We start from the raw sequence: 55,991 nt of genomic DNA on the forward strand, positions 1-55,991 counted from the left end.
CACTGCCAATCCTGCCGGCGGCGAAGGCTCTAGGGCTCCCGGACGGCCAGACTGCCATGGAAGCACAAGTCTATCAAAACGCGGCTTGCCCTTGGCGATGCTGGTACTGTTTCGTTCCTTATCCACTACTGAGCGCCAACCCAAAAAAGTCGAAGTGGTTCACGATATCGGAGCTAGTAGACCTCTTCGAGAATGAGGCAGATGGGTGTCCGAGAGTCATCGATCTATCAGGTGGGTCGCCGGATTTGGTCCCAGAATGGCCAGTTTGGATGATGGAAGAGCTGGAGGCCAGAGGACTCGATCATCAGACGTTTCTATGGTCGGACGACAATCTCAGCACTGACTGGCTTATGACTAAGCTGTCGAAGTCGCAGCTGGAGCGAATGCAGTCTTACAAGAATTACGGTCGGGTTTGCTGCTTCAAAGGTATCGATGAAAGGTCATTTGCGTTTAACACAAATGCAGAGCCAAGCGGCTTTGAGTTCCAGTTACAAGTAATGGATAGGCTGCTGGACCTCGATCTCGACGTCTATGGCTACATCACGCTTACCGACCCAACGTCTGACAACATCGATTCTCGGATGAGCGCCTTCTTCGACCGTTTGCAGACCATTCATGAATTCCTCCCCCTTCGCATAATCCCACTGCAGATTGGCGTCTACGGTCCAGTGGAGCCGAGAATGAATGACGAGTTTGATGCCAGCCTTGCTATACAAGAAGTGGCAATCCAGCACTGGAACGTGGAAATCGAAAAAAGGTTCTCACTCGAAGATCGTCAACGGCCAATCACGGACGTGAGCTTGCGGAGGTCTCAGGTATGAAACACGCGCCGATCGATCTCTGGTCGTTCGAAAGCAGGGTAGAGTTCTGGCTTCTAAAGTCGCTATCGGCGGGCGTCACTAGCTTCTCAAGTCTGCTTGCAGAACTCCCCGGAGTGTACCCCACTGCCGCAATGGCGGGAATTCGTCGTCTAGTCAAAAGTGGGCGCATTTCAGTCGAGATGGGCCGAAAGCTAGCTCTCCAAGCACGTGTCGCATCAAGCCCCACTTCAACTTATGCCGAACTTCCACCGCCGCATCCGTTGGATTTCGAATGGAGATTCAACCAGGAGACTTCTGAAGCACTCGCTTCTCGAGCTGTGATTCCCAGTGCACGACGTTTTGGAAGGACGCTTTGCCTTGGCGTCCCGACAGTCGCCTTGGCCGCAATCAAGCTAGGTTTGGGTCAACACGCCGACTTCTTGGGAGAAGCCAACGAGATTTCAACGGCTGTAAGCGAACATGCACGAAGAAGGGCTAGCTCGCTCTCAACACATTTCGGTTCGAGCCGGGCTTCTTCGGCGTCCTATGCGAGTGTAGTTCTAGATCCTCCTTGGTATGATGATTGTCTTCACGAGATGATTCCGCTGGCGGCTTCTGCTTGCCAGCACAACGGTACCGTGTTCGTGGTCGCTGCCCCATTCGGTTCGAGAAGATCGGCGATCGATCATCGCGCCAATCTGATTTCCATTGCTGAACAGTGCGGTCTGGTTCTGGCAAATCAAGTTCCAGCATTCGCGAGGTATCAGACCCCTTTCTTTGAAGCCAATGCTCTTAAGGCCGCTGGCTTAGCGGTACCCGGAGATTGGAGGACGGCCGACTTGCTCGAGTTCCGAAAAGCCGGTGTTGGGAGCAGCCTGCCTTTGAAGGCTCGAACAAGGCCTCGCCCGTGGCACGAACTCTCCGTCGGTCGGATGCGTCTATTTATCGACGTGTCTCAACCAGATGAGCATGGAGGCGATGTCACACTAAATAGCATCGTTGCAGGTGACGTATTGCCTACAGTGAGCAGGCGCGACGGACGGAGGACGCGGGCAAACGTTTGGACGTCTGGCAACCGCATCTTTCGGTGCAACAGGCCAAATGAGTTAGTTGCTGCACTCGAAGGAGACTTGTTGGCGCTTCCAGAATTTTACCATCGCGATCCATGTCGACCCTATTACCACAGAAATTTCCAACGATACGCTACGTTGAAGTTCCACCTTCAGAAGCTCTCCGCTAAAGAGCTGCAGGAAGAGAAGGAGCACTTTGGTGGGAACAGTGGCGCGGCGCGAAGAATTGCTTCACGAACTCAGCGCGAGGTTGCGTTCGCACAACTTTTGGGGTCCGCTCCTCGCAGAGATCCTTTGCAGCCGTTTGGACAGTAAGTTGCACGTGGCGATCTTTTCAGAACCATTTTTGTCGTTCCTCAAAGCTGGACAGAAAACAGTAGATACGCGCTTGTCCTCGGTGAGGTGCGCTCCCTACGGCCATGTATCCTCGGGTGACCTCGTTCTTGTGAAAGAAAACTCTGGGCCGATCACTGCAGTAACAAGAGTCTCCGATGCTGAGTATTTTGCTACTGCGCATCACTCGTTGGATGCAATTAGGGCCGACTATGGCACTAGGATCTTGGCTGGAGATGATTTCTGGCGATCAAAGCAGTACGCTAGGTTTGCTTCCGTTATTCACGTTGAGCAAACCACAGAGTTTGCACCGATCGAATTTGCGAAAACTGACAGACGAGGATGGGTCGCGCTGGATGACGACCAGTTGGAGTTTGCTTTTTGACTGGCAAGGTAGTCCTCGCTTTTTCCGGGCAGATAGGCAGTGGCAAAAGTTCACTGGCAAAAGCAATCAGTGACGAGTTTGGTTTTCCCCGAATAAGCTTTGGCGGCTACGTCAGGCATTTGGTTCGACAGTCTGGCGGAGACGAGAGTGACAGAAAATCACTTCAAGACGAGGGCGAAAGACAGGTCGATAACGACCCAAGTGCGTTCCTATTGGCGACACTCAATTATCACGATGTTGACAAAGCAAACTCCTTTGTTGTTGAAGGCTTGAGACATACTTCGATCCTGAACGAGATGCGCAAGTTCTTCGGAACAGATCTTATCCACATTCATTTGGAGGCTGCCGATCAAATTGCCTTCGTGCGTGCGGTAGCACGCGGAGACGACCCAAAGGTCGTGGAGCGCGCTTTGCGACACACAGTCGAGGCCGACGTGGCGATAACGTTGCGCGAAGCCGCCGACTTAGTGCTTGCCGCTTCTGAAACGTTGTCGGAACTGACAACGCAAGTTGTTCCGTTGGTTGAATCGAGAACCTGACGGACAAGAAAAGCACGGAACACGGACATCCGCTGTTGCGAGGTTGACCTGGAGGAAACCTCCCTTCCGTAAGCCTCGTAGAGCGTGATAGTTGTAGCAGATTGCTGCTGTCAGAAGTTCTCGATCCTCAGTATCGCTTTGATTTCTTTCGCACGTTCCGCCAACGGGGAATTGGTGTGATAAACACTATCAATGAACCCTTGAGCCCATTCTAGTAGTTCATTCAGGCGCTCAGGTGGATCTGGCCGAAAGGCTTGGTTGGCGTGGACGATATTGTTCCTGATCGTTCTAAGCTGTCTGTAGCAATTCTCGAATACCGACTTCTCTTGGTCGAACTCGATGTCCACGTAGCGGTAGTCTTCGATGTTGCCGTCGTAGCGGCCAGGAACCCCGATCGACTTTAACTCGTCAAAGAGATCTCGTGGAAGGTCGGGTGAGGTCTCGTGAAAGTGCTTGATTGCCCCTTCGAACGCCATCTCGTTCAATACCAAGCTAATGAGCTTGCGTTCTTGCTGGTTCATGCTGCCAGACTCCCAACCTTAGCATATTCTAACGTGCGTGCGCTCAGCGAAGCAACGTATTGGCGAGGTAGTTGACTTTCTTGATCAGACCGAAACGTACCATCAGTTCGCTGCCGACATGATTTCGCTTTTACGCCGAATGGCAGCAATGCGGACTGCGAATGCAGCATCTTGACCCGTTGGTGAACGGCAGGAATGGGCCGTCACCGCCTGCCGAGGCGACCCAACCTTGAAAGCTGCGCCAGCATTCGGGCTCCTGTGCCGGTTGCGTCACCGGAAGGAGCTGCGGTTGGCCCACCCGCAGTATTGGGTCGGCTTGGCAACGCTTGCACACCAAAGAATTGGCGCGCACGCAGAGCTGCGTACTCCGCGCCAGTCGCACCTCCGATGGCGTATCGGTTGTAGACTTGCTGGCTTCCTGCGAGCCCTCGGGCAAAGGCATAGCTGCCGCCGAAGCCGGCTGAGAGCGCTGGCATCATGATGTTTCCAGAAATCGCCCGCACCAGGAATGGCGTTGCTATGATAAATCCCTTTGCCATCAGCACCATCATGAAGAAGGGGATGAGCGCGCCGATGTTGGAGGCGCCTTCCGGGTCGCCCAACTCAGCAAGAAGCGCACGCGAGACCCCCGTGATCGTCGCGAACACGCCAGCCACGACGATAGGGTACATCGCGAAGGAAATCAGCGCCGAAAGCCAGCGTGCGAAATAATCCTTGGTCACTTCAAAGAGGGTCAGGAAGATCATGATCGGTGCAATCCCGATCAGCAGAGCGATCATGAGCCTGGACGCAACGACGATGAACGCAGCCAAGCCACCGAGGATTGAGAGCAGCAAAACCCCAAGGGTGTCCAACAGGGCACCGGCCATCCAGTTCAGTTCAGACCCCGCGGCATTCAAATAGTCCCCGAGCGCCGCGATCAGGTCATCGAACTCCTCTGCGAAGGTGCCAGACGGTCCGGGTGATCCGCCGCCGACCGAGGCCACAAGCGACCCGGCAGTGCTGTCGATCCCGTTCAGGATCGCCGCAGCAAGGATGTTGAACTGTACCCAGTTGGTTGCAAATGCGCCTATCAGCCCGATCTTCACGGCGAGCCAAAAGGCGGTGCGACCGTCCATGGCGCGATACTGGTAGATCGTGTTGATGAAAACCAGAATGACGACGAGTGTGGTGCCGAGGACGAGCATCGTTCCGACTGTTGCGGCGACTGCGCCGAATTGCGTCTCGGCAGCGGTATTGAGATAGCCTTCAGCCGTTTCCACGAAGTAGGTGACGACGCTCATGGAATCCTACCAGTTTCCGGCGGCTTTGCAGATTGGCATGGCTTCACGCCGAAGCTCATTTGCCTGGCGTCGAAATTCTGACGTCGCTTCCACGATGTCCCAGTATTCAGATGCGGCGAATTGCTCGCCGAAGACGCCTTCAGCGGCCTCCCAAGACGGATACCGCGTGGGACATTCGCAGCTCTGGGCTTCAACGATGCGTTGCATGCTCTGTGCCCGATAAATCTGTTGGATCAGGAGCCGTTTATGGGACTCGCGCACATCTATGTTTTGCATCCACTCTGGCTCTGGAGGTTGATTAGGGCAGACATCCGGTTGGTTTTCGAGCGTTGGGATCAGGTTCCGTTCAGAGACGCCAGCGGTTGCGCAGAGAACGACGAGCAGGCCTGCCGTCGCAACGACCCGCATCATTCTGAAGCCGCCTTCGTCGCCAAAGATTCTCGCTTCACGAACGTGGTGTAGCCGTAATCACCTGCTTCAGCTGTAATGACTTCCCACCCCTCTGCGCCGCGCTCATTCAAGGCGCTTCGCATCGCGTCGTAGTCCTTTTGCTTCTTCACCTGGAAGAACAGGATGTCATATTCAAAGGTCTTCATTGGGAAGCTCCAGTCTCGGTTGCGCCGGGGAGGTAGAATTCTGTGATGCCGCGCCTGCCGTCATGGCGACCGGCCTGGATGATCACGTCGATGGAATTCTCGATATATTGGATCATGTCGGCATAGGTCATTGGGATCTCGGTCTTGAGTGCCGCGATCGCGAGCCTCTGCACGGCGAGTTGCGGGGTTTCGGCGTGCAGCGTGGTCATGGATCCGCCATGACCGGTGTTGATCGCCTCGAGGAAGGTCATGGCTTCCTTTCCGCGCACCTCGCCCAGAATGATCCGGTCGGGGCGCATGCGTAGCGTGGCAGTTAGCAGAACATCGGCTGTCTGGAATTCCACATCGCGATTGGCGATGAGGGTCACGGCATTGGGCTGGGTCGGCAGAAGTTCGGCGGCTTCCTCGATGGTGACGATGCGTTCCTCAGTAGGCACATGAGAGAGGATCTTCCGCGCGGCAACGGTCTTGCCGGTGGAGGTGCCACCAGAGACGATCATGTTGAGCTTGTTGTCGACGCAGAACGCGAGTGCATCGTCGATGACGCCAGACGCGACGACCCCGCGCAGTTCCCGGGTTTTCTCTAGGCGGAGTTCTTCAAGCTTTCGTTCCTTTCCATAGAGGAAATCAAGCGCGATCCCGTCGAGTGGCAGGCTCGAGAAGAACCGAAGGCTGATCGACATCGCCGACAGCACGGCAGGCGGGGTGATGACCTGTGCCCGGATCGGCCGGCCCTTGTAGGTGATCGAGACCGAGACGATGGGCCTGTCCTTGCTCATCGTGGTATTGGCGGAGGAGGCGATCTGGTTGCCGAGATCCTTCACTTCTGTCGCGGTCAACGCCTGGTCCAACTGCCGCATGAAATGATCCCCCTGGAACTCTCCCCAGCAGCTGCCGTCGGGATTGATGCAGATCTCGATGACATCATCACGTGCGGCGGCGTCGATCCGGTCGAGCGAGGTCTGGAGATAGCTCAGCGACATGGGCTCAGAATAACTCCAGATCGCGGTCGACCATCACCGTCACGCGGGCCCCCTGGTCGACATAGATGACGGGTCCGATCGAAAGGTAGTCGCCAATGACGCTGTCGGTGGCATCGGCGAGATCATCGCCCAAGTCTTCGAGAACGTCGGCGGCAGTCTCGCCTTCGACATTGGAGGCGGCGGCGTTCGGCGCGGCGGATATCAGAGAGATCAGCGCGGCAGAGCCAAAACGCTCGTCAAATCTGGTATCGACAAAGCCGGTCACACCGGAGCGGCCAAGTTCGTCTCCTCCGAAGGAACTGATCTGGACGGTCTGGTTGTCGGGCAGGACGATCCGATCCCAGGCGATCGTGACCCGACGTTGTGCGATATCAACGCCGGATCGATAGCGCCCGATAAGACGGGAGCCGCGTGGGATCAGGAGCCGGGAACCGTCGAAGCTGAAGACGTCTTCGGAGACCACGGCGCGGGTCTGGCCGGGCAGAGAGCTGTCGAGAGCGGTTTCCATGACGGCCTGGATCATCGTGCCCTGGACAATGGTGTTCGACGGATTGGCGATAACCTCGGCCTGCGTGACCGACGTGGGCAGCGCGCCGTTCAGCACGAAATCCGTCACCTCTCCGAAAGTGCGTTCGGACAGAGCCGTCTCATTAGCGCCCGAAGTACCGCCAAAGGCGATGGTGGGCGAGGTGATGCGGCTTTGCTGAAATGCGCGTTCCTCGGCTGCGCGGCGCTCGAGGTCCGCAAGCCGTCTTGCTTCCTCCTCGAGGAGCATGCGTTCTTCTTCCCGCGCCCGCAACTCGTCCTCGGTGGGACCGACGGGTGCCGGAAGGGGGCGGTTGGCTTCGAGCTGGGCCAGCTCGAGATCCATGCGGAGTTGCTCCAGCTCGCGATCGCGCGCTGTGAGCTCGTCGCGAAACTGCTGTTGCGCGGCTTCCGAGGCGGACTGCAGGGCGGCAATCTGGGCGGTCAGCGCATCGATGGCTTCGGCGGCAGTCGTGTCTTCTTCGACCACTGGTTCTGGCGCGTTGCGCAATTCCTCGATCTGGGCCTGAAGGGCGGCAAGCTGCGCCAGAAGCTCGGCGTTGGGTTCCACCGGATCCGGTGCGACCAGCACCACCTCAGGATCAGGCGGAGGGAGGGTTTCAATCGTCCCGAACCCGTCGCCCTCGTTTTGGAACACGTCCGGCGTGGCCGTGGGCAGGGCTTCCTCTTCCTCTGGTTGGGACATCAGATAGAGCAATGCCCCGCCCGCTCCGATCACGAGGACGACGAGCAGTGCGAGCAGCGGAGAGCGCCGCGGGGCAGCGAGTCGACCTGTTCCTTTGCCTCGTTCAAGGGCGGCGAGGCGCTTTTCGAGATCCGTGTTTCCAGCGTCGCTCATGAGCCTGCCCCCGCTAGCGGTGTGGCCTCGATACAGACCACCTCTTCCCCGACCCGCAGAACCCATTGCCTGTTCACGCCGGACACCCGGATCACGCCGTCCTCGGTGGCCTGCGTGTTCACCGTGCGCTCGCGGCCCTTTGCGTAGCGGAAGATCGCGGGCACCGGCGCGTTCCGCGGGAACTCAAAATACGTGAAGGTCCCGTCATCCCAGACGCGGGTCGGCGTGAACTCGGTGCGCGCGCTGGCACCGTAGTTGTAGTTCGGCGCTTGTGCCGCGACGGCGCGGCCCTTGCGCGTGTGGTCGTCTGGATAGCGGAACTGCACCACGTAGAAGGTCGGGCTGCGGGTTTCCTGGACGTTGAAATAATAGCTACGCCTGTTCGTGTAGACGGTCACGTTGGTATGGACACCGCGCGCGATGGGCTTGATCGCGAAGGCCTGGCCGCCGGGGACGCCGTCAATCTCGAAGCCCTCCGTGTCGCCTGCGATGATCGAGCGGATGCTCTCGCCTTCGCCGAACTCGACCGTGGTGACATGGGTGAGTGAAACGCTCAGACGGTAAACCTGGGCTTCCTGGTAGGTGGCCAAGCGCACCCGGTTGTCATTGGGCCCGCCGCGCGGGATGGCTTCGGCGAAGGCGAGGTCCGGCAGGAGGGCCATCCAGAAAGCGAACAGGCTGAAGCGAAACACGGTCAATTCTCCAATTTGTCGGAGCGGATAGAATATTCGAGCACGGTGAAGCCGAAGGGATTGGTCCAGACCTCATCGATGGAGCGGCGAGTCTCGGGGCGGAACTCGAAAAGAAGGGTGGCTGTGAAAAGACCGGTCTGGACGCCATTGATGGATGTGAGGCGTTTGCGCAGGCGGACCGTGGCGCGGCTCAAACCGATGCGATTGATACTAAGGATTTCCACATCGAGCCGGGCATTGGGGCCATAGACCGTCGGTGGGTAGTTCTCATTGGCGCTGTTCCAGATCTGGCGTAACCCGCTCTCGGCAGCGCCATCTGAGCGGCGCAAAACGCTTCGGATGCGCAGATCGTTGTCGAGCTGGTTGTAGACCTCACGGTCGGTCACGTAGCGGAACACCTCCGCCTCGATGATCGCCTGGTTGGCGGTGACAGACGTCGCTTCCACCGAGGCTTCGGGCAGGGCAAAGCCCGTCTCAGGATCATAGGGCACAACGACCGGGGGAGGATCGACATCGAGGATCGCGACGGCCGCCGCGCTCAGGCATCCGAGGATGCCGAAGATGAGGCCGATGAGCCCAAGGCGCTGCCAGAGCCGTTCACGGCGTAGCGCGCCATAGACCAGCTCTTCTTCGATGATTTCCTGTTCACTCGCCACGTGTCACACCTCGGCTCGGCGTTTCGAAATAGATTGAATCGGTTCTTCGCTGCCTCTCGCTTCGTTCGAACGCGAAAACCGATATTTGATATTCTGGGTCAATTTCGAAACGCCCTAATCAGCCCGCAGGTCGGGTAGGGTAAAATCCATGAAGCGCTGCTCCTCGGCGATGGTGGCCGCATCGATCACGCCGCCGGTGCCGTCGCCCACGGTTTGCACGGCTTCGAGCTGCCACATGGCGACCAGTGCGATGGCAAGTTCCGCCGTCACGCGCGTGTTGAGATCGACGCTTTCCTTGAGTTCGTCCATGTCATCGATCAGCGCGACCAGCCGGTCGACCCGTTCCAATGATTGGCCTGCGTCTTCGTAGCTGTTCTGGGCGGCGGCCGCGACGAGCGCGCCGGTCGTGGCTTGCGTCGCCACGCGATTGGCACCGGGATTGCCGCTGGTCGCCATTTCCGAGAGGGTGTCGTCGTCAAAGCCGAGATCGGCCAGTACCCGGTCCATCTGGGTTTCGATTTCTCCCGCGCCGGAGCCGGACAGGCCCGAGAAATCCCCCGTCTTGATGGCCTCAATCGTCGCAAGGATGTCGCCGAACTCTTGGTCGAGCAGACCGTTCAGCTCGTCTTCCATCTCGGTGCGGATGATTTCCGGCAGTTCGGCGAGGCGCGTCAGGGCCTCGTAGGTTCGTTGCAATTCGCCAAGTTGGTCCGTGAGCGTTGCAAGGTGTTCACGGAGCTGAGTCAGCTGCTCGTTTTGCAGGATCTCGTCCTCGATCATCTGCCGCAGCTGCTGGATGTTTTGCGCGATGTTCTGGGTGTCGACGACGGGCACGCCTTGCGCGAGGGCAGGGGACGGTGTGCCGAGATGCAGGCCAATCCCAAGCGTCGTGGCCAAGGCCGTTCTCAGAAAAATCCGTCCCATCAGTCAATCTCCCTGATCGTGAATTCCATGAAGGCGCCTTCGGCCATGTGGGCGCTGGCCTGCGCCAGCTCTTCGGCGGAAAGGACTCGGGTCCGTGCTGCCTGAAGTCTGATGCGGGCGGCAACGAGACGTACGAGTTCGGCGCGGGCATAGGTATTGAGCGCGATGCTTTCCTGAACGTCTTCGGTTTCGGAAATCCGCTCGACGATTTCTTGGATGCGTAGGGCGGCTTGGCGGATCGCGGCGGGCGAGTTGCTGCCATAAAAGGCGGCCCCATGCCCGGTGATCGAGAGGTTCGCATTGGCGAGAAGTGCGGGGTCGATCGTGCCAAGCGCTTCGATCCCACCGATGCGGCTCAGATAGAGATTGTAGCGTTCGGGGATGACCTGGACGTAGTGCTGGGTCTCAGTGAAAGGCGGCACCCCACCATATTCGAACACCCGGCCGGGTCCGGCGTTGTAGGCCGCGAGCGCGTTGATGATGTTTCCGTCGAAGGTGTTCAGTTGCGTTGCGAGGTACCGCGCGCCGCCATGCACCTGCAGGTAGGGGCTGTCATAGTATTCCGGGTTGATGCCGAGATCGCTCGCGGTGCCGGGCATGATCTGGGTGAGGCCGAAGGCGCCGACCGGCGAGCGGGCACCGATGGTGAAGCGGCTTTCCTGCCAGATCAACGCCTGCAGCAGGGCGCGCCATTGGACCGGCGATAGACCCGCGCGCCCCACGCCTGCAAATCCGCCGGTCTCCTGGGCCACGCGGATGATGAGCTGCTCGATATTCTCGGCGGCATCCCCGAACATCTGCGCGCCGCCGGGATTGGGATCGATCTCGGCATTTCCATAGACGGCTTCGACAGAACGTGCGGGATCACCGCTGCCGTTCTCCAGCCCCGAGACCATAGCCGGCAGGCCCTGACCACCAAAGCTGGTCTGGGCATCGAGGATGCGCTGCAGGGTATCCAGCTGCTCGCGTTCGATCTCGGCGATGAGTTCGCGCACGGACAGCTTGTCGGACTGGATGGCGAGGTCGGCCCCGCGATCGCCGGTCTCAATGATATCGCGCGCGGTCAGCCCGCTGTCATTGGTCGGCACGCCTTGGGCAAGGGCAAGACCGGGCAGCAGGCAAAGCGCCAGGATATGAGGCAGGCTAGACGTCAAAGTCGCCCTCCGGCGCGCCAAGCGGCGTGAAGGTGCAATCAGGCGCGACGGGGGCCGTCGAGGCCAGGAAGGTGAAGCAATTGGCCTGCGGTTCTTGGTATTGGGCGCAGGAGGCGAGAGCGCCAAGCGCAGCGAGCAGCAACAAAATGCGTGTCATGAAAGCCTCCAGAAGTCAGGACGGTCGCGGTAATCGGCGCCGACGAGCGCCTCGCCTTTTTCCATGCCGCCGAGGATGGTGAGATTGGGCCCGAGGGCGCTCAGATCGGCATCGACGACAATGGAGCCCTGATCATCGCGGATGAGCGCGAGGCGGCTGTCGCTGCCGGTGTTGAGAAGCACGTCGAGTTCCTTCTCATAGAGGTTCAGCATCGCGTAATCGGCGGCGTGCGCCCTGATGTTTGGGAGCAAGATTTGCGTCGGCACGGCCTCGACGATGGTCTTGCCGGTGCGCGTGCGCTCGAGCTGACTGGCGTATTGGGTCATCATCACCGCGACGGTGTTCTGCTTGCGCGCGGTGACCAGCCAGTTCGACAGCCGTTCGGCGAAATACGCGTTATCGAGGGCCTTCCAGGCCTCGTCGATCACGATGATAGTGGGGCGACGGTCCTCGATCTCGCGCTCCACCCGGCGGAAGAGATAGGAGAGGACGGCCATGCGCTCCTTCTCGGCCTCGCTGTCGAGAATGCCGGTGAGATCGAAGCCCACCACATCGCCTTCCAGCGAAAACGTGTCCTCCAGCGTCTGTCCGAAGATCCAGCCGTAGCGGCCCTCTTCGGTCCATTCGAGCAATCGCTGGTACAGATCGCCGCCATCGTCGGTGGAGACGAACAGCGATGCGAAATCCCGCCAGTTCCTAAGGGCCGGGTTCGTGGCCTGCGCGTTCTGGCGCACGACTTCCTGGATGCGGTTGGTCTGCGCAGGCGTGAGCGGCTTGTCGGCGCGATGGAGCAAGGTGGCGAGCCAGTCCGAGAGCCATGCCGTGCCACGCGCATCGGTCTCGGTCCAGAGCGGATTGAGACCGGTGGGTTGGCCGGCTTTCAAAGACGCATAGCGCCCGCCATTGGCGCGGACCGCCATCTCCATACCAAGACGATAATCGAAGACGAAGATCCGCGCCCCTGCTCGACGGGCCTGTGTCATGAGGAATGCCGAAAGCACCGATTTGCCCGAACCGGGTCGCCCCATGATCAGTGTATGCCCGCTGGTCGGCTCTTTCTCGGGGCTGCCTTGCTCGTGATAGGAAAATCGATAGGCGCTCTGCTCAGGAGTGGGCAGATAGGTGATGACCTTGCCCCAGGGGGTCTTCTCCGCTGGTTTGCCGAGCTGCGTCCGGTGAAACGCCGCGAAATCCGCGAAGTTGCGGTTGGTGATGGCACTGGCACGCACGCGCTTGGTCTGGTTGCCGGGATGCTGGCTCAGGTAATGCGCCTTGGCGGCGACGCGCTCCCCGATCATCTTCACGCCCTCGGCGGCGGCCGCGTTGACGATCTCGGCGCTGAGGGTTTGTAGCTTGTCGAGCGTATCGCAGAAGATTGTCACGACCATGTGGTGCTCGCCGAAGCTCTGCCGCTTGGCCTCCAGATCATCGGCGGCGATATCAAGCGCTTCCATCAGCGAGAGGGCGGCGTCCTGGCTGGCCAGCATCTGCCTTTTTTGCCGCTTGATGCGACCCGCCATGAGGTTCGAATTGATCGGTGTGAAGGAATGGGTGACGATCATGTCTACCGGCAGGTTCAGCATGTCAAACATGGTGCAGGAGGTGGTCTCGGAATATTCCCCGATGGTGAAACTCTTGCCGTAACGATGCCCCACGACGCCTTCGGAAAGCTCGAAATGATCTCCTTGAAACGTCACGCGGGTATTGGCGACGTTGAAGGACAGGAAGCCGAAGGTGTTCGCCGGATAAAGCGGCAGTTCCTGGCCGGTGTTGAGGGCTCCCAGAAAGCCGATGAGTTCGCCGCTTTTGGCGGTTAGCACGCGCGGATTCAGCTCCGTCAGGCCTGCCAGGAAGACACTCACGGCCTCGCCCAGACGGCGCAGGCGCTTCTCGGTTGCTTCCTTGAGGCGATCCGGCGCGCTGCGGTTCAGGAATGGCAGGACGCTTTTCGGAGGCGGGCGATGGATCACCGTGAGGGTCAGGGTCTTGTCGCGCAGGCCGCTGGTTTCGAGTTTCGCGTGCCAGAGGCGGTCAACTTCTCCAGCAAAACTGTCCTCGCGCACTGGCTCGAGGTCCGGCGTGATCGCCTTGGAGACCTTGTGGACATAGTAGCTGAACTCCGGCCCCAGCTGCGCGATGATCCGGGCAAAGAGCGCGGTCACCTTGTCGAGATAGGCATCATCCGTCGTATAGCTGTTGACCCCATCGAGCCGGATGCACTGGAAGAGCTCGTTGACCCGCGTCCGCACCGTTCGGTCATCGACCAGACTGACGTAAGGAAGCATATGCGCGAGGCGGGTTTCGCGGGCATACCAGTCCGGCGTCATGGTCCGGGTATCGAGGGCTTCGTCGAGAACTTCACTATGGCGCATAGCTGTCCCCGCCATGGATGGAGCGGTTCCGCGTCGGCGGCGTCTCCTGCAGTGCCGTCATCATCACGTCGATAAAACGCGGATCCCAATCGGCGGCCTTCCAGAGCACCGGGTAGAGCAGAGCGGCCACGCCCAGTATCGCGATATGCTGGACCCAGACGAACAGGAGCACCGAGCCGAAGAGCCAGACCATCGCATACATGATGGGCAGGCCCAGAAGCTTCGGCGGCCGCACGAGGCCGAGAAAAAGGGGTGACCGTTCAGCCACCGCCAAAGACCGCGGCAACGATGGTGGGAGCGGCGGCAACACCGGCGATCCCGACAAGCACCCAGAGCGCCTGGCGCAGATCGATGATGTTGAAGAACCAGCTTAGGAAGACGCCTAGAACGGCGAGCGTGGCGATAACAACGCCGAGCGGCCCGGTCAGCGCATCGACGATACCTTGTAAGAGGCTCTGGATCGGGGAGAGATCGATGCTCTGCGCGAGGGCCGGTTCTGCAATGAGCAGGAAGAGCGCAAGCGAGGCAATAAACCCGTTAGATGTATGTCTCATGAATTTGATCCTTCCAATCGGACCACGACGGCCATGACACGGGCCACGTGGTTCTGGGTTTCTCGGTAGGGGGGAATGCCGCCGTGCTGGCGAACCGCGTCTGGGCCCGCGTTGTAGGCTGCGAGCGCGAGCCGAGGATCGCCGAACGTTTCCAGCATCATCGCGAGGTAGCGGGCAGACCCGTCGAGATTCTGAAGCGGGTCATGCGGGTCAACGTTCAGAACGCGCGCCGTTGCGGGCATCAATTGACCAAGGCCGATGGCACCCGCATGTGAGATCACATTCTGCCGGTAGGCGCTCTCGACCTCGATATTGGCGCGGTAGAGGGTCAGCCAAGCTCGGATCGAGAGCTCCGCGCGGCGCAGCCCGGGATGCCCTGCGTAGCGAAGGGCGGTGACCTCAATGGCCGTGAGAACATCGGCGCGGGGCAGGAGAGCAGGCCGCGAGAAGGCTGCTAGCTGAACGTCATCTGGCTCAGCGTCCCGTTCGCCAAAGATTGCCAGATCGTCGGATGCTGACCCCTGACCGATGCCGTCATTGTAATTGCGGGCAAAGCTGTCTTGGGAACGCGACGGGGACAGAGACCCATCGCTCTCCATGACCAGCACCATCTGGGCAGAGGCGGGACCCGCGAGATACCAGAAAAGGAGAAGGCTGCTAGCTGCCGCCCTTGTCGGTCGCAGCCAGTTTTTGCGTGGTCCGCTGACCTTTTTCGAGTGGCACATCGGCGTGGGAGAAGCCGATGCCGATAAGGAAGGAGACCACACCGGTGATCGTCTTGAACTCGCGGATCTTGATGTCGTTATAGGTCGTCCGGGTGCGAGCTGTAACCAAGAGCTTCTCAACGCCCTCGTCAGACACAACGCGCATGATCCAGACCCCATAGTAGCTGGGGCCCTTCTTGTGTGCCGACTCCTGGCAGAGGAGTTCAGCGCTGTAACCACTTTCCACGAGTTCGCGGAAACGTGCCTCCGTAACCACATTTGGTGCTTCTATGTCCCAGTCCATGGCCCGGCTCACGCTCTCTACAAAGGCGCAACCCCCGGCATTCCTACTTGAAGCCTAGAGTTACGATAGTATATTATTGACTGCAAGATATATTGCAGTAGATACGGCTGTATCTCGCCTACACAGACACTAGGCCTGCCGCCATACGTGTATCAAGGAAACTAGAGCTTTGAGAACCCGACTGTTGAACGTCAAACTTTCGACGAAAGCGCTTATCTTCGTAGCTTTTTGTCCTGGAGCAGGTACTGCGGCCACCTGCAGTGCTCCGGTTCGCCCTTATCTTCCAAATGATTCGCAAGCAGCGCGCGACTACGCCGACATAATTCAACGGGACTTCGAAACCTATATCGCAGACATTCAGGGGTATTTTCGCTGCCTCGAATTGGAGCGAGCTCGTGCATTTGAGGAGGCACGGGAAGTAAGTCAGGAGTACGGAAAGTTCTTGAGAGATCTAGGCGAAGATTGAGCTCAATCGTTGTTCGATCTCTTGGTGGTAAGTGGGTGTCGCTCAATGTCCGTGCCGGCCCTGTAAAACCACAAAGTTGACGTGTCGCCCGTATCCCACAAGTATTCGATTCCGACCGTGCGTCCTGTCAGCCTGCAGACCAATCGGCAGACAGCTTCAGCTTCAAGTGACGTATTGTCAAACGAGCGCATCATTTTCTCCCGGCTATTCAAGATCTGCATGCCTTGCTGGACCCTCAAAATCCCGCTAAGAGGGAGTCTAGCGATAGGTTTCTCCCTAAGCGCGAAATAAACGATCAAGGCGAATCCGAGCTCGATAAGCTACTGAAATAGAGAGCTAAAATTTTCCCCCAGTAGCCTGTTTTACTGAAAGCTGTTTCGCGAAAACCTAAACGAAGGTCCGGAGATGGTTCACATCGACGAGAATTTCGTGACGAGGCCGGTCGGCAGTGCCCTTGATTTCAAGGAGCTTTTTCAGGCGGCAATATCTGCCCGCGCAGGTCTTTCTCCAGCGAAACCAGGTGAAACAAGTCTTGAATGGACACCAAGTATGTTGGCGGATGCGATCTTGGAGGCAGATCCAGAAGGTCGCGGAGTGGATGTGCGGACGGTGCAGAATTGGTTTCAAGACAATGATAGGGGGATCAGCTCCGAGAACATTGCTTGTCTGGCCCGCGTTTTTGGCAAGGGCGATCCGGACGCGGTTGCAGCATGGAGAACAGAGCTCAGAACGGCCAACAAGCGACTGGCTTCGAAGCGCAGAGCGCGCCGCAGTAGCCACGACATCTCGGTGACAAGCGAGGATCCTAACGGCATCAATTCCACGTTAGGGGAGATCGATCAGTCGCAGGGCCGACGAGGAAGCTTCGCAGAATTTTCAGAAAGAATGTTTACAAACACAGAAGGCTTTGGCGTCGCGATTGTCGTCTGGGCCGGTTTCTTCCTTTTGTGCTTAATGTCGTTTGTCTTCGACAACCATGATGTAACCTACGCCGCGCGACCTGACCTAATCAAACAAGTCGGTTTTTTCTGGTCTCTCAGTTGGCCGGTGGAATGTCTTTTGCTATATCCCTCATCGTTCTTGCTCATTGCGAACCTTGTGGCTTTCTGGAAACGGGAGTGCCGAGCCAACAAACATGATGAAGAACAGATTTCCAACTGGAACGAACTAATCATCAGCTTGCGATTGCCTTTTTGGATCGTGGCCTTCGTGTCGTTCGGCTTGGTGTTTTTGGTTCAGTGGAGCGGCGTTTACCTGCGCGGCCTTACACAAAGCGACATGCCAGGCCTTATCGATTGGGTGCTCGTCGCCCAGGTTCGCCCTGACGTCGTTTCGTTTTGGGAAGCGCTGGTCGCCTCCTTTTTTGCATTCTCATACTCTGGTCTGATCTATTGGTTCTATTTTACAGGACTTCTTTTATTGTTTGCTGTCTGCCACGATTTCCACAAGAGAACCACGGCATCTGATCCGGCACTTAGCTACGGTTCTTCGGAATTCATTGGTGAGAAACTCCAGAGGGGCATCTTCCGCTGCACTGTCATTGGCATTTTGGCCGCCACAGCCATCCAACTCAACGCGATCTATTTGAAGTCTGACGGCTCAACCAGCGTGGGCTGGCTGATCAACGACTTTACTGGAGCACTGGATTGGCATTCTGCAGACTGGGCACTACTAGATCAGTCTTCGGTATCCTCGCTAACCAGTTCGATACTGCTGCTTTTTCATGTGGCTTTGTACGGTATTTGCACAACGAAAGTTCGGTCAGCTGTGCGTGCATCGCACATGCGAAACCTTGGAGCAGAACGCTTGGTCGGCAACGAGAGTGGCGAGCGTAGGCGAGCACATCATAACACGTCGCTCGCACAGCTTTGCGTCTTGGGAGTTTTGTGTTTCAACTTTGCCTTGCTCGGCCGGTTTGTAGGTTTCACGCTCTTTTTATGCGCATCACTACTCATCGCCATCGTGGCCATCTGCTGGCCCGATAAACACCCTGAGTTTCAACCTAGTGTGGAGAATTAGGTGTTCATTCGGTGGATTTCATGAGCAATAGGCAGGGCATTGCGTTCGTTATCCTGTCTATGGCTGCGTTCACGCTTGAGGACATGTTCATTAAGTTGTTGTCGAGCAATATACCCGTTGGTCAATTGCTCTGCATGTTTGGGCTTGGAACAGCGTCACTATTTGCCGGCATTATGTGGTTCAGAGGAATTCGGATTGATGAACCGGGCGCCTGGGAAAAAGTACCTCTTGCGCGAACGCTCTGCGAGGCTGGAGCGGCTTCAACATTTTACTTGGCCCTTTCAAAGGTTGACCTGACCCTTGTGGCAGCCGTTTATCAAGCTGTCCCACTTGTGATCGTACTCGGGGCATTTCTGTTTCTCCAGGAGCAGGTCGGCTGGCGAAGATGGTTCGCAGTGCTAATCGGATTGGCTGGAGTAATGCTCATAACGCGTCCTGGCCTCGCGGAGTTCGATCCGAATTCACTTTGGGCCGTTGTATCTATGCTGTTTGTAGCGGGCAGGGATTTGGTTACTCGGAAAGTGCAGAAACGCCTTTCTTCAATCCTGATATCGTTTCAAGGCTTCCTTGTACTTATTCCTACAGGAATACTTTGGCACTATGGGACGGGGGAGGCTTTGGTCCCAGTTTCCCGATATCATCTAGTCTTAACACTTGGGGGCGTAGTGTTTGGCGCCATCGGTTACTACTGCATCGTTCATGGTATGCGCTTAGGAGAAGCGTCAGTGGTTGCACCCTTCCGATACAGCCGCATCCTGTTCGCAATCTTGGTTGGCGCCATTGTCTTTGGTGAGCGCGTTGATGCGCCTACGCTATTAGGTATCGGGCTCATCGTTTCGGCGGGGCTGTACGCGTTCGAGAGAGAGGCCAGGAAAGGAACTCGGGCGCGGATTTGATCGACTGGTGTACTTGCACCGGGCCCCAGTCTGAGCGTCCAACTAGTAGTTAATCTGCTCGAAGCCGTAGTTGCCATCATAGTCTTGCCAATCGACAAATACCGACCGATTATAAAGGCTTGGGCAATTCGAACCCCAACCTTCAAGTCCAACATGTGCATCGGGTAGGGCAGTTGGTTTAGAAATTGCCCAAGCAAACTCACCCTGCGTACCGTAGGTACCCAAATAGACCAGAGCATCGCGCCTGCATTGCTCGTTTTCTCCGACTTTTCTCTGGGATGCGTATCGCACGTCGAACACTCGAATGGAGCGCACAAAATTAAACTCAGGTCCGCTGATATCGATGTCCGCGCGATCGGCTGTGAGACGCAGGATCAGAACCTTCTGCAAAAGGTCCGTCTGTGCTTTGCATGAGTGCCGAATAGCGTCTGATGATTTTGTGTCGAAGCTGCGCTCTAGCTCCGGCAAAGACTGGCTTTGCCGAAAGTCGCCCTCAGGGAACAAGACGTCGATGACGCGCTCCGCTCCGCTGGACTGACGGTCGGTCTCATGGGATGCACCCATTGGACAGCGCCAGATTTGCAGCGGCGGCTCGACCGGCCAAGGTGTAATCCGTCGGATAAATTCGGCGCGTGCCAGAGAACAAGGCGCCGACGCCGGCCAGCCACCGGAAAGACAAAGGAGGATCGCGCAGTCAATTGGATACGTTTGCGCGCGCGTTTTGGTGGGCAGCCAAAGACTGGTCAATGCTAAGGCGATTGCGAAAGGGGGCAGGATCTTCCGGAAAGGTTTGTGCATGCTGGGAACCTCGACAAGTCCCAATCAGCATATATACGAAAATATACTTATGCAACGCAAAGTATAAAGTCGCATAATGTATCTTATGTTAATTTCAGAGATGCAAGTTAGATTATTTTTACCTGCGTGCCGACTTTGGCTAAATCAAACAATTCCACGATATGTTCGTTATAAAGACCAATGCATCCGCTGGAGGACCTCCTGCCAATTTTTCGTGTGTCTTGGGTGCCATGGATTCTATAATATTGCCAACTAAGACGCAGCGCCCTGATACCTAGCGGATTCTCTGGCCCTGGCGCCACATATTTTGGTAAGGTTGGGTCGCGCTCAAGCATTGAAGGTGTTGGTCGCCAATCGGGCGCAGGATCCTTGTAGACTACGCGAGTATACCCGCGGCGTGTGAGCTCTTCGCTCATGGGTACGCTCGTTGGATAAAGTTTGTAAATGCTTTCGTCTTCAGACCAGAACTGCAGCGCTCTGGAAACCGTATCGCACAATATCGCTCCGTTCTGAAGATTGTCGAAGTGATCTTGCCACTCGTCTATCGAAAATGAAGAGATATTCCGTTTAACTGTATCCGGCTCTGCATTGTTCTGAGACAAGCCGGGGCCGGCCGAAATTGATAATCCAGCTCCCATGATCGAACGCAAAGCCATTCTTCTATTGAGGAATCGTACCATTTCTTAAGCGTTCCTTTGCCGCTTCCATAAGACAGTTTTGCATGCTCTAGTTGCTTTAGGTTCAACTCAAGAAAACGTGAGTTTGAGCACGAAAAAAGCCGGATAGGCCGCCTCCAAACCCATATTTTTGGGAGTATACTTGCTCGCACGGTACGCTTTAGCCATGCCAGATGCCGCCACCGAGATCGCCAGGCTGTACGCCGCGCTTGCCGCTTCGGAGCCCCGCGCCGAGGCTGCCGGGAGCGAGCTGGCGTAGATCTGGGCCGTGGTCTCGACCTCGAAAGCGATGATCAAGCATCTGAAGCTGGACTCGCCAAACTCAGGAGAGAGCAATTTGGCCACAGCTCGGAACGCCGAGCCCGGCTGATCGACCAGTTGGAGCTGCAGCTCGAAGAGCTCGAGGCGGCCACCACCGAAGACGAGATTGAAGCCCTGAATGTGGCGAAGACCTCGACCGTCGACGGCCTCGAACGCCGACGCCCGACGCGCAAGCATTCACTGAACCATCTACCGCGCGAGCGCATGGTCATCGAAGCGCCTACCACCTGCTCCTTCTGCGGGTCGGACCGCATCGTGAAATTGGGCGAAGGCATCACCGAGACGCTTGAGGTCATCCCCCGGCAATGGAAGGTGGCCCGGACCGTCCGCGAGAAGATCAATCAGCTACCCGCCCCATTCCATCCGACGCCATGGGTATGGGCTGAGCCGAACCTGCCGGCGATGGTTCTGTTCGAGAAGTTCCGACCGCACCAACCGCTCATCCGCTAGGCCGAGCGCTACGCCTGGCAGGGTGTAGATCTCAGTCTATCGACCCTGGATGATAAGGTCGGGGCCTGTGCTGCCGCGCTCGAGCCGATCCACGCCCTGATCCGGACCCATTCTCTGGCGCCCGAGCGCCTGCACGGCGACGCCACCACGATCTCCCTCAGTCCCTTCACCTGCCTGCCCCCGGCGCTTTCTGTTCGGAGCATCAGGCCTGTGTCCCGGGTCAGCGCCAATTCCGAATATATGAGGTTCGGAATTGGCCCTGACCCTTACGTCCGGGGAAAATTCAAACGGCGGTTTTGGGCAAATTACGTCCGGCGGTTACAGAGATGCGCCGGTTGAAGGCACTTGAGCACGAAAACACCCGCCTGAAGAAGATCGTGACGGACCTGACACTGGATCGAAAAAGCTTCAGGATGTCATTGGCCGAAAGCTTTGCAGCCTCGCTGTTTACGCGAGGTTGTTACCGGGATGTACGTAGTTTGAAGTGTGTCGATCCGGAAGTCTGAAGGGGCCATCTGCTTTGACACGTGCCCGGCGAACGGATTTGGATGCCGTCGAGAGGCGGATCAAGGGTCTCACAGAGACGCGGGAGAGTCGGGTCTGAGGTCACAAGAACCGGCACAATTCGTTTTTGACCCGCGTGCCAACTTCGGCGGAAACTAAGAAATCCGTCCCAGTTACGTGCGTTTCGGTGACTCTTAATCTACTCTGCTTCTGCGACGTTGCCGTGGCCATAAAGGGCGGCGTTTTTATGTGCGCGATCCACATGCTCGAACTCCAGGCTAGAATGACGAATGCCAAAATCACCTCTCAGAAGGCTTTTGAGTGTGGCCTTGACATTTTCTGTCTTGCTCCATCCATCTGCCGTCAAAACGATGTGACAATCGAGTGCCACTTCGTGCTCTTGCATCTGCCATAAATGAACATGGTGCACGTCCTCGACACCTTCCGCACTCCGCAAAGCCTCGAGGACAGCGTTGTTGTCGATGCTGGGTGGGCTACCGAGCATCAATGTCCGGATAGGTTCGCCTATCTCGATAATAGCCAGATAGAGGATATAAAAAGCGATGCCGATGGTGATCGCCGGATCGACCCATCGCATGTCGTAAATAATGATTAAAGAGCCGCCAATGACTACCGCTACAGAAGCCAAGGCGTCGGACAGGTTGTGCAAAAAGAGCGCACGAATGTTCACGCTGCCCTTTTGCATCGAATAGGTGAGCAGCGCTGTCAAAGTGTCGACCACCAGTGCCACACCACCCAGAACTACCACTGTCCAGCCTTGGACTTCTGTGGGATCAATCAAACGTATGCCACCTTCATAGATGAGATACAATCCAATCAAGATAAGGGTTGTATAGTTGATTAAAGCCGCGACGATCTCGACTCTTCCGTAGCCGAATGTCATGCGATCGTCTGCGGGCCGACGAGCAATCTTTCGCGCGGCGAAGGCAATAACCAACGATGCCATGTCTGAGAAATTGTGCAGCGCATCCGCAATCAACGCGAGGCTTCCGGATAGTATCCCGCCGATAATCTGCGCGAATGTCAGAAGGCCATTAGCCCAGATGGCAATAAATACGCGTCGGTCGCCTGTTGCTGGGTCAGTTTGCGCGTGGCCGTGATCATGCGGCACGGTCTGCCTCCTCGTGACTGTGATTTCGTCGACTGGACTGGGAGTCTCTTGGTAGTTTTCCGCTCCGAATCGCACGTACTCGCGCGTTCATCCAGTGCCGTATGAAGCGGCGAAAGAGCCAGTTGCGCAAAAAACCGAAGTCTTGACGATACTCTGAGAAAAACTCGTCTGGCTCATCGAACGTGCCTAGATCACGGACAATACCATTGTCCTGGATGTAAGTGTCGGTACCGTTCCAACCGATAGGCGGTGCACTCAGGCATTCCGTCGCAACACCGAAACCGCATAGCGCCTCCTCATCGCCGAATTTCCGTTGAAGCGTTTGCAAAAAAGAAGTGTCTAGAATGAAACCCTCAAGATTTACCCAACCCTCAACTGTTTCGACCTCGACCCAAGAATGTAAAATTTCAGAAGGTGCGAGCGGGTAGACAAGTTCTGGCACGATGCCCCTCTGAAGTGCCTTGTGAATGGTAAACCCATGAAGCCTGCAACGTATGCCGACACTGCGAAGCAAAGCCATGAGGAGTGTACCCTTGGTGTTGCACTGACCGTAGCCATCCTCCAGCACCTCGGAGGCTTGAATGTCGTCAGAACGGTTATAACCAAAGGCAATTTCGTCCCTGACGAAGTTGTAGGCAGCGCCAATGCGATCATGTTCTGCAAGAGCTTTCCAGTGGCGGCCGTTGGTCAACTGCCGAATTGAAGTTGCGTCATAATTCAGCAATCGCGTTTTTTTTAGATAAGGCTCGACCTTCGTCATAGAATCTCTCCAAGACTAACATGTCGGGAATAATAGTTGCTACAGTGGCTATAGCTTCAACCCCAAACCTATGCGCACCTCGTGGATCGCATCCGCACGCGGCATCCCTTTTCCGACAAGAACGTCAACCTGCCGCAACAGCTGAACTATTTCGTCGGGCTTGTGTCACTTGTTTGCCATTCTCTGTCCTCCGTTTCCTAAACATAACGGTGGACCAATTTAGAGGGGGAGGTTCAGGACCGTTCGACTTTTTCAACTATTGATGCTGGCCTGTGCAGCTGCAAAGTCTTCCACTTCTCGGCCCCACACAAGGGCTGGACAGTATACCCCCCTGCAGGCCTTTTTCGCGTCAGCCGCATGCTAAATAACGGTCAACAGGTCGCGGAGCAGTTCTTCCAGATGCCGTGGGTGTCAGCGGTTCCTGCACCAGCAGATCGAGCGTCAAATAGCTCCTCGCCGAACACCATCTTTGCTAGCTGCCATCCAACTAGCGTGTTGCACGCGCTCAGTAAAATTTTCAAGTGTCGAACCCCCAAGTAGCACTCAAGCGCACGTCGTAAAACAACCTAAAATTCAGGCCAAAATCGTTAGCGGATGGGCTTTTGCGGCGGGAATATCAAGCGCCAATTTCTTGGTGATCGGTTAAGCACTCGGAATGGTCTCGAAGCACCTCCAGCACGCGACAATCCGACATTTGCCCGCCGCTGCATTCGCGCACCATTCTTTTTAATTCAGTACGAAGAGCCTCTAGACGGGCTAATCTTTGCTCGACTTGCTTTAGCTGCCGGCGGGCGATTGCATCGGCTTCCGCGCAGGACTTTTCCGGATGATCGCTGAGATCGAGGAGTTCACGGATCGCGTCCAGAGAAAATCCTAGTTGCCGTGCGTGCCGGACGAAAGATAGACGGTCGAGTTCGTCGAGGCCATAGCGCCGTTGGCCGCCTTGGGACCTGCCGGGTTCAGGCATAAGGCCGATCTGCTCGTAGTATCTGATGGTCTGCACTTTCGTTCCAGTCTTCTTCGCGAGCGTCCCTATTGTCAGCATTGCAGGTTCCCCATGTTACCTACAGTCAGTGTAGATTTACGCGGCGCGTATCGCAAGCTCCAACTGGGTCTCGCAGACCGGTGAGTGACCAATCGAGAAGTGCCAATGATGCTTGCACCTACAGCGGCTAGAGGATGTACGCATGTTAGATATCAAGAATCGGAACTCAAGGAGTAGCGCTAGATTTTCAAGTCTTCAGAGTTTATTTTGGGGTCTTGGCGCGTGGTGAGGATCCGGAACAGGATCAATTTTTGCAAGGCACTAGCCAATAACTGCGGCATCATGGGACGCGGGCCAAATCTGTATTCGAAAGAACTGCTGTTTTGCACGAAGCCCGAACAGGCATCGCTGTTGACCAGTCGGTTGGACAATTGGCTATGCTCCCTGCTTGACAGGTTGAAGGCATCGCAAGGCGTCAGGACATTGCACAGTGCGTCATCTTGCCCAGACAGAACGCTTAGATAAAGAGGTCAGAGAATGCGTATAGCCTTGGCTTGGTATCGCGGGTTGCTTGTGAGTTTTGCAATCTTTCTGGTTTTAGTGGCAAGTCCTGTTCGCGCCTTGGAGTCCAATGCGTATCGGTCCGAAGCACTGACGGCGCGCTTGATCGTCGCGGAAGCGGGAATCGCCCCGGGATCGCTGTTTCTTTCGGCGGGTTTGAAGATTGAATTGGAGGAAGGATGGAAAGCGTACTGGCGGTCACCCGGCGAGGTTGGCCTGCCGCCGGAGATCGACTGGGAAGGGTCCACAAACCTTGAATCCGTCGACATGCTTTGGCCCGCACCCACGCGTTTTCGCGCCTTCGGAATTGAAAACTTTGGCTACGGCAAGAAAGTTACATTTCCGTTACAATTGCAGCTTATGGATTCTGATAGGTCAGCCGAGCTGAAGGCAATCGTCAATCTGCTGATCTGCTCCAATGTGTGCGTCCCGGAAAGGTTTGAACTGACTCTCCCTGTTCCATTGGGATCCGGCGTCGACGCTAGAGCCGCGACCGAAATCGCGACATGGGCCGCTCGCGTACCTGTCGTAGGAACAGAAAGCGCAATAGCGATCTCGGGCGCAGCGCTGAAGCAGGGTCAATCTTTGGTTATTCACATGACGCGGCCTTCTGGCTGGAACAATCCCGATATTTTTCCGGAGTCTGATGCAGGCTCTGCATTCGGTGCGCCCGATATCCGCCTTACAAATGATCGTACCGGTCTTTGGGCAAGTATTCCGATTCTCGCGTTAAGCGAGGAACAATCCTCCCTTCGAATTACTGTCGTGGACGACGATGTCGCGGTTACATTCGATGATGTGAACACCACCGACATTGTACCTGCTCCACCTTACGCATCCGAAACCGGCCAAGATAGGGGTCAGTTTTTCCCGATTCTCTTGCTGTCCTTCCTGGGAGGGTTGATAGTGAACGTAATGCCATGCGTCTTGCCAGTTCTATCGATCAAATTCGGATCGGCGCTTCGAATGAAGAATCGCTCCGTTTCACAATTGCGCGCGGGGTTTGTCGCTACGGCTGGGGGAACTGTTGCTTTCATGTGGGTACTGGCCTTTGCGGTCATAGCGCTGCAGATGCTCGGATATGCCGTTGGATGGGGTATGCAATTTCAGAATGCATATTTCTTGACAGCACTCATTCTCGTTGTCGGACTCTTCGCGACTAATTTGTTTGGAGTTTTTGAAATTTCTTTGCCCAGCAGTTGGATGGCGAGGCTATCTGGCCGCTTTGGGCGGGGGTATGCCGAAGACTTCTCCACCGGCGCTCTGGCTGCGATACTTGCAACGCCTTGTTCCGCCCCGTTGCTGGGGACAGCCATTGCCTTCGCGCTTTCCGGCACGACAGGCGATATACTTGCGGTTTTCACAGCGATGGGGATTGGGCTTGCACTGCCATATATTCTGGTTGCCGCTTGGCCTGGTTTTCTGTCCCGACTGCCCAAACCGGGACCTTGGATGATAAGCTTGAAAATTGTTCTCGGATTGCTGCTTGCCGGAACCGTTGCATGGCTATGCTGGGTCTTGATTGGTGTGACGTCGCCAACCCTCACAGGCTTGGTGCTGCTGGGTCTTGGGTTCATCGTACTGGCTACGAGAGCCTATCAGGCCCAGCCCAATAACGGTTTGCTGTGGGGAATGACTGCGGTTTTGGGCATGACGTTGGCGGCCCCTGCACTGCTGCCAAAAGGCTCCGATGATGTAACAGACTCGATCAATTCTTACTGGGTCGAGTTCGACCGGTCCCGGATCGCGCGTGAAGTGTCGCAAGGCAAAACCGTATTCGTGGACGTTACTGCGGATTGGTGCATCACTTGTAAAGCAAACAAAACCCTGGTCCTAGATCGTGAACCAGTTTTGGGAGCACTTGGCGAGGAAGCGGTGATTGCGATGCGCGCGGATTGGACGCGACCGGACGCGAGAATCCAATCCTATCTCGAGACACACGGCAGATACGCAATTCCGTTCAACATCGTCTACGGTCCAGATGCGCCTGAAGGTATCATTCTATCTGAATTGCTATCCGTGGATGCGGTTCTCGAAGCGCTGTCGGCTGCCGATCTCAGCGCTGTCCGAAAACGATGAAATAGTGCCGTTGCATCGCTCAAGAGAGGCAGAACCTGCAATGGTTCAGTTTCAGGTGAAGGGAAGCTGTTATGTATCTGAGAATTCGCAGCCTCAATTTATTTTTTGATCCGATCCAATCGGGCCGTGGCGGCGGCACGCGTCGGGTCGGTTTCCGGAAGGCTTTCGGCCAAGCTGCGCGCTTTGCCGGCGGCGTTCTGGGCAGCATCAAAGTCACCCAACACACTGTACGCCTCCGCTAGCCGAAGCCATCCTTCAAGATTGGCTGGGTCATTCAACAATCGCGCCGCCAAGCGGTCAACCATGGAGCGGACAAAAGTGCTGCGCTCCTCGACTGACATATCTTGGGCGGCCTCGATATCGACCGCACGGGGGCCCCGTGCGTCCTGTGGATCCGGAATTAAATCAGCTAGAGTGACAGGGGTCTCTCCGACCTGTTCCCCCAATCGGTTGGCGACAGACAGAAAAAGTTCCATCCACGGATAGGCGCGATCCGCTCTCTTGAGACGCTCGATCAAAAGCGCCCTCGCTTCCTCTGGAACCCCGTCCTGTTCGAGGATCCGGGCCCTATAGAAAATTGGGCCTGGATCATCAGGGTCCATCTCTGATGCACGTTCGATCACGCTTTCCGCTTGCGGCGTCACGATCCCGTTCTCGGCTGCGATCAAGGCCTCGGCAAATAGCAGTAGGGTTGAGATATCTACATTGTCGCGAACTGTGACGCGTTCGAATGCATCGGCGGCATCATCGTAACGAGCTGTACGCATATAGGTCTGACCGAGCAGAACCCAACCATCACTTGGTCCACCCGACGGGTCAGCTTCAAGCCGGGTTTTTAATCTCTGGGTTAACTCTGAGAGGTTTGCGGCTTTCTGGATTTCAGATGCGCGAGACGCCAGAGGCTGGCTTTCGATCTTTGGCGAGCCGATTTGAGAATACAAAGCAAAGGCTACCAATGGCGTAGCAATGGCGGACGCGAAGATGATGCTTCGCCCACTTGCGCGCGACGACTCACGTGTCGCAAGCCGACCGGCAGCCAGAATGCGGCGTTTGATTTCAACCCTGGCCGCGTCCCCCTCGGTAACGGATATCAGATTCCGCTCTTGATCAATATCAATTTCGGAAAGCTGATCCTTGAGGATAACCAACGCTCCATCCTTTCTATTCAGGACTTCACCCGTTCGATAGAGACAGGACAAGAACAGGAGGGCGGTGATGGATGCCATCGCGCCTAACACCAACCAAATCATGGGCCTCTCCGTCCTTCATTCTCCTTAAAAATGGCCTCGAACTCACGCTCTTCATCGGGGCTCAGTGGATCAGCAGTGCCATCAAGAACCGCCCTGCTTCGGCGCCTGATTGTGACAAAGACAACGCTAATCCCAACGGCAAGAAGAACCGCAGGTCCGAACCACAACAAATATGTGGCGGGTTTCAGTCGCGGCTTGAAAAGGACGAAGTCACCGTAGCGATCTACGAAAAACGCAATGATCTCGTCATCTGTTTCACCTGCAATCAGACGTTCGCGCAGCAAGGTGCGCATCGTTCGGGCAACACCAGCATTCGAGCTATCGATATCCTGATTTTGGCAGACAACGCAGCGTAACTGCTTTGAAAGCTCCCGGGCGCGCGACTCAAGCACCGGATCATCCAGCAACTCATCTGGCTCCACAGCCCAGGCCGCGGTTGTCGCGGCAAGCACCAGTACGAGTAAATAGAGCCAACCCTTCATGATTGACCACCTGCTGCGGCCAACGCAGCACGAATTTCATCCTGTGCCTCTGGCGTCACAATGGGACCAACATAGCGATAGACTACGATCCCCGTTCCATCGATCACGAAAGTCTCCGGTACGCCGGAGATACCCCACTCAATCCCGACGCGGCCTTCGCTGTCTGATCCGATCCTCTCATAGGGGTTGCCAAGCTCCTCCAGCCAATTGGCCGCATCTGCTGATTTGTCCATGTAGTTGATCCCCATCAGCCGAACACCGTCCTGTTCGACAAGCCTTGTGAGCACCACATGCTCAGCACGACAGGGCACGCACCATGAAGCGAATACATTGACCAAAACCGGCTCGCCAACGCTACGAAGGGCTGCGGACGACAGTCCGGGTGTCTGAGTACCCTCTACCGGTGGGAGTTCAAAATCCGGAACTGGTTCGGAGACCAAAGCGGAAGGGATTGCGTTAGGATCACGGTCTGGGTTGAGCCCCCAGAACAAAAATCCACCCAAGACTACTGCGATCAGCGCTGGCAGCGCGAGAATGATTTTCTTCATCGTATCATTCCGCCGGTTGAAGCGCTGACGACCGGCTCTTTGGCGACGGCGCACCCACCCGCAATCTCCGGTCCGATAGCGAGAGGGACCCGCCAAGCACCAGCATCGTCGCTCCGATCCATATCCAATTAACCAGTGGTTCGTAGAGGATGCGCAAATTCCACTGGCCCGACGCCGTTTCGGCCGCAGGTTCACTGATGGTGACGTAGAGATCACCGCTTAGCGTTGATCGGATTGCAGATTCGGTTGTGGACGTCCCCGCAACTGGATAGCTTCTGCGCTCCGGACGAAGAAGCGTAATCTCCCGTCCATCTTTCAAGACGCGAAGCTGGCCTTGTTGTGCGATGTAGTTTGGACCACGGAACCGTTCGACGCCGTCGAATATTACCTCAAAACCTGCGATGTCCACGGTCGACCCCGGTTCTGCGAAAAGAACACGTTCTTCCTTCCAGGCTGTTGAACCTACGAATCCAAGCACAAGCATTGCAACGCCGAGATGCGCGAGCGTCATACCGTGCGCGGAGCGCGGCAGGTTCCGCGCGCGACGCAGCGACTGAGAAAGCGGTAGATCAAAGAGCTTGATACGCAGCGCCCATTCGCGCAAAGTCGCAAAAAAAACCCAGGCTGCAATCCCTATTGAGACCACAGCGAGCAGGGGCCCGTTTGTCTGAAGGTACCAAACGATCCCCGCGACACCAATCGCGATACCAAAAATCAAACGCAGCCGTTGCCAGATACCGGGAAGATCGGCCCGTTTCCAAGACAGGAATGGGCCAACTCCCATTATTATGACGAGCGGCAGCATGAAAGGGATAAAAGTCGCGTTGAAATACGGTGGTCCTACAGAGATCTTTTCTTCAGTCACCGCTTCCACAAACAATGGATAGAGTGTTCCAAAAAGGACGGTCGCCGTTGCGGTCGCGAGCAGAAGATTATTGAGCAAAAGCCCAGCCTCGCGGCTGATTGGCCGAAAGACGCCAACCGATCCAAGCTGAGGCGCGCGCCATGCGTAAAGTGTCAGTGAGCCGACAATTGTCACACCAAGAAGGCCGAGAATGTACACGCCGCGCGCTGGGTCGACCGCGAACGCGTGAACGGATGTCAAAATGCCGGATCTGACGATAAATGTCCCAAGAAGTGACAGAGAAAAGGTCAGGATGGCTAAAAGAATGGTCCAGCTTTTGAACGTATCCCGCTTTTCCGTGACAATAGCCGAGTGCAGGAGTGCCGTGCCGAGAAGCCAAGGCATGAAGGATGCGTTTTCAACCGGGTCCCAAAACCACCAGCCGCCCCAGCCAAGTTCGTAATACGCCCACCAAGAGCCGAGTGCGATCCCCGCAGTGAGGCTGATCCAGGCCGTCAGAGTCCATGGCCGCACCCAACGCGCCCATGCGGGATCCACCCGGCCCTCTATCAGAGCCGCGACCGCGAAGGAGAAGACGATCGAGAAGCCGACATACCCAAAATACAAGAGCGGGGGGTGCATCGCCAACCCGATGTCCTGCAGAAGCGGGTTAAGATCCGTGCCATCCAGAGGCGGCGGGAAAACCCGCTCGAACGGATTGGATGTAAAGAGCATGAAGCTCAGGAAACCGACACTAATCCAGGCTTGAACCGATAACGTTCGCGCTTTGAGACCAACCGGAATGTTTCTGCCCAGCAGCGCGACCCCAGCCCCGAAAAGTACGAGAATAAGGGTCCAGAGAAGCAGGGACCCTTCGTGGCTGCCCCAAGTGCCCGCAACCTTGAAGATCATCGGCTTTAGCGAGTGGGAATTTTCCACTACGTTTTGAACAGTGAAATCACTGACAACAAATGAGCGCATGAGTGCGCCAAACGCAATTGCAACCAATGTCACCTGAATCGCGGCTGTCGTCTTCGCACTTTCCATCCAAAGCACGCGCCCCGTGTTCGCCCCTACAATTGGCAGGACACTTTGAACAATTGCGACTGCAAGCGCCAAGACTAGCGCAAACTGTCCAATCTCAGGCGTCATGTTGCATGTTCCCGACGAGCGCTCTCGGATCACGGAGAACGACTTCTCCACTATGGCATTGGTCAACGAGATTTCTTATCATTTCGATCTACTTCGGCCAGTCGAGAACGGTTTCGCGAATTATTGACATCGACCCAACCGGAAACTTTCTGTGTCCAAGTCGCGATTGGAGCCACTGTGTTGATTCGACTTCATCGTAGTTCCTGAAGCAGCTGTAGGTTCAAACGTTTTAATTTTTGCTTTGGCTCTCAGATCCGCTGATTGCTATCTTTTAATATTTAAAACGCTTTGCACGGACCTTGGCACCGTGGATGCTTGCAGATCGTCACCAGCGTGACGTCGATCGCGAACCTAACCAATACGACAAATGACAATCTGGGCAGTCATTCAAAACGGATGGCAACTTCCCATTCACAGTCGCGTGACGTCCCGTCTCAGAAGGATAAAAGAGCTTGAACCTACAGCTGCTGCAGGATGTACGAGAAAGAAAAAATCGGAGCAGAAATTGTGCAAAGCTGCGTGGTGCTTTCAGGTCTTCAGAAGATATTGTGGATGCTGGCGGGTGCGGCATCGTTCGCCTTTATCGGGTTTTTGTTATCGGCTGACTACCGTGCCGCCAGCTGGCGAGATGTAAGTGAACCGCCGTTTTTTGCGGAGTTCGAACTAACAGGGCACAATGGAATGGTTTTTACAGAAGAGGACTTCGAAGGCCAGTGGATGCTGGTTTTCTTCGGCTTCACAAATTGTCCTGACATCTGTCCAACGACGCTCTCAGAGGTCGCAGCGGTGATGGAGGGTTTGGGAGATGACGCGTCAAAAGTCCAACCAATCTTCATCACGATAGATCCCCAACGAGACAACCCGACCGCACTGGCGCAGTATGTGCCAAAGTTCGACGCGGGCATCATCGGGCTCACAGGCACACCGGAACAGATCGATGAGACATCCGAAACCTTTCCAATCTTCTACGAGCGGATCGAGGAAGCTGCAGCACCAGACGGCTATACAATGGGGCATACATCACATCTTTTCCTTTTCGACACGCAAGCAGGCTTCGCAAAATCTTGGCCCTATGGCACCCCCGCTCAAGATATCCTCGCCGACCTAAGAGAGAGGCTCTGATTTTATGACCCGACTTTCCGGAGAGACTGCTCTCGGCCTGGCTTGGTTCATCGCGCTAAACGCATCTCTCGCCGTACTCTTCATCGGGGAGGTGCTGGGGCAGACTCCTTGCTTACTCTGCTGGGTTCAACGCACTTTCATGTTCCCCTTGGCCATAATTCTCGGGCTTGGGCTGTGGTGGCAGGACCGGCGCGTCGGTCGCTACGCGATCGCGCTGGCTATCGGTGGCGCCGCCATAGCACTTTGGCACCTCGGCCTCTATTTCGGGCTGATTCCCGAACGCATCCAGCCCTGCACTGCGAGCGGCCCATCCTGTACCGACGACAATCAATTGTTCTTCGGCATTCCTATCCCACTGATGGCGCTCGTCGCCTTCGCGATGATCGGTCTGCTGTCGGCTGTCTCACTGAAGGAAACACAAAAATGAAACGACGCGGCCTCATCCTGTCCGTTCTCGCTCTCGGTGCCGCCGGTTTCGGCGGTGCCGCATGGTACGCAACCCGCCCCGAGGCGATTGCCGAGGCCGCCCCCGTCGACCCGCAATTGGCCGATGGGCTGATCCGGCCCTATTCCCCGATCCTCGGCCCCGAGACGGCGCCTGTCACGATTGTCGAGTTTTTCGATCCAGCTTGCGAGGCGTGCCGCGCATTCTATCCCGTGGTCAAGGATATCATGGCTGGGCACGGTAATGCGGTACGTGTCGTAATTAGATACACTGCCTTTCACGGGGACGCTTCGGTGGAAGCGATCCGTGTTCTTGAAGCTGCGCGGATGCAGGACGTGTTCGAACCGGTGCTCGAAGCGGTCTTGCAAGAGCAGCCCCGATGGGCGTCCCATGGTGCGCCGGAGCCGGGTTTGCTCCTTGAGATTGCCGCAAGCGGAGGTCTGGATGTCGAAGCTGCCCAGACGCAGATGCTGGCCCCCGATGTTGTAGCGGTGCTGAACCAAGACCGTGCCGATGTCAAAACGTTTCGCGTGCGACAAACGCCCACGTTTTACGTAAATGCCAAACCGCTAGACCCGTTCGGTGAGGCGGAACTACGGCGGCTGGTGGCGACGGAAGTTGCGGCCAGCCAAAGTTGATACGCGGTCAGATGCAGGAGAAATTGTCGTGAAAAAACTTCCACACATCAAGGGATTGGCCTTTCTCTTGCTGCTCACGGGCCTGTCGGCCCCGGGATTTGCCGGCTCGGAGGATGTCGTCGTCGAGAGCGCGTGGTCCCGCGCCTCGATCGGCACGAGCCGTCCGGGGGCTGCCTACATGACCGTGCGCAACAGGGGTGACGACGTCGTTACCCTGACCAAAATTGCGACACCGCTGGCAATGATGCCCCAGATCCATGAGACGAAAACCGACTCCGCTGGCCTCAGTTCCATGGCGCCTGCAGGCGAGATCACGATTGAGCCCGGCCAAAGCGTGGCATTGGAGCCGGGCGGGCTGCACGCCATGCTCATGAAGCTGCAAGAGCCGATGGCCGAAGGCGAGACTTTCCCGCTGACACTGACCTTCTCGGATGGCGGCAAGGTGACGGTCGAGGTCCCAATCCTCGGGATCGCCGCGCGTGGACCAGAGGGCTGATGCAACGTCGGCAGCTCCTTCTATACGGCGCAGCCGGTGCCGGCGTCCTTGGCATGACGCTCTTCGTGGGCTGGTGGCGGGTGGACGGGCTTGGTGCGCCTGAACCAAAAGGGCAGCGGCCCCTGCCCCTATCGGCGATGGAGTTTCGGCTGACCGACCACGAGGGAAATGAGGTAGGGCCTGGCACCCTGATCGGTCGTCCGACAATGGTATTCTTCGGGTTCACCTACTGCCCGGACATCTGCCCGACGACCCTATCGGATATTTCCGGCTGGCTTGAGGAACTGGGCGACGAAGCATCAGAGATGAACGTTGTCTTCATCACGGTCGATCCGGAGCGGGACACGGTTGAGGCCATGGCCGAATATGTCGGCTATTTTCATCCGGTCATTCGTGGCTGGACGGGGCCGGAAGACCAGATTGCCCGCGTCACAGAAGGGTTTCGTGCCTCATTTGAGCGCGTCCCGACTGAGGGCGGCGGCTATACGATGAACCATACGGCAAGCGTATTCCTGTTCGATGCCGAGGGTGAGCTCGTCACGATGATCGACTATCACGAACCAAGAGAATTCGCGGTGCCAAAGATCCGGCGCGCACTGGCAGAAAACGTAGAGGGGGCAAAATGAAGATAGGAACTGTCTTGGCGGCCGTGGCGGTCGCAGGCGCGATTTCGGTTGCCGGCATCGCCATCTCTGGCGTTCTGTCCAAAGAACCGGTGCCCCCTTCGATTGCTGAAGCGACCCTCTGGACTCCCGATCCGCTCACGCCGCCCCGGATTGCCGAAATCAATTCGGTCCGCCCTACACTCGCCCAGGCGGATATCGCATTCGAGTTCAGACCCGTGCCCCTCCTGACCGTTTCCCCCACAGATACCTCCTTGCCATCTATCGAGCCCTCGCTGGTCACCTGGTCGCGCGAGATTGCGTCGGGCGAGACGCTTGATGCGGTCCTCTCCGATGCGGGGCTGGATGCTTCGGATCGCGCCGAAATCGCCTTGGCGATTGGCGCGGAATACGATTTGCGCCGTCTGCGTCCGGGTCACATCGTTACCGTGGTTTCCACAACGGACGACAACCCGCGTCGTGTAGAACTCGCCGTCGAAGACGGTGTCCGGATAGAGGCGGTCTTCGGCGAACTGCTTGCCGCTCGCGTGTTGGAGCCGGACCCCGAATTGGTGACTTTCGCCGGCAAGGCGGTGATCGAGAGCTCGATTTTCGCTGCCCTGGACACGGCAGACATCCCCGCCCGTTTTGCGGTGGACCTGGCGCAGATGCTGGGCGGCACCGTGGATTTCCGTCGTGATCTCGCGGGTGGCGAGACGATGCGCCTCCTTTGGCGCGAGGCCCGAGACGGGAACAAGAGGATTGGTCAGCCTGAGCTTGCCTTCGCTGAGCTGGATCTTGGTGGATCGGTCTACGAGATCGTCTGGCCGGACGACGGCAGCGGTCAAGCGACGATCTATGTCGACGGAGAAGTGCTGCGCGTGTTTGCGCAACCGGTGGAAGGAGCGCGGCTGAGTTCCGTCTTTGGCCGTCGCACACACCCAGTCTATGGGAATGTGCGCATGCACACCGGCGTCGACTTTGCCGCGGCAAGCGGTACGCCGGTAAAAGCAACGGCGCCCGGACGCGTGAGCTTTATCGGACGTCGTGGTGGATATGGCCGGGTGGTGGAGATAGCGCATGGATCCGACACCTTGACACGATACGCACATCTCAGCGAGGTGCCGGACACACTCGAACAAGGGCAGCGAGTGATGGCCGGAGATTTGATCGGCCGCGTCGGTGCAACTGGCACCGCAACCGGCCCAAATCTGCATTATGAGGTTCTGGTCGACGGTCGCCCGACCGATCCTCTCTCTGACGACCGACTAGCAGAGGCGGCCGAGCGTGAAGCGGACGACACGGCCGCGCTTGAGCGACTGAGTGAGGCGCGTTCACTTCTGGCTGAGAGGCTCGCCAGCGAATTTGCCGAAACGACAACCGAAAGGCTTTGATCCATGAAACGATTGGCTCCCGCCCTTGCAGTCACGCTGGCCTTGTTTCCCGCGGGGCAAGCTGTCGCCGTTGCGATCCAGATTGACGTCCGAAAGACAAACGGCTGCGGCTGTTGTCACTCCTGGATGAAGCATCTGGAGGAAAGCGGATTCGCGCCGACAGGCGAGGACATGTTCGGCGGATCTCTTGTGCGCTTCAAACTCGACAATGGCGTGCCTCAGCGCATGGTGTCCTGCCATACGGCTTTGGTCGACGCCTACGTGATCGAAGGTCATGTGCCGGCATCAGACATTCAGCGTTTTCTGGATGAGCGTCCTGATGCAGTGGGGCTGGCGTTGCCGGGAATGCCCTATGGCTCGCCGGGCATGGGACCGGAAGACGATCGTGAGGCTTATGACGTCTTCCTGATCCGCGGCGATGGATCGACCGAGATCTTTAGCAGCTATTCGGCCGCTGACTGACGTATCGCCGAGACTTCAGCGCTTGGAACCCTTCTCTCCAATTACCCTTGGCTTTCTTGGAAGCCTGGCCGCCGGATCGCTGACTGCGGTCGGGGCGGTCCCAGTTCTTTTTGGGCGCATCCCGTCCCGGGCTACGCGCGATCTGCTGCTTGGCTTCGCAGCGGGTGTCATGCTCGCTGCTTCGTTTTTTTCGCTGATCATTCCAGCTCTCGACGCAGCCGAAGGACAGTTCGACAACGGTGCTCTCCCGGCGGCCATCGTTTGCGTTGCGATTCTGCTTGGCATGGGCGCCGTTGCTCTGATGAACGAACGGCTACCGCATGAGCATTTCAAGTCGGGGCGGGAAGGCCCAGACGCCGCATCGCTGCGCCGCGTCTGGCTTTTCATCATCGCGATCACGATCCACAATTTTCCCGAAGGGCTTGCCGTCGGCGTCGGGTTCGGGGCTGACGGTTTGTCGGGCGGGTTGCCACTTGCTATCGGTATTGGATTACAGAATGCCCCCGAAGGTCTGGCGGTGGCGGTTTCGTTGCTCGGCGAGGGCTATTCCAGGTTTCGCGCCTGGGGCATCGCCGCTCTGACCGGTCTCGTCGAGCCTTTCGGTGGGCTTCTCGGCGCGGGCATTATCAGTCTTTCGCAACCGCTGCTGCCTTGGGGTCTCGCCTTCGCAGCAGGTGCGATGCTCTACGTCATCAGCCACGAGATCATTCCGGAAACCCACCGGTCCGGCCATCAGAACAGGGCGACGCTCGGCCTCGCGGTTGGTCTTGTGATCATGTTGTTCCTCGACGTCTGGCTGGGATAAGCGTATGAGAACTTGCCTCTTCGTCGGTCTGCTTGCTGCTCTAATCGCCTTTCTTGTCGATCAGGCAACGAAGGCAATCGTTGTTTCCAATGCGACTGTACTTAGTTCCGGTGTATCGGTCTTTCCCGGCTTCAATCTCATCTACCTGCGCAATGACGGGGTGACCTTCGGGCTTCTCGGCGGTGCGCCATGGTGGAGCCTTGTCGTATTGGCGCTTGGCATCTGCGTCTGGTTGGCGGCCATGCTGATCCGTTCCAGCAGCCGGGTCGAGGCCATTGCCTATGGTGCGATCATCGGCGGTGCTCTTGGCAATATTCTGGACCGCCTGCGCTTTCGTGCAGTGACGGATTTCTTCGATTTCTACATCGGGACGGCGCATTGGCCTGCCTTCAACATGGCCGATATTTTTGTGGTTGGCGGCGTGGTGCTGCTCAGTGCGCCGTGGGTTGGCGCTCGACTTCAGACCGATTCATGAAGCCAGGTTTGCCGCAGTTCGTTAGTGAGGACCCAAACCTCTTCCCGCGCATAGGTCTTGCCCTTGTTGCCGGCGGATTGACGGTTTTGACCCTTCCGCCGTTTTCTTGGCTCATCGCGGTCCCTGTCTCCTTCTCCGTGCTCTTTATTGTTCTCCGGAACATCTCAACCTCGCGCGCTTTCCTTGTCGGTTGGGCTTTCGGACTGGGCCAATTCGGGATTGGAATTTCCTGGATCGCCGAGAGCTTTTACGTCGATGCCGAACGTTTCGGCGCACTGGCGATCCCAGCAGTAGTGGGACTGTCCGCCGGGCTAGCGATTTTCCCGGCCAGCGCAGCTATGCTTTTTGCCGCCATAATGCAGCATCGAGTTCTCCATGGTATTAAGGCGGGCCTTTTGCTTGCGACCTGCTGGATGGCCACGGAATGGCTGCGGGGTCATGTTCTGACAGGATTTCCGTGGAACCTTGCTGCATATGCTTTGGTCGATCACGCCGCGCTGCGACAGCCAGCGGCCTGGGTTGGAAGCTACGGCATGAGCTTTCTCACGGTCTTCATCGGCACCTTGCCAAGTGTTTTGATTGCGGTAGCGCCAAAGAGACGTCTGTCCGTTTTCGCGCTCTTTTCCGTTGCGATGACGGGTCTCTGGGGTGGCGGTACACTTTGGTCAAGTCAAGACGTTCCGCCGACAGACATTACATTGCGCATTGTTCAAGGCAATGTGCCGCAAGTCGAGAAGTGGGCACCGGGCAGCCGCAAGCGAACCTTGGAAAAATACCTGAGATTGTCTGTGCGACCCGGCCGTTTCGATCTGCTGCTTTGGCCGGAAACGGCTTTCCCCGGTTTTCTGGACGAGGACGCCATTGCGCGCACGCAAATATCTGCGGCTTTGCCAGACGGCAGGGTCCTTTTGACAGGTGCGCCGGACCGCGTAGAGGGAGATGGGGCAACCAGATATTTCAACACTGTACAAGCCTATGACGGCAACGGTGAGATTCTGGCGGGATATGCAAAACATCATCTCGTTCCGTTCGGGGAATATGTGCCCCTGAAAGGCTTGCTGCCCTTTGAGCGGCTGACAGAAGGGTTAGGCGATTTTACGCCAGGACCAGGGCCACACACACTGGCGATCCCTGGGGCACCTCTGGTCGGGGTGGCGATCTGTTACGAGATCATTTTTCCGGGCCAGGTGGTCGATGAGCTTCTCCGTCCTGACTGGATATTCAACGGTACAAATGATGCATGGTTCGGAACCAGCATTGGACCTGAGCAACACCTCGCTTCCGCGCGCATGCGCGCGGTCGAGGAAGGGCTTCCCGTGGTCCGCGCGGCCAACACTGGGATATCCGCGATTATCGATGCCAGCGGAGAGATCGTCGCCCGTCTCGACATCGGGCAAACTGGTGTCATAGATGCCAGGCTTCCGGCAGCGCATGCGCCCACGCCTTACGCACGTTTCGGTGATTGGACGTCGCTAGCGCTCATCTGTGCGGCCTGGGGCATAGCCTTTGCCGTCGGATTCATATGTCAACGTTTCAATCGCGAAAATACAAGATCGGAGGAATTGTGATGCTGGTGCTCGCGGGATTTGTCGGAGGTACGATTTGGGGTGGCTATCTGGCGCGGCGACGGAAAGGGGACCGCCTGGATATGCTTCAATATGCGACAAGCTCCGGCATTGTCTTCGGCTTGCTCGCCTATTTCGCCTCGTTGATCTTCTTGCGCATCATATCCTGAAACTAGTTTTGTACGGGCGACGAATTGAGACGGCTGATCCTCATTTCACTATATTTGTTCCTGTCGATTTTTGCATCAGGCTTGTTCGTTTGGGGTGCTGGCTACTTTCTGCTCAATGCCTCCGTTCCTGACTATGAAGAGAACTTTAGCGTTGCGGGTATAGAAGGCCCGGTTAACGTCCTGAGAGATGCTTCAGCTATACCACACATTTCCGCCGGCTCCGCTGCAGACAGCTATTTCGCGCTCGGTTTCGTTCACGCGCAAGACCGGCTGGGGCAATTATTGAGGGCAAGGCGGACAGCGCAAGGTTTATTGCCACTTGAGCAGATAGCTGAACTTGAACCGTCGACATCGGATGCACTCGAAGCATATGCCGCAGGTGTCAACGCCTGGCTTGGGCTGGTGTCCGAAGGCGGGCGCGGCAGAGGCGCACCTGAACTGTTGATCGCGGATGAGAGAACGATCGCGGCGTGGAGGCCCGTTGATAGCATCAATGTCGCAAACGCATTTCTGAACGATCTTCGCCCCGATAAACTTCAGAACGAACTGTCTGGATTCCCAGATAACCAGATTCCGTCAGATCGACCCGCGACACCCGAGTTGTTTGCCGCTTCTCCAAGGGTCAAACTGACTGCGTGGGCGTTGCCCGAAGATCGGACTACTACCGGAGCACCGATGCTTGCGGCGGATATCAGTGGTCCTTTGTCACTGCCGTCCGAATGGTACTTGGCAGACCTTCAAACGCCGGAAGGGGTCGCGATTGGCGCTACGATGCCAGGCGTGCCTTTCATTGTCGTTGGTCACAACGAGCGCGTCGCCTGGGCGTTCAGATCTTTTTCGCCAAATGAAATAGAAGAACCAGAAGTTTCCAAAGCTGCGCAGACAAGTGATTTCTTGATGATGCTCGACCGTCTGGCCAAGTCCGCCGGTGTGAACTATGCTCTGAACGCAACCATGAACAAGGTGCCAGATGGATTGGAGGTCCTAGCGGTCGACCGGACAACTCTGGCGGTTTGGCCTGAAAGCGAGGTCAAGCGTCCTGGATCATTTCAAGACGCCAGACTTGCAGTTCTCGATGATCGCCGGCCCGTATTCACTGTCGAGAGCGCGATTGCGGTTCAACGCGACACGGTCAGCGCTGTCGCGCGTACCCTTCTTCCGCTGATGGCAAAAGAGCTCTGGTTCGTGAGTTCCGCAAGCGACATCAAGGAGAACAAAGTCGGAAAGCTTCGCGAAGAAGTTTTGGACGAGCTTTCTCAATGGAATGGCGAGATGGGTCGCTACTCACTGGAACCGCTCGTGTTCTGGACATGGGTACGTGCTTTGCAAAGACGCATACTTCAAGATGAGTTTCCATCTGCAACTGCGGTCTGGACCAGACCGAATCCTGATTTCCTATCCGCGGTCCTTTCAGATCGAAGAGGGAGCGCAATCTGGTGCGACATCCGCCCGTCCGCCCGCATTGAGACCTGCCAGGATCAGGCTCGTGCAGCTCTGGATGATGCCATTGCCAAGCTTGTTGACCGGTACGGAAGCGATCCTTCAGTCTGGTTCTGGGGCGCGGAACACACACTGAATATGCAGTGGTCGCCAATCCAGTCGAACGGGATTATCAGCGATTTGTTGTCTCTCGAAGCGCCATACTCGGGTGACCCTTATACACTGATCGCTTCTGACAATGACCGCCCGGTCGCCTCCAGCGTCGGCACTAATTTTCAGGCAGTCATGTCGTTTTCGGATGAAAGCCTCTCCTATTTCATCACGCCTGCCGGTCAGTCCGGCCATCCGCTGTCACGTTTCTACGACAACCTGTTTCCTAGGTGGATGCAGAGCAAATACCTCGTGATGTCAACCGATCTATCTTTGGCCCGGGGTGGCGCAGTAGGAACTTCGCGACTTTCACCCTTATCCGCCTACAGCCGGGCAGTAAAACAAGGGAGGAGCCGATAATCACATATTTCCTCCTTTTCGACCCGTTTGGATATGCGATTTCGCCAGTGTCCCTTGTTTCCGTCAGCTTGGCCGCATGGTACTACATGCGCGGCCTCGCGCGATCCGCTCGTATTCGCGGGACGGTTTCTCTTTGGCGGCAGGCTATGTTCTTCGCTGGCTTGACCTGCATTTTCGTGGCCACGAATGCGTCTCTGGCTTCATTGGGGCACAGCCTCTTTTCGGTGCACCAGGTGGAACATCTTCTCCTTCGCCTTGCAGGACCACTGCTCATCGCTGTTTCGCAGCCGTGGCGCATCCTGCAAGCCGGTTTGGAAAGTCGGTGGCGTCGATACCTCGGCGCGCTGGCGAACGCCTGGTTCGTGCGGTTCATGGCGCATCCGGCAACCGCCACTGCCTTGCTCATCGCTTCGCTCTTCGTCTGGCAGATACCGGTCCTTTACGGACTTGCGCAGCGCATCGCGGCGGTCGAGCTGCTCGCACATCTGGCGATGGTGCTGGCAGGGATCTGGTATTTCGGCATGCTTTTCGACTGGAGGGATCCCCCTGCCGGTGCGCGACGCGGAGCGAGGCTGATCTCCGGTTTTGTGGTGATTGTTTCAAACATTTTTCTGGGTTCCCTCACGACACTTAAGGAGGTGGCCCTTTATGCCTCCTACCAAACGACAGGCACCGGCTTATCTGCAACTTTATCCGATGAAACGATTGGTGGCTACGTGATCTGGGTCCCATCCTCGATGGTGATGATCGCCGCGATCATTCTGGTCATGAACGGCTGGAACGCTGCGGAAGTGCGTCGCTGGGATGCGCGATACGAACTGACGCGCGCCTCGAACTCCGCCGCGCTCGAATTTCCGGAAACGGCCGAAGAGTTGCGTCTGAAGGTTGCAAAGCCAAATCGTGACATGGGCCGGACGCTCGCCCTAGGCGCGTTGGTCATGTTCTTGATCGTCATGATAACGGTGGTGACGATTGTGTATGCACTGTGATCGTTGCCATCCCGCCAGCACGCAATGCGCAGGCATGACGAGAACTGTTCACGAGGCACCTTGTCGCATCCCGCTTGCGGCTTGGCACGTTGTGATACGCGCCGAAATGATATAGCAAACCGGTATGGATGAGGGGACCGAAGCAACCGAGACGTCGGACCCTACGGCGAGCGATGTCAAGCGAACGACCAGATCGAGCAATCGAATGGTGCTCTGGATTTTGCTGTGCGTTGCCGGTCTCTTTTTCGCAACGGCCTTTGGCGTGGCGATATTGGTAAAATATGGCCCGTACTGACGCGACGATGACCCGCCGAGCGCTGCTCCGGCGCATGGGGTCCGCAGGACTGGTCGTGCCGCTGGCCGCCTGTAACGAGGCTGGATGGTATGGCGAGGATGTAAGCGGGCTTTTACCCGACCTGTCTTTCACCATGACCCGGGCTCAGGACGGGACGCGCGTGACACAGGCCGATTACGAAGGACAGGTCGTCGCGCTGTTCTTTGGCTTTAGCTTCTGCCCCGATATCTGCCCGATGACACTCTCCAACCTGTCCGCTGTGGTCGATCAGCTGGGCGAGGACGCCGCGAAACTGTCGATACTCTTCGTTACAGTGGACCCCGAGCGCGATACGCCCGAGGTGATGACGGAATACGCCGCCGCCTTCACGCCGTGCGTTGACGGGCTGATCGGCACGCCCAACCAACTGGCCCGTCTTGCCCGGCGCCTCAAAGTCACCTACAAGATCGAACCACATCAGCCGGACGACTTGACCTATGATGTATCGCACGGCAAGTCTGTCTATGTTTTCGATGCGCAAGGCGACGCGCGCGTCATATGGCCCGGTTTCGATACGCTACAGGCCGACATCGCTGGGGCCACCGGCGACATCCGCCGCGTGATGAGCGCCTGAAGGCTAAAGGTCTGCGTTGGCGGCGCGCATATTTCGCACCACCACCAAGAGGCCCAGAACGCTCATCATCGCGGGAGGAATCCAGATGACGATGCCGCCGATCTGCTGATCCGTTACCGCAGAGATCGAAGGGAAATACCGCCCGCAGAATGCGTAATAGGGAAACAAGTCCACCGTGGCGAAGGAGATGAGCGCGCCTAGAATGATCTGCGGAAACATGACGCCCACGGCCAGCGCAGCGCGCCAGCCGAAACGCAACCACGCGGGCGGCGCGGGCCGAGTGTCCAGTACCAGCGCCCAGAACAAGATGCCGTCCACCGCCATCGACCAGTTCATCACCTGGTAGAGCACCGGGTCAAGCATGGCGGCGAAATGCACCGGCGGGATCAGCCAGAACCAGAACAGTCCGACGAAGAGTATCACCGCTATGACGGGCTGCTGGATCGTGCGATAGATAACAATCACCAAGCGGCTGGCACAGAGCGCGCGCAACCATTCCGGCGCTCCCGCCAGCAGCACCGGGCCACCCGCGCTGAGCGCCAGCAGGACCGGGCCTACATGATGCATGGCGACGTGCTGCAACCGATTAGTGAAGAACATGCGCTGTGCGAGATATTCGAACCCGGTCTGCGTAACGCCCCACAACAACACCAACCCCGTCCAGAAAGCCGCCTGCCGCAATCGGCTCACGCGGTCTCCCGGCGCGGTCCGCCGGAGCCCGCGCGCGAACCAGAGCCCCGACAGCGTCACCGCGAGATAGATCAGCCACGAGAATTGATAGGGCAGGATCGCCGGCATCTGCGCCGGAAAGTAGGTGGTTAGCGCCCAGAGAGCCGCGCCAAGCAGAACGATACTGCCATAGGCCAAAGTGTCGCTTGGCAAGGCATTGGCTTCGAGTTTCTGAATGGTCATGGTCGCGATGGTCTTTTGATCGATTGGAAGACGCAACGCAAGACACAAGTATGTGGCAATTTGTGTGCCCGCCCTGTCAGAGCCTGAGGTGATGATCGGCCAATGATCAGCCGCCGGCCAAGCCTCCGCATAGCTCTGTCGCTATCGCACCGTCCCAGTTGCAGATCACTGTAATATGAGTTGTTGGTCGTAAGTTTTCGCTTGCAGCGATCGTAACTCGATCTTTGGTGTAATATTTTTGAGGTTGTTGTTTCATTTTCGCGCAGAACCTATTGAGGCGTTAAGTATCACTCTGGGAAGGCACGAGCGCTTGTTCGAATGCTTTCAGCGTTGTCTCGCTGACGTGGTGTTCAATACCCTCCGCATCGCGTTCCGCGGTCTCCTCGTCGATCCCGAGGCTCAGGAGAAACGCGACTACGATCCTGTGGCGTCGACGGCAGGCTTCGGCCAACTCCTGCCCGGCATCGGTGAGGAATATCGCGCGATAAGGTTCCCGCCGCACCAGGCCAGCAGCCTTGAGCCGCGATATGTTCTTGGTCACGGTCGGCGGCTTTACTCCAAACCGTTCGGCAATTTCCACCGGCCTTGCCTCACCGCGCGACTCGATCAGTTCCGCAATCAGTTCAACGTAATCTTCTGCCATTTCACTCTCATGCGCCTGACGCACGGTCGCGAAACCCTCAGCCTGTGATTCGGGAGCCCTTTCTACAATTTCGAACGTTTCACGTTCTTGTGATTGCAACTTTGTCATACTTGGGACTGTGCGGCGAAACAGCGGGATTGACAACTTGTTTGCTTCGGGTAGAAAACTTAGCCATGTCTAACTTTTGCCTTGGAGACCGTGGTGATGCTAAATATTATGAGAGTGCTGCTCGCCACACTCGCAAGTGCGCTCCTCCTGTCCGGACCTGTCGCGGCGACGCCGGCCAAGGAGGCGCCCTGGCTTCCCGACGCAGCGGCCTATCGGCTGACGCTCTTTCTTGGAAACCTCGCGCCTCTGCCCTGGGACGACATCAGGACCGCCTGGACGGAACCCTACCGGGGTTCGGAATTCTCTGTCGGAGCGCTGGCGTGGCTGGACCGCGAAAGCAAAATCGAGCCTGACGCTCTCATGGACGCCATGATGCGCGAAGACCGGCAGGCGGTTTTTGCCGAGGCGACGCGGCTCATCGCGCTCAGGATCGAAGAGGAACTGGACCGGTCTCTCGCGGCCGAAGAATCGGCGACAGCACAGCAGGCCGTACGAACGGCACGCGAACTCTACCGCGCGTTCGAGGACGGCGTCGCGGCCGCCGATTCGGAGGCTGCGAGACGGATCGGCCTGGCTTGGCTGGAGCTCAATAGCAGCACCGGGTTCTCTGGCGTACTTGGCGCAGGCTCAACATCTGCGGATCGCGAGACCATGGAAGCGGCGCGCACAGTGATCTCCAGCTATCTTGCGGAAAACTATCTTTTGGACAGCTTCGCTCCGCGTCGGGCGTTAAGCGCCCTGCCGGAAACCGCCGTGCTCAGCGGTCGCGCCATCGAGGTGCCGCCAAGCCTGCCACCGGGCTCCGACATCTTCGATCAGGACCCGTTGCCACTGCTCGTCCTCAATTTTGAGGAGCAGGACATCGACGAGACCGACCTGCCGCTCGTCGCTTTCGGCGACATGCTGTTCGACAGCGCGCAGATCTTCGGAAGCCCCGCGCGCGATCTCGGGATCACCTGCTCGACGTGTCACAACCGCTCGGACATCAACCAGCGGCTTTTCGTTCCGGGCGCAAGCCACCAGCCAGGCGCGATCGACGTCGACGGCGCCTTTTTCAACCCGATCTTCAACGACCGGCGCGACGACCCGCTCGACATTCCGAGCCTGCGCGGCTTGCGTTTTACAGGTCCCTACGGCCGCGATGGCCGTTTCGCCTCCCTGCGCGATTTCACCCGCAACGTGATCGTCAACGAGTTCGGCGGGGATGAACCGACGCCCTTCATGCTGGACGCTCTCGTCGCCTACATGCTCGAGTTCGACTTCCTGCCGAATTCCATGCTGACGACCGATGGCCGCCTGACCGACGCGGCCCCGGAAGTCGCCCGGCGTGGCGAGGAGATCTTCAACCAGCCCTTTGCCGGGCTCGGCGATCGCTCCTGCGCCAGCTGCCATGTGCCAGATGCGAACTTCCTCGACCGGCAGGCCCACGACATAGGCTCCGTTGCGCCAGCCTATGAAGGTGCCCGTGCCGGTGCGCTGGACACGCCCACGCTGCTCGGCACGGCCTATACCGCGCCCTACTTCCATGACGGATCTCTGCCGACGCTGGCCGCTGTCGTGGACTGGTTCGACGAAACGAAAGCGCTCGGGCTGACCGAGGAAGACCGCGCGTCCCTGACCGCCTATCTCGAGACCGTGGGTGCGGCGGACGAACCCTACGAGGCGTTCGACACCGAGAATACCGCTTTCCGGCTGGCATTCGCCGAATTGACGACCTTCGCCTCGACACTCGACACGCTACTGCCGCGGCGGGACGCAGAGCACATCCTGCTGCTGACTGACACCGTGGCCGCGGACCTCTCGGCGGACGCCAGCACCATGTCGAACCTTGCTGCGCGGCCCGAGGTCTACGCGTTGGCTGAGCGGCTGGCCGCGGTCGGCGCCGCCGTCCGTGCCGATGACTGGGCGACCGCCGAAGCAAGCTGGACCGCGTTCAAGTCCGAAGCCGCCGCAATCGAAGAGAGGGCATTCTGATGCCAGTTCAACTGACCCGTAGAACGATACTGACCTTGGTCGGCGCGGGCGCGGTGTCGTTGGCGACACCTCTCGCCGCGCAGGACACTGCGTTGCGGCTGGCTTTCATCCCGCAGGAGAACCCGGAGAAGCTGCTTGGCGATATTGAGGCCATCACCGGCTGGCTGGCCAGTGAGATCGGCGTCCCGGTCGAGGGGTTCGTTACCATCGACCACGCAGCGGCGGTTGAGGCGCTGCGAAACGGCGACGCGGATATCTCCTTCATGGGCGCCCTGCCCTTCGTTCTGGCCGAGGCCGAGATCGGTGCCGTGCCGCTCCTGTCCGAGGTCTACCGCGACGCGCCGAATTATACGGGCCGCATTTTCGTGCGGCGCGACAGCGGTATCGGCGCGCTCGCAGACCTGCGCGGACGCGACATCGCCTTTGCCGATCCGATCTCGGAATCGGGCTATCTCTATCCGCTCGCCGAATTCGTAGAGGCCGGGCTGGTTAAAGGTCCCGGCGCAGCGGAGGAATTTTTCGGCCGCGTCTTTTTCGCGGGGGGCTACCAACAAGCCATGCAGGCAATGGCCGAAGGCCTGGTCGATGCCGCGGGCGCCAGCCAGTATGCCGACCTGCTTCTGACACCGCAGCAACAGGCGGAGGTAACCTGGATCGCGGAAAGCGCACCGATCCCGAGCCATTTGGTGATCGCTCGCCCTGGGCTCGATGCCGCTCTGCGGGACCGTTTTGTCGACGCAATGCTGCGGCTCAACGAGCCGGAGCACCGCAACAAGCTGCGCTATCTTTATGGACCGGACGGCTATATCAGGGCCGACGGCGCCGCCTATGACGGCGTGCGCGATATGGCGCGGCGATACGGGCTGTTGGAATGAGCACTGCTATCCAAATCGACGACCTGAGTTTTGCCCATACGGGCGCAGACGTCCCGGCGCTGGAGCGGGTTTCGCTTAAGATTCCGACGGGCGAAAGCGTGGCTCTGCTCGGCCCGTCCGGGGCGGGCAAGACGACCCTGCTGGCACTGCTTGATGGCAGGCTGTTTGGCTGGCGCGGGCAGGTTTCGATCTTGGGCGCACCGCTCGATCCCGATCATCCGCCAATGCGCGCGCGCCGCCCGGATACCGGTTTCGTTTTTCAAGAGTTCGCGTTGGTCGAACGCTCCACTGTTCTGCGTAACGTCCTGAACGGCCGCCTGGGGCGCATGTCGCCGCTGCGGGCCCTGATGGGATCACCGACCAAGCACGATCTGGAGATTGCGCGCACGGCACTTGCCGATTGCGGCATTTCTGATCTTGCCGAACGCAGAGTCGACAGCCTCAGCGGCGGGCAGCGGCAGCGCGTCGCCATCGCGCGGGGTCTGGCGCAGGAACCACGGCTTATTCTGGCCGATGAACCGGTGAGCAACCTCGACCCCGCGCGTGCAGGTGAGATCCTGGCGCTGCTGACCGGGGCGGCGCAAGCGCGCGGCGCGACGGCGCTGTTTTCGTCGCACCAGCCCGAGCTGGCGCGGCATTTCGCGCAGCGCATCATCGGCATTCGTGGCGGGCGGATCGCCTTTGATGTGCCGACCTCCGAGTTGAACGAGGATGCGACAGCGGAGCTCTATCGGGAGGTTGAGCCAATCCCCGGAATCGGCCTCAGGGCGGTGTCCTGATGGCGTTCCGCGGGTTTGGCGGCTTTGCGACGAGTGGTCTGATTGGCGCTGCGATCCTGTGGTCCTTCGCGACGACCGATGTCGAGTTGTCGCGTCTCATGTCGGCCGGCCCGCGCATTGCCGATTTCCTCGGTCGCATGTTTCCGCCTGACCCGACCGTGATGGCCGAGATCAAGAAGGGCAGCGCGGAAACGCTGAGAATAGCGATCCTCGGCTCCCTCGGTGCTGTGATCCTGTCCGTTCCCTTCGGCATTCTCGCGTCTGAGACGATGGTATCGCCTGCGGTGTTCCGGCCGATCCGAACGCTGCTTGCTTTCATCCGGGCGATTCCGCTGATCCTCGTGGCCATGCTCATGGTAGGCGCTGTCGGGCTCGGGCCGCTGCCCGGCATCATCGCGGTCGCCTTTCATGCAACGGGGATGCTCGCCAAGTTCTATGCCGAGGCGATCGACGGCGTGTCCCGCGCGCCGATCGCCGCGCTGGAAAGCGCGGGCGCCGGGCCGCTCGTGCGGCTCAGATACGCGATCTGGCCGCAGATGGCGCCGGTCGTCGCCCGCGACACGATTTTCCGGTTCGAGTTGAACCTGCGCGAGTCGCTGATCCTCGGGATTGTCGGCGCGGGCGGGATCGGCTTTTACATCCAGACCTACGTGCGCTCTTTCCAGTATGACAAGGCGGCCAGCGTCACGATTGCCGTCTTCGTCATGGTCATCGCCATCGAAGCTATCAACGTCGCGCTGCGCCGTCGTTTTGCCTGACCTTCAGGCATAGATGTCGATCGGTGTCCCGTCCCTGACCATGGCGTAGATATCCTCGATCTGCCGGTCCGTGACGGAGATGCAGCCCGCGGTCCAGTCGCGTTTGTTCATCGGGTCGATCCCCTTGCGGGGCCCCCCGTGGATGAAGATGTCGCCACCCGGCGATTTTCCTTGCGCCTCTGCAAACGCGATGTCGGCTTCATTGGGATATGAAATGCCGATGGAGAGGTGGAAGAGGCTGTTTGGGTTGCGCCGGTCAATCAGGTAGGAGCCCTCCGGCGTGCGGCCGTCCCCCTCAAACTGCTTGTGGCCTTCGGGCGCGAAGCCCAATCCGATGGGATAGGTCCGCAAGACGTCATCCGCGCCGTCAAGAACTAACAGCCGCTGCGCCTTGTACATGCGTAACCGGGTCACTTGTGGTCCGTTGTACGACCGGAACTTGCTGGCACAGCCTGAAAGGAAGGCGGCCAAACCGCCCAACAGCAAGACCCGCCGTGAAATTCTGGTATTCATCACTGCTCGACGCCCCTTTTGCGAGGTCTGGATGATGTCAGACGTTACCCTACCGAAACCGCCGGATCAATGACCGTGCGCGAGTGCTCCCTTCGCCATCCGCTCGCCAATCGGTTCACCGCCCGAGGGCCCCGCTTCGACCCGGTGGCCGTTCAGGAGCCGAAGCGCGTTGGCCACGACAAGCAGAGACACGCCTACATCCGCAGCAATGGCGCCCCACATTGAGGCCATCCCGAACGCGGTCAGCCCGACGAACAGCGCCTTGGTCGCCAGCGATATGCCGATATTCTGGTGGATGATCGTCATGGCCCGGCGCGAATGGCCAATAAGCCAAGGTACCTTGCCGATGTCGTCGGTCATAAGCGCGATGTCGGCCGTCTCGATAGCGGCATCCGATCCGACAGCGCCCATGGCGATGGCATAATGCGCACGCGCCATGGCCGGTGCGTCATTCACACCGTCGCCGATCATCGCTACCATGTCGTGGCTTTCGACGAGTTCCTCAATGGCCGTCACCTTGTCTTCCGGCAAAAGTTCGGCGCGCACCTCGTCGATGCCGACTTCGGCTGCCACCGCGCGCGCGGTGCGTTCGTTGTCGCCCGTCAACATCACGATGGTCTCCACACCCTGCGCATGCAGGCGCGCAACGATACCCTTTGCATCTGGGCGGATGCGGTCGCGAAGCTCCAGTACGCCGGTCACGCCGGCCTTGTCACCCACGGCAACGAGGGTGCTCCCTGTCTCCCCGATCTGATCCCGCAGATCCGCCGGAATGGCATTGCCGAACCCTTTCTCTTCGGCGAACCGATCCGAGCCGAGCCAGATAGCGCGCCCGTCGGCGCGTCCTTCCAGACCGCGCCCGGGCACGGTGCGGGTGTCCTCTGCGGCAGACACGGAAACACCATCGGCTTTGGCGCGCGAGAGTATGGCGCGTGCCAGCGGGTGTGAAGACCGCACCTCCAGGCTTGCTGCCAGCGCCATGAGATCGCGTGCGGAAACACCGACCAGTGGGTGAACCGCCGCCACCTCAGGCTCTCCCATGGTGATCGTCCCGGTCTTGTCCATCGCCAGTGCCGTGGTCCGCCCCGGCGCTTCGACATAGGCGCCGCCCTTGATGAGCACCCCCGCCCGTGCCGACGCGGTCAGCGCCGCAACGATGGAAACCGGCGTAGAAATGACCAACGCGCAAGGACATGCGATGACCAGAAGGACCAGGGCATTGTAGAACCAGTAGTCCCAGGCGCCGCCGAGCAGGAGTGGTGGCACCAGCGCGATGGTGATCGCCAGAGCCATCACGATTGGTGTGTAGATGCGCGCGAACTTGGCCACCCACTGTTCGACCGGCGCGCGGCGGGCATGGGCATCGCCTACCATGCGAATGATTTTCGCGAGCACCGTATCCGAGGCGGCCTTCGTCGCCCGCACCGTCAGTGTGCCCTCGCCGTTGATCGTGCCGGCATAGACCTCTTCGCCGGGTTCCTTGGGTACTAGCGCGCTTTCCCCAGTAATTGGGGCCTGATCGACGGCCCCTGCCCCGTCCACGACCTCACCGTCGAGGGGGATACGGTCGCCGCCGCGCACGATAAACCTTGCATTGACTGCCACAGCCGCAGCCGGAACGTCGGATTCCGATCCGTCTTCGTAAAGGACCCGCGCCGTTGGCGGCGCCAGATCGAGGAGCGCGGAAACCGCGTTACGCGCCCGCCCCACGCTCCAGCTCTCAAGATAGAGAGAGAGCGAAAAAAAGAAGGCGACCGTCGCAGCCTCAAAAAACTCTCCGAGGCTGATGGCGCCGGCGACGGCCAGCACCATGAGCAGGTTCATGTCGGGGCTAAGCCTCCGCGCCGAAGACCAGGCCTTGGGCGCGACAAGCCAAACTCCGAAAAGAATCGCGAGGGCGAAGATCCCTGCTTCCGCCATGGGCATCGGCACATCGCCATGGCCCGCAAAGAGCCCGAGCGCGCCACCCATGCCGGTCTCGACCATGTGAAAAAGGAATCCCGCCCCCCAGAAGCCGCCGCTCAACGAGGTAAAGCGCTTCTGACGTGCCAGATGCGCCGCCTGGTCCTCTGCTGCGTTGTCGGCATCCCAAGGCTTCGCGCTCATGCCGGTCGTTGCGACCAACTGCGTGACCTCGTCGTCTGGTATCCTCTTGGCGCTATCGAGGATGGTCATTCGCCCGTTGATAACGTCGAATGCCAGGTGTTCGGTTCCGCCCACTTTCGGCCCGACAACCCGGTTCAGGATCGCCACCTCTTCGGCGCAATCGAGCCCGGAGACCTGAAAGCTCCTTCCGCCGGACGGCGCTAGCCCAGCCGACGCAACATCACTGTTCGCATCGCAACAGGATTTGCCTGTTGCGTGAGGTTGCTTTTGATCACTCCGGTGGCTGTGATCGTTGCGGTTGCCATCAAAAGACATGGATTGACCTCGGGATTCATTGATTCCACATTGCTATAGCTCCTAAAGCAACTAGAGCATCAAGAGTTAGAATAGGACGTTTCATGCAGAAAATTGCAGCGTCCGAACGTTCACCGCACCACTAAGGCGCGATGAAATCAGAAAGAGCGGGTTAAAAATGCAAAAACGACAAGCGCCTATCATTGCAGCAATTCTGGTACTCGCCGGCTGCGCGGTGCCGCCGACAGATGATGGCGCTCAGAACAAGGTTGGCAATGTTCCCGCGTCTGTAGCGGCCCTTGCTGCACCCGGTCAGGATCTCACGTCGGCTCGTCGACTTCCGGAAGATGGGTGCTACTGGTATCAGCACAGTGGACCAGTAGAGACCACTTTGGTACCTCTTCGCGCGGCCGGCGGCGGACCAATCTGCACGTCTCTCCAGTCTTGATTTGCTTGTCCAGAGGGTCGCGGATGCGTCGAGTTCAGTGCACGCCTTCAACTTTGCGCTGTCACACTATCCTCGGCCGAGTAAAGAAACGCTGTCGAACCTATCTTGACGTTGGGATAAAGTTCGTTGATGTGAGCCATGACCATCCGGACGCAGCCAGAACTTGCGCGACCGCCGATGCTTTTTGGATACGGTGTGCCATGGATACGTAGATAGCTATCCCTACTGCCGACAAAAAGATAAAGCGCACGTGACCCAAGTGCGTTGGTCGGGCCAGGTTCCATACCATCTGCGTATTGCTCGTACTCCGGATTGCGTTCAATCATGTTTTTGGTTGGCGTCCAATGAGGCCATTTCACCTTCCGCTTAATCGTATAAGTTCCCGGCTCATAAAGGTCGCCCTTTGCAATGGCCACGCCGTAGCGCATTGCAGTTCCACCTTTTTCGATGTGATAGAGGTATCGCGCCACTGCGTCCACGTGGATGTCGCCCGGCACGAGATTGCGCTTCGCGACGACGCGCTGCGGCAAAAACCTTGGATGCAGACCCCATGGGTTAGTCGTGGCTGGCTCGTAGCCGAACGGTGTGACTTGCTTGTCCCAAGCCGCCTTTTGTGATTCTGTTGGCCACGTATCGGCAAAGAGCGGCTGACCGATTGAGGCCGAGAATAGCGCAGTCGTTGTTTGGATGAAGTGGCGTCTCGTCAGCATTTTTCTGTTTCCTTCGCAAGATTTTACTAAAGGATAAAATATATCCTTATCGTGCCTCTACTTACCCAGGTAAGGAATAAGGCATCGTCAGCAACCTTCCCAAGGTCTAGTTCGGTACATTTGCGTCGTAACTCCTAAAGCTCCTAAAGGTTCAAGAAAAAAGTTCTGCGAACACGGTTCCCACTAACCCAGCCTCGTCGCGTGAAAAACCAGCTGATCCAATTACTTCTCAAGGGGCTGACGAAGCTCTTTTCAACATATTTCCGAGCCACAGCCTCTAGTCAGGGTCAGATAGGCTAGCGATTGGTTGATCCTTGCGAAAGTAGGCTTCGACGTGAAAAATTGGTCCAAATTCTGCATGCGAACAGGATACGATTGCATCATTCATGTGGGTATCAAAACCTCACGGGGTGAGACATGCACCGCGTACTTTCGTTTCGCTGACCTCAAGTTGCAAACGACTTTTTCAAATGCCGTTCAGTTTGGGGTAAAGATAAACGCGTGCACCTATCGCAACACGATCGTACAGGTCCTTTACGTGCTTATTGGTGAGGCGGGCACATCCGTTTGAAACGGCCGACCCGATGGTTTCTGGTGCATTGGTTCCATGGATTCGAAGATAGGTGTCTCGGCCGTCATCATCGTATAAATAGATCGCTCGCGCGCCGAGAGGATTATTCGGTCCTCCCTTCAAACCGTTTCTAAATCGTGCATACTTATTCGGCTCTCTTTGGATCATGGCGTTGGTCGGCCGCCACCACGGCCATTTGGCTTTGCGCGCTACTGTGAACACGCCTGATTCGTACAAATCCTTGCGTCCAACTCCTACTCCGTAGCGGATCGCCATACCTTCTTCGAGCATGAAATACAAAAAAAAATCATCCGGTACTAAATGCAGATCTCCGGGCAGCCAATCCGTCCGACGTGCGTTTACCAGTTGAGGAAGAAAGCGCTCTGGAAAAGAGGGTTGACTTGCTGCACCAATCGTAGGAGCCAACATGCTGGCTGCACTGGTAGATACGAACACTCGCCTGCTAAAGCCTTTCATTTTGATGTACCCTACTAGTTTGCGTTGCATGAAATTGCGAACACATTGCGTCGATATGTAGAACACACGATCGTGTGTTCACAACTGCGAGCTGTTTGACTGTTGCTCCGAGGATACGATCCGAACTTTCGGAAGGGTTATTTGCCCAAAGCATGCCGAGCACTTAGTGGATATCTGCGTGGCAATCCTCAACACCGCTCTCCAGCGTGATACAATCTTGCCTATTCGGTCACGGGCGATAGTGGCGAGACGCTCAAGTACTTCGATAGAAACGTGTTCGTAAACTTGCTCCTGATTTTGCATCCAAATCACGAGCGAGAGCTACTGGAAAGGCCACTACGTGTGAACGATGACTTTTCGAAGGTTGGATATTGCTTCAACCTATCGTGAGTCCAGCGTCAAGATGTGGTTTCACACCTGTGCCCAACGTAGGTTCGACTCAGTAAAAAGCTTGGCGCTTGATGCGCGGTCCCGCCTCGCATATTCCGGCGCCAAATCTGCTGAGAAAGGCACGCCTTATATGACTCTGTCCACAATCCTGCGTATCGACAAAATCCTGCTCGGCATTGTCGCCGCCGTGCTGTTACTTTCGGTCGTTATTTATTTCTACAGCACCGACTATTTCTCGCTCACCTACGCGCGTGAAGACGGCTTGGTGGAATACAGCACTGCTCTCTTTCTCTGCGTGGCCAGCGTCGTCCTGGTGATGAACGCGCGGTCGCTAAAGGCGCGCGGCGCGGGCCTCGCCTTCGCCTGCACGCTGTTCTATGCGCTTGTCTTCTTCTTTGCCGCCGGCGAAGAGATTTCCTGGGGCCAACGTATAATCGGCTGGGAAACCGGCGAGACCTTCGAGGAGATGAATAAGCAGCAGGAAACGAACCTGCACAACCTGATTGTGCCCACGCCTTGGGGCGATTTCCACCTCGCCAAGACGCTCTTCGGTCCGATCCTAACGTTAATCGTGCTGGTCTACATTACCGTGCTGCCACTGCTCTACTTGCGCGTCGGCTGGATCAAACGTGCCGCCAATCACATTGCCGCCCCGGTGCCCGGCACACGTCACGCAATGCTCGCCGTTACAGCAAGCCTGGTGATTGCGGTCATCGACGTTCCTCGTAAATGGGAGGTCTACGAGTTGGTCTTCTCGCTCCTGGCAACCTCGATCTTCCTCCTGCCGCAGAACAGTAAACACACGACTTTCTTGGAGGCGTGATATGAGCCGCGCCGGGTTTGCCGGAGGCTGATTGATCTTAGCTACGCGGCCATGTCTGATGTTTCCAGGGTCGCGTAATAGTTTGCTTCGACCTCTCTTGGCGGAATGTATACGATGGGTTCGAGAAGACGACGGTTGTTGAACCAATTCACCCAATACAGGGTCGCGTATTCCACTGCATCGAAACTGCGCCATGGCCCGCGTCGGTGGATGACCTCAGCATTGAACAGGCCATTGGCCGTCTCGGCCAGGGC

At 57.7% G+C, this 55,991-nt stretch carries 58 protein-coding genes and 2 pseudogenes (2 of these 60 cut by a window edge); 27 read left to right on the plus strand and 33 right to left on the minus strand.

Features of this window, described 5'->3' with window-relative positions; translation table 11 throughout:
- From FIU85_RS20135 to FIU85_RS20145, 3 genes are all read left to right on the plus strand, one after another.
- Positions 1–821, plus strand: partial view of a radical SAM protein gene (locus FIU85_RS20135; protein ID WP_152494656.1) — the 3' portion only. It extends 202 nt beyond the left edge of the window; the window shows 821 of its 1,023 coding nt (coding positions 203–1,023); its start codon lies off the left edge, out of view; the stop codon is at positions 819–821.
- A gap of 1,248 nt (positions 822–2,069) precedes the next feature.
- Positions 2,070–2,588, plus strand: coding sequence for a hypothetical protein (locus FIU85_RS20140; RefSeq protein WP_152494657.1), 519 nt, complete (start codon positions 2,070–2,072; stop codon positions 2,586–2,588).
- Positions 2,585–3,127 carry an AAA family ATPase gene (locus FIU85_RS20145; RefSeq protein WP_152494658.1) on the plus strand — a complete coding sequence of 181 codons (543 nt, stop codon included), beginning with the start codon at positions 2,585–2,587 and terminating at the stop codon, positions 3,125–3,127. The genes FIU85_RS20140 and FIU85_RS20145 overlap by 4 nt, the downstream gene beginning before the upstream one ends.
- Positions 3,128–3,237: 110 nt before the next feature.
- On the opposite strand, the gene FIU85_RS20150 is transcribed toward FIU85_RS20145, so the two are convergent.
- The 16 genes from FIU85_RS20150 to FIU85_RS20220 all read right to left on the minus strand — a co-directional run bounded on the left by FIU85_RS20150 (position 3,238) and on the right by FIU85_RS20220 (position 15,411).
- Complete coding sequence (locus FIU85_RS20150; RefSeq protein WP_152494659.1) at positions 3,238–3,648, minus strand: hypothetical protein; 411 nt, start codon at positions 3,646–3,648, stop codon at positions 3,238–3,240.
- A gap of 203 nt (positions 3,649–3,851) precedes the next feature.
- The gene (locus FIU85_RS20155; protein ID WP_152494660.1) at positions 3,852–4,931 is read right to left on the minus strand and encodes a type IV secretion system protein; all 1,080 of its coding nucleotides are present in this window, start codon (positions 4,929–4,931) and stop codon (positions 3,852–3,854) included.
- A 6-nt stretch (positions 4,932–4,937) separates the two neighbouring features.
- The gene (locus tag FIU85_RS20160; RefSeq protein ID WP_152494661.1) at positions 4,938–5,342 is read right to left on the minus strand and encodes a hypothetical protein; all 405 of its coding nucleotides are present in this window, start codon (positions 5,340–5,342) and stop codon (positions 4,938–4,940) included.
- Positions 5,339–5,527 carry a hypothetical protein gene (locus FIU85_RS20165; RefSeq protein WP_152494662.1) on the minus strand — a complete coding sequence of 63 codons (189 nt, stop codon included), beginning with the start codon at positions 5,525–5,527 and terminating at the stop codon, positions 5,339–5,341. The genes FIU85_RS20160 and FIU85_RS20165 overlap by 4 nt, the downstream gene beginning before the upstream one ends.
- Entirely contained in the window at positions 5,524–6,510 is a 987-nt protein-coding gene (locus tag FIU85_RS20170; protein WP_152494663.1) for an ATPase, T2SS/T4P/T4SS family, read from the minus strand. Before FIU85_RS20170 ends, FIU85_RS20165 begins: the two co-directional genes overlap by 4 nt.
- A gap of 4 nt (positions 6,511–6,514) precedes the next feature.
- Positions 6,515–7,894 (minus strand): TrbI/VirB10 family protein, encoded by a 1,380-nt coding sequence (locus tag FIU85_RS20175; protein WP_152494664.1) that lies wholly within the window; start codon positions 7,892–7,894, stop codon positions 6,515–6,517.
- Entirely contained in the window at positions 7,891–8,556 is a 666-nt protein-coding gene (locus tag FIU85_RS20180) for a TrbG/VirB9 family P-type conjugative transfer protein (RefSeq protein WP_152494677.1), read from the minus strand. The genes FIU85_RS20175 and FIU85_RS20180 overlap by 4 nt, the downstream gene beginning before the upstream one ends.
- 32 nt (positions 8,557–8,588) lie before the next feature.
- Positions 8,589–9,242, minus strand: coding sequence for a virB8 family protein (locus FIU85_RS20185; protein ID WP_152494665.1), 654 nt, complete (start codon positions 9,240–9,242; stop codon positions 8,589–8,591).
- Between the two features lie 114 nt (positions 9,243–9,356).
- A complete protein-coding gene (locus FIU85_RS20190; protein ID WP_152494666.1) occupies positions 9,357–10,166 on the minus strand; it encodes a type IV secretion system protein in 810 nt (269 codons plus the stop codon).
- Positions 10,166–11,254: a lytic transglycosylase domain-containing protein gene (locus tag FIU85_RS20195; RefSeq protein WP_152494678.1), complete on the minus strand. Its 1,089-nt coding sequence runs from the start codon at positions 11,252–11,254 to the stop codon at positions 10,166–10,168. The genes FIU85_RS20190 and FIU85_RS20195 overlap by 1 nt, the downstream gene beginning before the upstream one ends.
- Positions 11,255–11,309: 55 nt before the next feature.
- A complete protein-coding gene (locus tag FIU85_RS22135; protein WP_172978209.1) occupies positions 11,310–11,477 on the minus strand; it encodes a hypothetical protein in 168 nt (55 codons plus the stop codon).
- Entirely contained in the window at positions 11,474–13,849 is a 2,376-nt protein-coding gene (locus FIU85_RS20200) for a type IV secretion system DNA-binding domain-containing protein (RefSeq protein ID WP_152494667.1), read from the minus strand. The genes FIU85_RS22135 and FIU85_RS20200 overlap by 4 nt, the downstream gene beginning before the upstream one ends.
- Positions 13,839–14,117 carry a type IV secretion system protein VirB3 gene (locus tag FIU85_RS20205; protein WP_057796642.1) on the minus strand — a complete coding sequence of 93 codons (279 nt, stop codon included), beginning with the start codon at positions 14,115–14,117 and terminating at the stop codon, positions 13,839–13,841. Before FIU85_RS20205 ends, FIU85_RS20200 begins: the two co-directional genes overlap by 11 nt.
- The gene (locus FIU85_RS20210) at positions 14,110–14,403 is read right to left on the minus strand and encodes a TrbC/VirB2 family protein (RefSeq protein ID WP_057796599.1); all 294 of its coding nucleotides are present in this window, start codon (positions 14,401–14,403) and stop codon (positions 14,110–14,112) included. Before FIU85_RS20210 ends, FIU85_RS20205 begins: the two co-directional genes overlap by 8 nt.
- Complete coding sequence (locus tag FIU85_RS20215; RefSeq protein ID WP_152494668.1) at positions 14,400–15,014, minus strand: lytic transglycosylase domain-containing protein; 615 nt, start codon at positions 15,012–15,014, stop codon at positions 14,400–14,402. Before FIU85_RS20215 ends, FIU85_RS20210 begins: the two co-directional genes overlap by 4 nt.
- 46 nt (positions 15,015–15,060) lie before the next feature.
- Positions 15,061–15,411, minus strand: a complete 351-nt coding sequence (locus FIU85_RS20220; RefSeq protein ID WP_152477296.1) for a hypothetical protein — start codon at positions 15,409–15,411, stop codon at positions 15,061–15,063.
- A gap of 214 nt (positions 15,412–15,625) precedes the next feature.
- Between FIU85_RS20220 and FIU85_RS22395 the strand changes: the two genes are divergently transcribed.
- The 3 genes from FIU85_RS22395 to FIU85_RS20235 all read left to right on the plus strand — a co-directional run bounded on the left by FIU85_RS22395 (position 15,626) and on the right by FIU85_RS20235 (position 18,792).
- Entirely contained in the window at positions 15,626–15,877 is a 252-nt protein-coding gene (locus FIU85_RS22395; protein ID WP_152494679.1) for a hypothetical protein, read from the plus strand.
- A gap of 405 nt (positions 15,878–16,282) precedes the next feature.
- A complete protein-coding gene (locus FIU85_RS20230; RefSeq protein WP_152494669.1) occupies positions 16,283–17,896 on the plus strand; it encodes a hypothetical protein in 1,614 nt (537 codons plus the stop codon).
- Between the two features lie 20 nt (positions 17,897–17,916).
- A complete protein-coding gene (locus FIU85_RS20235) occupies positions 17,917–18,792 on the plus strand; it encodes a DMT family transporter (protein ID WP_152494680.1) in 876 nt (291 codons plus the stop codon).
- Positions 18,793–18,834: 42 nt separating this feature from the next.
- Here FIU85_RS20235 and FIU85_RS20240 read toward each other — a convergent pair whose 3' ends face one another.
- A complete protein-coding gene (locus tag FIU85_RS20240) occupies positions 18,835–19,590 on the minus strand; it encodes a hypothetical protein (RefSeq protein WP_172978210.1) in 756 nt (251 codons plus the stop codon).
- Between the two features lie 107 nt (positions 19,591–19,697).
- Complete coding sequence (locus FIU85_RS20245; protein ID WP_082631147.1) at positions 19,698–20,270, minus strand: L,D-transpeptidase; 573 nt, start codon at positions 20,268–20,270, stop codon at positions 19,698–19,700.
- A gap of 163 nt (positions 20,271–20,433) precedes the next feature.
- On the opposite strand from FIU85_RS20245, the pseudogene FIU85_RS20250 reads away from it, so the two are divergent.
- Positions 20,434–21,197: pseudogene (locus FIU85_RS20250) on the plus strand (transposase); the annotation flags it as partial.
- A gap of 544 nt (positions 21,198–21,741) precedes the next feature.
- Here FIU85_RS20250 and FIU85_RS20260 read toward each other — a convergent pair.
- The 4 genes from FIU85_RS20260 to FIU85_RS22140 all read right to left on the minus strand — a co-directional run bounded on the left by FIU85_RS20260 (position 21,742) and on the right by FIU85_RS22140 (position 24,850).
- Positions 21,742–22,674 (minus strand): cation diffusion facilitator family transporter, encoded by a 933-nt coding sequence (locus FIU85_RS20260; RefSeq protein WP_057796594.1) that lies wholly within the window; start codon positions 22,672–22,674, stop codon positions 21,742–21,744.
- Positions 22,664–23,434, minus strand: a complete 771-nt coding sequence (locus FIU85_RS20265; RefSeq protein ID WP_057796593.1) for a transglutaminase family protein — start codon at positions 23,432–23,434, stop codon at positions 22,664–22,666. Before FIU85_RS20265 ends, FIU85_RS20260 begins: the two co-directional genes overlap by 11 nt.
- 616 nt (positions 23,435–24,050) lie before the next feature.
- Positions 24,051–24,479 (minus strand): helix-turn-helix domain-containing protein, encoded by a 429-nt coding sequence (locus FIU85_RS20270; RefSeq protein ID WP_057796592.1) that lies wholly within the window; start codon positions 24,477–24,479, stop codon positions 24,051–24,053.
- Between the two features lie 179 nt (positions 24,480–24,658).
- Positions 24,659–24,850, minus strand: coding sequence for a hypothetical protein (locus FIU85_RS22140; protein ID WP_144435627.1), 192 nt, complete (start codon positions 24,848–24,850; stop codon positions 24,659–24,661).
- Positions 24,851–24,956: 106 nt separating this feature from the next.
- Here FIU85_RS22140 and FIU85_RS20275 point away from each other — a divergent pair, with 106 nt between their 5' ends.
- Entirely contained in the window at positions 24,957–27,059 is a 2,103-nt protein-coding gene (locus FIU85_RS20275; RefSeq protein ID WP_057796591.1) for a protein-disulfide reductase DsbD, read from the plus strand.
- Between the two features lie 98 nt (positions 27,060–27,157).
- On the opposite strand, the gene ccmI is transcribed toward FIU85_RS20275, so the two are convergent.
- From ccmI to FIU85_RS20295, 4 genes are read right to left on the minus strand one after another with little or no spacing between them, the layout of a single operon-like run.
- The gene (ccmI, locus tag FIU85_RS20280; protein WP_057796590.1) at positions 27,158–28,309 is read right to left on the minus strand and encodes a c-type cytochrome biogenesis protein CcmI; all 1,152 of its coding nucleotides are present in this window, start codon (positions 28,307–28,309) and stop codon (positions 27,158–27,160) included.
- Positions 28,306–28,791, minus strand: a complete 486-nt coding sequence (locus FIU85_RS20285; RefSeq protein WP_057796589.1) for a cytochrome c-type biogenesis protein — start codon at positions 28,789–28,791, stop codon at positions 28,306–28,308. Before FIU85_RS20285 ends, ccmI begins: the two co-directional genes overlap by 4 nt.
- A complete protein-coding gene (locus tag FIU85_RS20290; protein ID WP_057796588.1) occupies positions 28,788–29,339 on the minus strand; it encodes a DsbE family thiol:disulfide interchange protein in 552 nt (183 codons plus the stop codon). Before FIU85_RS20290 ends, FIU85_RS20285 begins: the two co-directional genes overlap by 4 nt.
- Positions 29,340–29,343: 4 nt before the next feature.
- A complete protein-coding gene (locus FIU85_RS20295; protein ID WP_057796639.1) occupies positions 29,344–31,335 on the minus strand; it encodes a heme lyase CcmF/NrfE family subunit in 1,992 nt (663 codons plus the stop codon).
- A 552-nt stretch (positions 31,336–31,887) separates the two neighbouring features.
- On the opposite strand from FIU85_RS20295, the gene FIU85_RS20300 reads away from it, so the two are divergent.
- The 14 genes from FIU85_RS20300 (at position 31,888) to FIU85_RS20360 (ending at position 43,356) form a co-directional block, all read left to right on the plus strand.
- Entirely contained in the window at positions 31,888–32,457 is a 570-nt protein-coding gene (locus tag FIU85_RS20300) for an SCO family protein (protein WP_172978951.1), read from the plus strand.
- Between the two features lie 4 nt (positions 32,458–32,461).
- Positions 32,462–32,884 carry a disulfide bond formation protein B gene (locus FIU85_RS20305; RefSeq protein WP_057796587.1) on the plus strand — a complete coding sequence of 141 codons (423 nt, stop codon included), beginning with the start codon at positions 32,462–32,464 and terminating at the stop codon, positions 32,882–32,884.
- Positions 32,881–33,540 (plus strand): thioredoxin domain-containing protein, encoded by a 660-nt coding sequence (locus FIU85_RS20310; protein WP_103764581.1) that lies wholly within the window; start codon positions 32,881–32,883, stop codon positions 33,538–33,540. Before FIU85_RS20305 ends, FIU85_RS20310 begins: the two co-directional genes overlap by 4 nt.
- Positions 33,541–33,568: 28 nt before the next feature.
- Positions 33,569–34,036, plus strand: a complete 468-nt coding sequence (locus tag FIU85_RS20315) for a copper chaperone PCu(A)C (RefSeq protein WP_245890550.1) — start codon at positions 33,569–33,571, stop codon at positions 34,034–34,036.
- The gene (locus FIU85_RS20320) at positions 34,036–34,662 is read left to right on the plus strand and encodes an SCO family protein (RefSeq protein WP_152498341.1); all 627 of its coding nucleotides are present in this window, start codon (positions 34,036–34,038) and stop codon (positions 34,660–34,662) included. The genes FIU85_RS20315 and FIU85_RS20320 overlap by 1 nt, the downstream gene beginning before the upstream one ends.
- The gene (locus FIU85_RS20325; protein WP_057796584.1) at positions 34,659–36,032 is read left to right on the plus strand and encodes a M23 family metallopeptidase; all 1,374 of its coding nucleotides are present in this window, start codon (positions 34,659–34,661) and stop codon (positions 36,030–36,032) included. The genes FIU85_RS20320 and FIU85_RS20325 overlap by 4 nt, the downstream gene beginning before the upstream one ends.
- 3 nt (positions 36,033–36,035) lie before the next feature.
- Positions 36,036–36,494 carry a DUF411 domain-containing protein gene (locus FIU85_RS20330; protein ID WP_057796583.1) on the plus strand — a complete coding sequence of 153 codons (459 nt, stop codon included), beginning with the start codon at positions 36,036–36,038 and terminating at the stop codon, positions 36,492–36,494.
- 22 nt (positions 36,495–36,516) lie between these two features.
- The gene (locus tag FIU85_RS20335) at positions 36,517–37,299 is read left to right on the plus strand and encodes a ZIP family metal transporter (protein ID WP_057796582.1); all 783 of its coding nucleotides are present in this window, start codon (positions 36,517–36,519) and stop codon (positions 37,297–37,299) included.
- A gap of 4 nt (positions 37,300–37,303) precedes the next feature.
- Positions 37,304–37,774 (plus strand): signal peptidase II, encoded by a 471-nt coding sequence (lspA, locus tag FIU85_RS20340; RefSeq protein ID WP_057796581.1) that lies wholly within the window; start codon positions 37,304–37,306, stop codon positions 37,772–37,774.
- Positions 37,771–39,342, plus strand: a complete 1,572-nt coding sequence (lnt, locus tag FIU85_RS20345) for an apolipoprotein N-acyltransferase (protein ID WP_152498342.1) — start codon at positions 37,771–37,773, stop codon at positions 39,340–39,342. Before lspA ends, lnt begins: the two co-directional genes overlap by 4 nt.
- Positions 39,342–39,509, plus strand: a complete 168-nt coding sequence (locus FIU85_RS22145) for a hypothetical protein (protein ID WP_057796579.1) — start codon at positions 39,342–39,344, stop codon at positions 39,507–39,509. The genes lnt and FIU85_RS22145 overlap by 1 nt, the downstream gene beginning before the upstream one ends.
- A gap of 24 nt (positions 39,510–39,533) precedes the next feature.
- On the plus strand, positions 39,534–41,459 hold the full coding sequence (locus tag FIU85_RS20350; RefSeq protein ID WP_057796578.1) for a penicillin acylase family protein: 1,926 nt from the start codon (positions 39,534–39,536) through the stop codon (positions 41,457–41,459).
- A 68-nt stretch (positions 41,460–41,527) separates the two neighbouring features.
- Positions 41,528–42,448, plus strand: a complete 921-nt coding sequence (locus tag FIU85_RS20355) for a cytochrome c oxidase assembly protein (protein WP_254701901.1) — start codon at positions 41,528–41,530, stop codon at positions 42,446–42,448.
- Positions 42,449–42,729: 281 nt separating this feature from the next.
- The gene (locus FIU85_RS20360; RefSeq protein WP_082631146.1) at positions 42,730–43,356 is read left to right on the plus strand and encodes an SCO family protein; all 627 of its coding nucleotides are present in this window, start codon (positions 42,730–42,732) and stop codon (positions 43,354–43,356) included.
- Between the two features lie 3 nt (positions 43,357–43,359).
- Here the strand turns inward: FIU85_RS20360 and FIU85_RS20365 are convergent, their stop codons facing one another.
- Complete coding sequence (locus FIU85_RS20365) at positions 43,360–44,268, minus strand: cytochrome c oxidase assembly protein (protein ID WP_057796576.1); 909 nt, start codon at positions 44,266–44,268, stop codon at positions 43,360–43,362.
- Positions 44,269–44,548: 280 nt separating this feature from the next.
- Positions 44,549–45,019: a manganese-binding transcriptional regulator MntR gene (mntR, locus tag FIU85_RS20370; protein WP_057796575.1), complete on the minus strand. Its 471-nt coding sequence runs from the start codon at positions 45,017–45,019 to the stop codon at positions 44,549–44,551.
- A gap of 90 nt (positions 45,020–45,109) precedes the next feature.
- Here mntR and FIU85_RS20375 point away from each other — a divergent pair, with 90 nt between their 5' ends.
- From FIU85_RS20375 to phnE, 4 genes are read left to right on the plus strand one after another with little or no spacing between them, the layout of a single operon-like run.
- The gene (locus FIU85_RS20375; protein ID WP_254703079.1) at positions 45,110–46,993 is read left to right on the plus strand and encodes a cytochrome c peroxidase; all 1,884 of its coding nucleotides are present in this window, start codon (positions 45,110–45,112) and stop codon (positions 46,991–46,993) included.
- Positions 46,993–47,868 (plus strand): phosphate/phosphite/phosphonate ABC transporter substrate-binding protein, encoded by an 876-nt coding sequence (locus tag FIU85_RS20380; protein ID WP_152494670.1) that lies wholly within the window; start codon positions 46,993–46,995, stop codon positions 47,866–47,868. Before FIU85_RS20375 ends, FIU85_RS20380 begins: the two co-directional genes overlap by 1 nt.
- Positions 47,865–48,647: a phosphonate ABC transporter ATP-binding protein gene (locus tag FIU85_RS20385; RefSeq protein ID WP_152498343.1), complete on the plus strand. Its 783-nt coding sequence runs from the start codon at positions 47,865–47,867 to the stop codon at positions 48,645–48,647. The genes FIU85_RS20380 and FIU85_RS20385 overlap by 4 nt, the downstream gene beginning before the upstream one ends.
- Positions 48,647–49,405, plus strand: a complete 759-nt coding sequence (gene phnE / locus FIU85_RS20390; protein WP_152494672.1) for a phosphonate ABC transporter, permease protein PhnE — start codon at positions 48,647–48,649, stop codon at positions 49,403–49,405. The genes FIU85_RS20385 and phnE overlap by 1 nt, the downstream gene beginning before the upstream one ends.
- A 3-nt stretch (positions 49,406–49,408) precedes the next feature.
- Here phnE and FIU85_RS20395 read toward each other — a convergent pair whose 3' ends face one another.
- The 4 genes from FIU85_RS20395 to FIU85_RS20415 form a co-directional block, all read right to left on the minus strand.
- Entirely contained in the window at positions 49,409–49,918 is a 510-nt protein-coding gene (locus FIU85_RS20395) for a murein L,D-transpeptidase family protein (protein WP_057796567.1), read from the minus strand.
- A 66-nt stretch (positions 49,919–49,984) separates the two neighbouring features.
- Entirely contained in the window at positions 49,985–52,339 is a 2,355-nt protein-coding gene (locus tag FIU85_RS20400; protein ID WP_254703076.1) for a cation-translocating P-type ATPase, read from the minus strand.
- 474 nt (positions 52,340–52,813) lie between these two features.
- Positions 52,814–53,476, minus strand: a complete 663-nt coding sequence (locus FIU85_RS20410; RefSeq protein ID WP_057796563.1) for a L,D-transpeptidase — start codon at positions 53,474–53,476, stop codon at positions 52,814–52,816.
- Between the two features lie 466 nt (positions 53,477–53,942).
- Complete coding sequence (locus tag FIU85_RS20415; protein WP_144435632.1) at positions 53,943–54,476, minus strand: L,D-transpeptidase; 534 nt, start codon at positions 54,474–54,476, stop codon at positions 53,943–53,945.
- Positions 54,477–54,975: 499 nt separating this feature from the next.
- Between FIU85_RS20415 and FIU85_RS20420 the strand changes: the two genes are divergently transcribed.
- Positions 54,976–55,737: a hypothetical protein gene (locus FIU85_RS20420; protein ID WP_152494673.1), complete on the plus strand. Its 762-nt coding sequence runs from the start codon at positions 54,976–54,978 to the stop codon at positions 55,735–55,737.
- Positions 55,738–55,778: 41 nt separating this feature from the next.
- Here the strand turns inward: FIU85_RS20420 and FIU85_RS20425 are convergent.
- A pseudogene (locus FIU85_RS20425) lies at positions 55,779–55,991 on the minus strand (IS3 family transposase); its annotated part runs 152 nt beyond the window's last position; the annotation flags it as partial.

Source organism: Roseovarius sp. THAF8 (assembly GCF_009363735.1).
GTDB lineage: Bacteria > Pseudomonadota > Alphaproteobacteria > Rhodobacterales > Rhodobacteraceae > Roseovarius.

Excerpts from the sequence above, each read along its gene's own strand:
- FIU85_RS20235 (WP_152494680.1), top strand. The coding sequence starts at position 17,917 with ATGAGCAATAGGCAGGGCATTGCGTTCGTTATCCTGTCTATGGCTGCG.
- FIU85_RS20305 (WP_057796587.1), top strand. The coding sequence starts at position 32,462 with ATGACCCGACTTTCCGGAGAGACTGCTCTCGGCCTGGCTTGGTTCATC.
- FIU85_RS20220 (WP_152477296.1), bottom strand. The coding sequence starts at position 15,411 with ATGGACTGGGACATAGAAGCACCAAATGTGGTTACGGAGGCACGTTTC.
- FIU85_RS20270 (WP_057796592.1), bottom strand. The coding sequence starts at position 24,479 with ATGCTGACAATAGGGACGCTCGCGAAGAAGACTGGAACGAAAGTGCAG.
- lnt (WP_152498342.1), top strand. The coding sequence starts at position 37,771 with ATGAAGCCAGGTTTGCCGCAGTTCGTTAGTGAGGACCCAAACCTCTTC.
- FIU85_RS20310 (WP_103764581.1), top strand. The coding sequence starts at position 32,881 with ATGAAACGACGCGGCCTCATCCTGTCCGTTCTCGCTCTCGGTGCCGCC.
- FIU85_RS20155 (WP_152494660.1), bottom strand. The coding sequence starts at position 4,931 with ATGAGCGTCGTCACCTACTTCGTGGAAACGGCTGAAGGCTATCTCAAT.
- FIU85_RS20265 (WP_057796593.1), bottom strand. The coding sequence starts at position 23,434 with ATGACGAAGGTCGAGCCTTATCTAAAAAAAACGCGATTGCTGAATTAT.
- FIU85_RS20400 (WP_254703076.1), bottom strand. The coding sequence starts at position 52,339 with ATGTCTTTTGATGGCAACCGCAACGATCACAGCCACCGGAGTGATCAA.
- FIU85_RS20300 (WP_172978951.1), top strand. The coding sequence starts at position 31,888 with ATGCTGGCGGGTGCGGCATCGTTCGCCTTTATCGGGTTTTTGTTATCG.
- FIU85_RS20285 (WP_057796589.1), bottom strand. The coding sequence starts at position 28,791 with ATGAAGGGTTGGCTCTATTTACTCGTACTGGTGCTTGCCGCGACAACC.
- FIU85_RS20330 (WP_057796583.1), top strand. The coding sequence starts at position 36,036 with ATGAAACGATTGGCTCCCGCCCTTGCAGTCACGCTGGCCTTGTTTCCC.
- FIU85_RS20230 (WP_152494669.1), top strand. The coding sequence starts at position 16,283 with ATGGTTCACATCGACGAGAATTTCGTGACGAGGCCGGTCGGCAGTGCC.
- FIU85_RS20360 (WP_082631146.1), top strand. The coding sequence starts at position 42,730 with ATGGCCCGTACTGACGCGACGATGACCCGCCGAGCGCTGCTCCGGCGC.
- FIU85_RS20410 (WP_057796563.1), bottom strand. The coding sequence starts at position 53,476 with ATGCTGACGAGACGCCACTTCATCCAAACAACGACTGCGCTATTCTCG.
- FIU85_RS20290 (WP_057796588.1), bottom strand. The coding sequence starts at position 29,339 with ATGAAGAAAATCATTCTCGCGCTGCCAGCGCTGATCGCAGTAGTCTTG.
- FIU85_RS20245 (WP_082631147.1), bottom strand. The coding sequence starts at position 20,270 with ATGGTACGATTCCTCAATAGAAGAATGGCTTTGCGTTCGATCATGGGA.
- FIU85_RS20365 (WP_057796576.1), bottom strand. The coding sequence starts at position 44,268 with ATGACCATTCAGAAACTCGAAGCCAATGCCTTGCCAAGCGACACTTTG.
- FIU85_RS20415 (WP_144435632.1), bottom strand. The coding sequence starts at position 54,476 with ATGTTGGCTCCTACGATTGGTGCAGCAAGTCAACCCTCTTTTCCAGAG.
- FIU85_RS20275 (WP_057796591.1), top strand. The coding sequence starts at position 24,957 with ATGCGTATAGCCTTGGCTTGGTATCGCGGGTTGCTTGTGAGTTTTGCA.
- ccmI (WP_057796590.1), bottom strand. The coding sequence starts at position 28,309 with ATGATTTGGTTGGTGTTAGGCGCGATGGCATCCATCACCGCCCTCCTG.
- lspA (WP_057796581.1), top strand. The coding sequence starts at position 37,304 with ATGAGAACTTGCCTCTTCGTCGGTCTGCTTGCTGCTCTAATCGCCTTT.
- FIU85_RS20170 (WP_152494663.1), bottom strand. The coding sequence starts at position 6,510 with ATGTCGCTGAGCTATCTCCAGACCTCGCTCGACCGGATCGACGCCGCC.
- FIU85_RS20320 (WP_152498341.1), top strand. The coding sequence starts at position 34,036 with ATGCAACGTCGGCAGCTCCTTCTATACGGCGCAGCCGGTGCCGGCGTC.
- FIU85_RS22135 (WP_172978209.1), bottom strand. The coding sequence starts at position 11,477 with ATGACACGCATTTTGTTGCTGCTCGCTGCGCTTGGCGCTCTCGCCTCC.
- FIU85_RS20325 (WP_057796584.1), top strand. The coding sequence starts at position 34,659 with ATGAAGATAGGAACTGTCTTGGCGGCCGTGGCGGTCGCAGGCGCGATT.
- FIU85_RS22145 (WP_057796579.1), top strand. The coding sequence starts at position 39,342 with ATGCTGGTGCTCGCGGGATTTGTCGGAGGTACGATTTGGGGTGGCTAT.
- FIU85_RS20165 (WP_152494662.1), bottom strand. The coding sequence starts at position 5,527 with ATGAAGACCTTTGAATATGACATCCTGTTCTTCCAGGTGAAGAAGCAA.
- FIU85_RS20295 (WP_057796639.1), bottom strand. The coding sequence starts at position 31,335 with ATGACGCCTGAGATTGGACAGTTTGCGCTAGTCTTGGCGCTTGCAGTC.
- FIU85_RS20175 (WP_152494664.1), bottom strand. The coding sequence starts at position 7,894 with ATGAGCGACGCTGGAAACACGGATCTCGAAAAGCGCCTCGCCGCCCTT.
- FIU85_RS20160 (WP_152494661.1), bottom strand. The coding sequence starts at position 5,342 with ATGATGCGGGTCGTTGCGACGGCAGGCCTGCTCGTCGTTCTCTGCGCA.
- FIU85_RS20385 (WP_152498343.1), top strand. The coding sequence starts at position 47,865 with ATGAGCACTGCTATCCAAATCGACGACCTGAGTTTTGCCCATACGGGC.
- FIU85_RS20180 (WP_152494677.1), bottom strand. The coding sequence starts at position 8,556 with ATGGCCCTCCTGCCGGACCTCGCCTTCGCCGAAGCCATCCCGCGCGGC.
- FIU85_RS20395 (WP_057796567.1), bottom strand. The coding sequence starts at position 49,918 with ATGAATACCAGAATTTCACGGCGGGTCTTGCTGTTGGGCGGTTTGGCC.
- FIU85_RS20200 (WP_152494667.1), bottom strand. The coding sequence starts at position 13,849 with ATGCGCCATAGTGAAGTTCTCGACGAAGCCCTCGATACCCGGACCATG.
- FIU85_RS20210 (WP_057796599.1), bottom strand. The coding sequence starts at position 14,403 with ATGAGACATACATCTAACGGGTTTATTGCCTCGCTTGCGCTCTTCCTG.
- FIU85_RS20380 (WP_152494670.1), top strand. The coding sequence starts at position 46,993 with ATGCCAGTTCAACTGACCCGTAGAACGATACTGACCTTGGTCGGCGCG.
- FIU85_RS20190 (WP_152494666.1), bottom strand. The coding sequence starts at position 10,166 with ATGGGACGGATTTTTCTGAGAACGGCCTTGGCCACGACGCTTGGGATT.
- mntR (WP_057796575.1), bottom strand. The coding sequence starts at position 45,019 with ATGACAAAGTTGCAATCACAAGAACGTGAAACGTTCGAAATTGTAGAA.
- FIU85_RS20215 (WP_152494668.1), bottom strand. The coding sequence starts at position 15,014 with ATGGTGCTGGTCATGGAGAGCGATGGGTCTCTGTCCCCGTCGCGTTCC.
- FIU85_RS20150 (WP_152494659.1), bottom strand. The coding sequence starts at position 3,648 with ATGAACCAGCAAGAACGCAAGCTCATTAGCTTGGTATTGAACGAGATG.
- phnE (WP_152494672.1), top strand. The coding sequence starts at position 48,647 with ATGGCGTTCCGCGGGTTTGGCGGCTTTGCGACGAGTGGTCTGATTGGC.
- FIU85_RS20240 (WP_172978210.1), bottom strand. The coding sequence starts at position 19,590 with ATGCACAAACCTTTCCGGAAGATCCTGCCCCCTTTCGCAATCGCCTTA.